The sequence below is a fragment of the Nocardia terpenica genome, assembly GCF_013186535.1.
Classification (GTDB): Bacteria; Actinomycetota; Actinomycetes; order Mycobacteriales; family Mycobacteriaceae; genus Nocardia; species Nocardia terpenica.
This window is the reverse complement of record NZ_JABMCZ010000002.1, coordinates 1,137,733-1,193,313: the sequence shown is the minus strand read 5'-3', so window position 1 is coordinate 1,193,313 and position 55,581 is coordinate 1,137,733. Positions and strand designations below refer to the sequence as shown.

Annotated in this window: 60 protein-coding genes and 3 tRNA genes (2 of these 63 cut by a window edge); 35 read left to right on the top strand and 28 right to left on the bottom strand. The window is 65.0% G+C overall.

Features of this window, described 5'->3' with window-relative positions; translation table 11 throughout:
• The 3 genes from HPY32_RS17195 to HPY32_RS17180 all read left to right on the top strand — a co-directional run.
• Window positions 1–865: the 3' portion of a glycine-rich domain-containing protein gene (locus HPY32_RS17195; RefSeq protein ID WP_067579906.1), read on the top strand. The gene continues 137 nt to the left of window position 1, outside the view; the window shows 865 of its 1,002 coding nt (coding positions 138–1,002); its start codon lies beyond the left edge, outside the window; its stop codon occupies window positions 863–865.
• Entirely contained in the window at window positions 865–1,638 is a 774-nt protein-coding gene (locus tag HPY32_RS17190; protein WP_156674012.1) for a hypothetical protein, read from the top strand. The genes HPY32_RS17195 and HPY32_RS17190 overlap by 1 nt, the downstream gene beginning before the upstream one ends.
• Before the next feature lie 411 nt (window positions 1,639–2,049).
• Entirely contained in the window at window positions 2,050–2,379 is a 330-nt protein-coding gene (locus HPY32_RS17180) for a hypothetical protein (protein WP_067579908.1), read from the top strand.
• Between the two features lie 188 nt (window positions 2,380–2,567).
• Here the strand turns inward: HPY32_RS17180 and HPY32_RS17175 are convergent, their stop codons facing one another.
• The gene (locus tag HPY32_RS17175) at window positions 2,568–2,909 is read right to left on the bottom strand and encodes a hypothetical protein (RefSeq protein ID WP_156674013.1); all 342 of its coding nucleotides are present in this window, start codon (window positions 2,907–2,909) and stop codon (window positions 2,568–2,570) included.
• A 252-nt stretch (window positions 2,910–3,161) separates the two neighbouring features.
• On the opposite strand from HPY32_RS17175, the gene HPY32_RS17170 reads away from it, so the two are divergent.
• Window positions 3,162–3,548: a hypothetical protein gene (locus HPY32_RS17170; protein WP_067579912.1), complete on the top strand. Its 387-nt coding sequence runs from the start codon at window positions 3,162–3,164 to the stop codon at window positions 3,546–3,548.
• A gap of 162 nt (window positions 3,549–3,710) precedes the next feature.
• On the opposite strand, the gene HPY32_RS17165 is transcribed toward HPY32_RS17170, so the two are convergent.
• From HPY32_RS17165 to HPY32_RS46915, 7 genes are all read right to left on the bottom strand, one after another.
• A complete protein-coding gene (locus tag HPY32_RS17165; RefSeq protein ID WP_156674014.1) occupies window positions 3,711–5,081 on the bottom strand; it encodes a helix-turn-helix domain-containing protein in 1,371 nt (456 codons plus the stop codon).
• A 292-nt stretch (window positions 5,082–5,373) separates the two neighbouring features.
• Complete coding sequence (locus tag HPY32_RS17160; protein WP_269456489.1) at window positions 5,374–6,843, bottom strand: MFS transporter; 1,470 nt, start codon at window positions 6,841–6,843, stop codon at window positions 5,374–5,376.
• A gap of 296 nt (window positions 6,844–7,139) precedes the next feature.
• The gene (locus HPY32_RS17155) at window positions 7,140–7,589 is read right to left on the bottom strand and encodes a GNAT family N-acetyltransferase (RefSeq protein WP_171982901.1); all 450 of its coding nucleotides are present in this window, start codon (window positions 7,587–7,589) and stop codon (window positions 7,140–7,142) included.
• A gap of 76 nt (window positions 7,590–7,665) precedes the next feature.
• Entirely contained in the window at window positions 7,666–8,679 is a 1,014-nt protein-coding gene (locus tag HPY32_RS17150; protein WP_082870723.1) for a 2-hydroxyacid dehydrogenase, read from the bottom strand.
• Between the two features lie 42 nt (window positions 8,680–8,721).
• Window positions 8,722–9,747, bottom strand: coding sequence for a 3-oxoacyl-ACP synthase III family protein (locus tag HPY32_RS17145; RefSeq protein ID WP_067579920.1), 1,026 nt, complete (start codon window positions 9,745–9,747; stop codon window positions 8,722–8,724).
• Window positions 9,748–9,980: 233 nt separating this feature from the next.
• On the bottom strand, window positions 9,981–11,204 hold the full coding sequence (locus HPY32_RS17140; RefSeq protein ID WP_082870724.1) for a pyridoxal phosphate-dependent aminotransferase: 1,224 nt from the start codon (window positions 11,202–11,204) through the stop codon (window positions 9,981–9,983).
• 254 nt (window positions 11,205–11,458) lie between these two features.
• Window positions 11,459–11,929 carry a hypothetical protein gene (locus HPY32_RS46915; protein ID WP_507236495.1) on the bottom strand — a complete coding sequence of 157 codons (471 nt, stop codon included), beginning with the start codon at window positions 11,927–11,929 and terminating at the stop codon, window positions 11,459–11,461.
• A 1,418-nt stretch (window positions 11,930–13,347) separates the two neighbouring features.
• On the opposite strand from HPY32_RS46915, the gene HPY32_RS17135 reads away from it, so the two are divergent.
• The 3 genes from HPY32_RS17135 (at window position 13,348) to HPY32_RS17125 (ending at window position 16,627) form a co-directional block, all read left to right on the top strand.
• Window positions 13,348–14,517 carry a cytochrome P450 gene (locus tag HPY32_RS17135; RefSeq protein ID WP_067579922.1) on the top strand — a complete coding sequence of 390 codons (1,170 nt, stop codon included), beginning with the start codon at window positions 13,348–13,350 and terminating at the stop codon, window positions 14,515–14,517.
• A 198-nt stretch (window positions 14,518–14,715) separates the two neighbouring features.
• Complete coding sequence (locus HPY32_RS17130) at window positions 14,716–15,357, top strand: hypothetical protein (RefSeq protein ID WP_067579924.1); 642 nt, start codon at window positions 14,716–14,718, stop codon at window positions 15,355–15,357.
• A 472-nt stretch (window positions 15,358–15,829) separates the two neighbouring features.
• Complete coding sequence (locus HPY32_RS17125) at window positions 15,830–16,627, top strand: helix-turn-helix domain-containing protein (RefSeq protein ID WP_067579926.1); 798 nt, start codon at window positions 15,830–15,832, stop codon at window positions 16,625–16,627.
• 31 nt (window positions 16,628–16,658) lie between these two features.
• Here the strand turns inward: HPY32_RS17125 and HPY32_RS17120 are convergent, their stop codons facing one another.
• From HPY32_RS17120 to HPY32_RS17105, 4 genes are all read right to left on the bottom strand, one after another.
• Window positions 16,659–17,426, bottom strand: a complete 768-nt coding sequence (locus HPY32_RS17120; protein WP_067579928.1) for an ESX secretion-associated protein EspG — start codon at window positions 17,424–17,426, stop codon at window positions 16,659–16,661.
• A gap of 6 nt (window positions 17,427–17,432) precedes the next feature.
• On the bottom strand, window positions 17,433–18,866 hold the full coding sequence (locus HPY32_RS17115) for a hypothetical protein (RefSeq protein ID WP_067579930.1): 1,434 nt from the start codon (window positions 18,864–18,866) through the stop codon (window positions 17,433–17,435).
• Window positions 18,866–19,282 carry a hypothetical protein gene (locus HPY32_RS17110; protein ID WP_067579932.1) on the bottom strand — a complete coding sequence of 139 codons (417 nt, stop codon included), beginning with the start codon at window positions 19,280–19,282 and terminating at the stop codon, window positions 18,866–18,868. The genes HPY32_RS17115 and HPY32_RS17110 overlap by 1 nt, the downstream gene beginning before the upstream one ends.
• A gap of 72 nt (window positions 19,283–19,354) precedes the next feature.
• Window positions 19,355–19,903 carry a DUF3558 domain-containing protein gene (locus HPY32_RS17105; RefSeq protein ID WP_067579934.1) on the bottom strand — a complete coding sequence of 183 codons (549 nt, stop codon included), beginning with the start codon at window positions 19,901–19,903 and terminating at the stop codon, window positions 19,355–19,357.
• 167 nt (window positions 19,904–20,070) lie between these two features.
• Between HPY32_RS17105 and HPY32_RS17100 the strand changes: the two genes are divergently transcribed.
• The 5 genes from HPY32_RS17100 (at window position 20,071) to HPY32_RS17080 (ending at window position 22,812) form a co-directional block, all read left to right on the top strand.
• Window positions 20,071–20,550, top strand: a complete 480-nt coding sequence (locus tag HPY32_RS17100; RefSeq protein WP_067579935.1) for a hypothetical protein — start codon at window positions 20,071–20,073, stop codon at window positions 20,548–20,550.
• A gap of 64 nt (window positions 20,551–20,614) precedes the next feature.
• Window positions 20,615–20,935: a type VII secretion target gene (locus tag HPY32_RS17095; RefSeq protein WP_067579937.1), complete on the top strand. Its 321-nt coding sequence runs from the start codon at window positions 20,615–20,617 to the stop codon at window positions 20,933–20,935.
• The gene (locus tag HPY32_RS17090; RefSeq protein ID WP_067579939.1) at window positions 20,932–21,657 is read left to right on the top strand and encodes a hypothetical protein; all 726 of its coding nucleotides are present in this window, start codon (window positions 20,932–20,934) and stop codon (window positions 21,655–21,657) included. Before HPY32_RS17095 ends, HPY32_RS17090 begins: the two co-directional genes overlap by 4 nt.
• Window positions 21,658–21,663: 6 nt before the next feature.
• Entirely contained in the window at window positions 21,664–22,173 is a 510-nt protein-coding gene (locus HPY32_RS17085; protein ID WP_156674015.1) for a hypothetical protein, read from the top strand.
• A 51-nt stretch (window positions 22,174–22,224) separates the two neighbouring features.
• Window positions 22,225–22,812 carry a hypothetical protein gene (locus tag HPY32_RS17080; RefSeq protein ID WP_156674016.1) on the top strand — a complete coding sequence of 196 codons (588 nt, stop codon included), beginning with the start codon at window positions 22,225–22,227 and terminating at the stop codon, window positions 22,810–22,812.
• A 98-nt stretch (window positions 22,813–22,910) separates the two neighbouring features.
• Here the strand turns inward: HPY32_RS17080 and HPY32_RS17075 are convergent, their stop codons facing one another.
• A complete protein-coding gene (locus HPY32_RS17075; RefSeq protein WP_067579943.1) occupies window positions 22,911–23,396 on the bottom strand; it encodes a hypothetical protein in 486 nt (161 codons plus the stop codon).
• 32 nt (window positions 23,397–23,428) lie between these two features.
• Here HPY32_RS17075 and HPY32_RS17070 point away from each other — a divergent pair, with 32 nt between their 5' ends.
• A complete protein-coding gene (locus tag HPY32_RS17070; RefSeq protein WP_156674017.1) occupies window positions 23,429–23,935 on the top strand; it encodes a hypothetical protein in 507 nt (168 codons plus the stop codon).
• On the opposite strand, the gene HPY32_RS17065 is transcribed toward HPY32_RS17070, so the two are convergent.
• The gene (locus HPY32_RS17065) at window positions 23,926–24,243 is read right to left on the bottom strand and encodes a hypothetical protein (RefSeq protein ID WP_156674018.1); all 318 of its coding nucleotides are present in this window, start codon (window positions 24,241–24,243) and stop codon (window positions 23,926–23,928) included. The two genes, HPY32_RS17070 and HPY32_RS17065, sit on opposite strands and share 10 nt — an antisense overlap.
• A 59-nt stretch (window positions 24,244–24,302) precedes the next feature.
• On the bottom strand, window positions 24,303–24,734 hold the full coding sequence (locus HPY32_RS17060; protein ID WP_082870727.1) for a hypothetical protein: 432 nt from the start codon (window positions 24,732–24,734) through the stop codon (window positions 24,303–24,305).
• Window positions 24,735–24,975: 241 nt separating this feature from the next.
• Here HPY32_RS17060 and HPY32_RS17055 point away from each other — a divergent pair, with 241 nt between their 5' ends.
• From HPY32_RS17055 to HPY32_RS17025, 7 genes are all read left to right on the top strand, one after another.
• Window positions 24,976–25,842 (top strand): DUF5753 domain-containing protein, encoded by an 867-nt coding sequence (locus HPY32_RS17055; RefSeq protein ID WP_067584908.1) that lies wholly within the window; start codon window positions 24,976–24,978, stop codon window positions 25,840–25,842.
• Window positions 25,843–25,847: 5 nt separating this feature from the next.
• On the top strand, window positions 25,848–26,183 hold the full coding sequence (locus HPY32_RS17050; RefSeq protein ID WP_171982900.1) for a DUF397 domain-containing protein: 336 nt from the start codon (window positions 25,848–25,850) through the stop codon (window positions 26,181–26,183).
• Window positions 26,184–26,613: 430 nt separating this feature from the next.
• The gene (locus HPY32_RS17045) at window positions 26,614–27,327 is read left to right on the top strand and encodes a hypothetical protein (protein WP_067579954.1); all 714 of its coding nucleotides are present in this window, start codon (window positions 26,614–26,616) and stop codon (window positions 27,325–27,327) included.
• Between the two features lie 87 nt (window positions 27,328–27,414).
• Complete coding sequence (locus HPY32_RS17040) at window positions 27,415–27,804, top strand: hypothetical protein (protein ID WP_067579956.1); 390 nt, start codon at window positions 27,415–27,417, stop codon at window positions 27,802–27,804.
• A gap of 225 nt (window positions 27,805–28,029) precedes the next feature.
• The gene (locus HPY32_RS17035; protein ID WP_067579958.1) at window positions 28,030–28,401 is read left to right on the top strand and encodes a hypothetical protein; all 372 of its coding nucleotides are present in this window, start codon (window positions 28,030–28,032) and stop codon (window positions 28,399–28,401) included.
• The gene (locus HPY32_RS17030) at window positions 28,398–28,712 is read left to right on the top strand and encodes a hypothetical protein (RefSeq protein WP_067579960.1); all 315 of its coding nucleotides are present in this window, start codon (window positions 28,398–28,400) and stop codon (window positions 28,710–28,712) included. The genes HPY32_RS17035 and HPY32_RS17030 overlap by 4 nt, the downstream gene beginning before the upstream one ends.
• A gap of 103 nt (window positions 28,713–28,815) precedes the next feature.
• Window positions 28,816–29,730, top strand: a complete 915-nt coding sequence (locus tag HPY32_RS17025; protein WP_156674019.1) for an NYN domain-containing protein — start codon at window positions 28,816–28,818, stop codon at window positions 29,728–29,730.
• 187 nt (window positions 29,731–29,917) lie between these two features.
• Here HPY32_RS17025 and HPY32_RS17020 read toward each other — a convergent pair whose 3' ends face one another.
• The 5 genes from HPY32_RS17020 to HPY32_RS17000 form a co-directional block, all read right to left on the bottom strand.
• Window positions 29,918–30,379, bottom strand: a complete 462-nt coding sequence (locus tag HPY32_RS17020) for a hypothetical protein (protein ID WP_067579964.1) — start codon at window positions 30,377–30,379, stop codon at window positions 29,918–29,920.
• 385 nt (window positions 30,380–30,764) lie between these two features.
• A complete protein-coding gene (locus tag HPY32_RS17015) occupies window positions 30,765–31,043 on the bottom strand; it encodes a hypothetical protein (RefSeq protein ID WP_156674020.1) in 279 nt (92 codons plus the stop codon).
• A 109-nt stretch (window positions 31,044–31,152) separates the two neighbouring features.
• Entirely contained in the window at window positions 31,153–31,755 is a 603-nt protein-coding gene (locus HPY32_RS17010; RefSeq protein WP_067579968.1) for a site-specific integrase, read from the bottom strand.
• A 2-nt stretch (window positions 31,756–31,757) separates the two neighbouring features.
• Window positions 31,758–32,939 carry a tyrosine-type recombinase/integrase gene (locus HPY32_RS17005; RefSeq protein WP_067579969.1) on the bottom strand — a complete coding sequence of 394 codons (1,182 nt, stop codon included), beginning with the start codon at window positions 32,937–32,939 and terminating at the stop codon, window positions 31,758–31,760.
• Window positions 32,940–33,110: 171 nt separating this feature from the next.
• Window positions 33,111–33,195, bottom strand: a tRNA-Ser gene (locus tag HPY32_RS17000).
• Window positions 33,196–33,326: 131 nt separating this feature from the next.
• On the opposite strand from HPY32_RS17000, the gene nicT reads away from it, so the two are divergent.
• A complete protein-coding gene (gene nicT, locus HPY32_RS16995) occupies window positions 33,327–34,379 on the top strand; it encodes a Nickel transporter NicT (protein ID WP_462686485.1) in 1,053 nt (350 codons plus the stop codon).
• Between the two features lie 102 nt (window positions 34,380–34,481).
• Window positions 34,482–35,513 carry an alpha/beta hydrolase gene (locus HPY32_RS16990; protein WP_373686651.1) on the top strand — a complete coding sequence of 344 codons (1,032 nt, stop codon included), beginning with the start codon at window positions 34,482–34,484 and terminating at the stop codon, window positions 35,511–35,513.
• Here HPY32_RS16990 and hisC read toward each other — a convergent pair.
• Window positions 35,503–36,582, bottom strand: a complete 1,080-nt coding sequence (gene hisC, locus HPY32_RS16985; RefSeq protein WP_067579975.1) for a histidinol-phosphate transaminase — start codon at window positions 36,580–36,582, stop codon at window positions 35,503–35,505. The genes HPY32_RS16990 and hisC overlap by 11 nt on opposite strands.
• 126 nt (window positions 36,583–36,708) lie before the next feature.
• Here hisC and HPY32_RS16980 point away from each other — a divergent pair, with 126 nt between their 5' ends.
• The 3 genes from HPY32_RS16980 (at window position 36,709) to HPY32_RS16970 (ending at window position 37,725) form a co-directional block, all read left to right on the top strand.
• Entirely contained in the window at window positions 36,709–37,437 is a 729-nt protein-coding gene (locus HPY32_RS16980) for a dienelactone hydrolase family protein (RefSeq protein ID WP_067584911.1), read from the top strand.
• An 88-nt stretch (window positions 37,438–37,525) separates the two neighbouring features.
• Window positions 37,526–37,615 (top strand) — tRNA-Ser (locus tag HPY32_RS16975).
• A gap of 37 nt (window positions 37,616–37,652) precedes the next feature.
• Window positions 37,653–37,725, top strand: a tRNA-Arg gene (locus HPY32_RS16970).
• 70 nt (window positions 37,726–37,795) lie between these two features.
• Here the strand turns inward: HPY32_RS16970 and HPY32_RS46165 are convergent.
• Window positions 37,796–39,022 (bottom strand): tyrosine-type recombinase/integrase, encoded by a 1,227-nt coding sequence (locus HPY32_RS46165; RefSeq protein WP_067579977.1) that lies wholly within the window; start codon window positions 39,020–39,022, stop codon window positions 37,796–37,798.
• 53 nt (window positions 39,023–39,075) lie between these two features.
• A complete protein-coding gene (locus HPY32_RS16960) occupies window positions 39,076–39,939 on the bottom strand; it encodes a helix-turn-helix domain-containing protein (RefSeq protein ID WP_067579979.1) in 864 nt (287 codons plus the stop codon).
• Window positions 39,940–40,107: 168 nt separating this feature from the next.
• Between HPY32_RS16960 and HPY32_RS16955 the strand changes: the two genes are divergently transcribed.
• From HPY32_RS16955 to HPY32_RS16945, 3 genes are all read left to right on the top strand, one after another.
• Window positions 40,108–40,335 carry a MerR family transcriptional regulator gene (locus HPY32_RS16955; RefSeq protein ID WP_231951374.1) on the top strand — a complete coding sequence of 76 codons (228 nt, stop codon included), beginning with the start codon at window positions 40,108–40,110 and terminating at the stop codon, window positions 40,333–40,335.
• Window positions 40,336–40,452: 117 nt separating this feature from the next.
• Window positions 40,453–41,178, top strand: coding sequence for a bifunctional DNA primase/polymerase (locus tag HPY32_RS16950; protein ID WP_171982898.1), 726 nt, complete (start codon window positions 40,453–40,455; stop codon window positions 41,176–41,178).
• A complete protein-coding gene (locus HPY32_RS16945; RefSeq protein ID WP_156674022.1) occupies window positions 41,175–42,467 on the top strand; it encodes a hypothetical protein in 1,293 nt (430 codons plus the stop codon). Before HPY32_RS16950 ends, HPY32_RS16945 begins: the two co-directional genes overlap by 4 nt.
• A gap of 452 nt (window positions 42,468–42,919) precedes the next feature.
• On the opposite strand, the gene HPY32_RS16940 is transcribed toward HPY32_RS16945, so the two are convergent.
• Both HPY32_RS16940 and HPY32_RS45690 read right to left on the bottom strand, forming a co-directional pair.
• Complete coding sequence (locus HPY32_RS16940) at window positions 42,920–43,234, bottom strand: hypothetical protein (protein WP_156674023.1); 315 nt, start codon at window positions 43,232–43,234, stop codon at window positions 42,920–42,922.
• Window positions 43,235–43,238: 4 nt separating this feature from the next.
• Window positions 43,239–43,364, bottom strand: a complete 126-nt coding sequence (locus HPY32_RS45690) for a hypothetical protein (RefSeq protein ID WP_267467373.1) — start codon at window positions 43,362–43,364, stop codon at window positions 43,239–43,241.
• 282 nt (window positions 43,365–43,646) lie between these two features.
• Between HPY32_RS45690 and HPY32_RS16935 the strand changes: the two genes are divergently transcribed.
• Window positions 43,647–44,822 (top strand): helix-turn-helix domain-containing protein, encoded by a 1,176-nt coding sequence (locus HPY32_RS16935; protein ID WP_067579985.1) that lies wholly within the window; start codon window positions 43,647–43,649, stop codon window positions 44,820–44,822.
• Window positions 44,823–44,901: 79 nt separating this feature from the next.
• Here HPY32_RS16935 and HPY32_RS16930 read toward each other — a convergent pair whose 3' ends face one another.
• Genes HPY32_RS16930 through HPY32_RS16920 form a run of 3 tightly spaced genes read right to left on the bottom strand, consistent with a single transcriptional unit; the run spans window position 44,902 to window position 48,049 of the window.
• On the bottom strand, window positions 44,902–45,789 hold the full coding sequence (locus HPY32_RS16930; RefSeq protein WP_156674024.1) for a hypothetical protein: 888 nt from the start codon (window positions 45,787–45,789) through the stop codon (window positions 44,902–44,904).
• Window positions 45,790–45,815: 26 nt separating this feature from the next.
• Window positions 45,816–47,729: a WXG100 family type VII secretion target gene (locus HPY32_RS16925; protein ID WP_067579988.1), complete on the bottom strand. Its 1,914-nt coding sequence runs from the start codon at window positions 47,727–47,729 to the stop codon at window positions 45,816–45,818.
• 17 nt (window positions 47,730–47,746) lie between these two features.
• Entirely contained in the window at window positions 47,747–48,049 is a 303-nt protein-coding gene (locus tag HPY32_RS16920) for a WXG100 family type VII secretion target (protein WP_067579991.1), read from the bottom strand.
• A 1,717-nt stretch (window positions 48,050–49,766) separates the two neighbouring features.
• On the opposite strand from HPY32_RS16920, the gene HPY32_RS16915 reads away from it, so the two are divergent.
• The 6 genes from HPY32_RS16915 to HPY32_RS16890 all read left to right on the top strand — a co-directional run.
• On the top strand, window positions 49,767–50,909 hold the full coding sequence (locus HPY32_RS16915) for a DNA cytosine methyltransferase (RefSeq protein ID WP_171982983.1): 1,143 nt from the start codon (window positions 49,767–49,769) through the stop codon (window positions 50,907–50,909).
• Window positions 50,910–50,952: 43 nt separating this feature from the next.
• Window positions 50,953–51,411, top strand: coding sequence for a very short patch repair endonuclease (locus HPY32_RS16910; RefSeq protein ID WP_082870733.1), 459 nt, complete (start codon window positions 50,953–50,955; stop codon window positions 51,409–51,411).
• A gap of 76 nt (window positions 51,412–51,487) precedes the next feature.
• Entirely contained in the window at window positions 51,488–52,279 is a 792-nt protein-coding gene (locus HPY32_RS16905) for a DUF998 domain-containing protein (protein ID WP_082870734.1), read from the top strand.
• A 211-nt stretch (window positions 52,280–52,490) separates the two neighbouring features.
• Window positions 52,491–53,267, top strand: coding sequence for a maleylpyruvate isomerase family mycothiol-dependent enzyme (locus tag HPY32_RS16900; RefSeq protein ID WP_082870735.1), 777 nt, complete (start codon window positions 52,491–52,493; stop codon window positions 53,265–53,267).
• A gap of 191 nt (window positions 53,268–53,458) precedes the next feature.
• Complete coding sequence (locus HPY32_RS16895) at window positions 53,459–55,324, top strand: ABC transporter ATP-binding protein (RefSeq protein WP_067579997.1); 1,866 nt, start codon at window positions 53,459–53,461, stop codon at window positions 55,322–55,324.
• Window positions 55,275–55,581 carry the start of an ABC transporter ATP-binding protein gene (locus HPY32_RS16890; protein WP_067579999.1) on the top strand. It continues 1,610 nt past the right edge of the window, so 307 of the gene's 1,917 nt are visible here — the first part of the coding sequence; its start codon is at window positions 55,275–55,277; its stop codon lies beyond the right edge, outside the window. The genes HPY32_RS16895 and HPY32_RS16890 overlap by 50 nt, the downstream gene beginning before the upstream one ends.

Here is a 55,581-nt window from a genome sequence, read left to right as displayed (position 1 = left end):
ACTCCACCACAAGGTGATCAACGTCGTCGACGACCACTCGAAGTCGATCACCGAGCTCCGCGCCGCCTACGAGCAGCTCACCCTGCACGGGCGCACGCTGGTGTTCCCCGGCAACGGCACCTACACCCCCACCCCGGGTGTGGTTGCGGTCGAGGTGATCCTGCTCGGCGGCGGCGCCGGGGGAGCGGCCGGGCGGTGGGACATCCTCGGCGGTGCGCGCTACACCGGTGGCGGAGGCGGTGGCGGTGGGGAGGTCCACCACACCATCCCCGCCGCTCTACTGCCCACCGGTAAGGACGGCAGCTACCTGCCGATCCCGATCGTCATCGGAGCCGGTGGCGCTGGCGGGCTCGGTGACGCCGAACCCGGACACGGCGGCGGCGATACCAAGTTCGGGGACTTCCTGCTCGCCGGGGGCGGGGTCGGCGGGCAGGCCGAGACCGAGTTCGGCGGGACCGGTGGTGCGGGCGGGATCGGGATGATCCGCGGCGGTGACGGCGGCAAGGGTGCTTCCTCCGGCAGCGGGGCCGCCACCCAGGGTGGTGATTCGGTGTCGGCGTATGACCTGCACGGCGGGGGCGGCGGTGGAGGTGGCGGGGGTGGTTCCGGCGGTGCCGGCATGCCCGGCGGGCAGGGCGGCATCTTCGCCGGAGGAGCGCCCGGTCAGGATGGGCAGCCGCCGTCGAAGGTGGTCACCACCGGCGGGGGTGGCGGTGGCGGTGCCCCGGACGCGAATTCCAGTGGCGGGCATGGTGCGTTCCCGTCCGGCGGCGGGGGCGGCGGCGGTGCCGGGATCACCCCGCCGCGCGGTAACGGCGGTAACGGGGGCAACGGCATCCTCTGTGTCGTCGAGCGATTCGCTTGATGCGCACCGTGCTTCGCGTATTCACCTCGAACGACACGTGGCACAAGCCCGCCGGGCTGGAGTCGATCGAGCTCATCGTCCGCGCCGGGGGTGGTGGCGGAAACACCACCAGCGGTGGTGGTGGCGGGGCGGCGGTACATCTGGGTCGTATCCGCGCCGCCGATCTGCCCGACAGCGCGGTGGTCATCGTCGGCGCGGCTGGTGGCCTTGGTGCGGATGGGGGTGTGAGTGCGTTCGGGAATCTCGTTGCCGCCCAGCCGGGCCGGGGCGGCGACTCCGGTGGGGCTGGGGGCCTGGCCGTGATGCGCGGCGGCATCGGCGGGGCCGAGGGGCAGCCGGGTGAGTCGGTGTCTTCCGGTGTGGTCGCGTTGCTCGCGGGTGGTGGTGGCGGGGCCGGGGCCGGATCGGTCGGCGGCGCGTCCGGACTCGTGCCCGCGGGGGTGAGTCGTCCGCCGTTGTGGCAGTCCGGGCAATCCGGTAGTGGCGGGAACCCCGGCCAGCCCGGCGGCTACCCGGCCGGTGGCGGGGGAGCGGGCGCGGCGGGGGCGGCCGGGGTGGTGACGGTGATCGAGTACCACTACTACCCACCTGCTCAACCGCCCGCAGCGCCCGGGCCATCGATGCCACCTGACGCTGCGAAAACACCCCCCGATGTGGTCGGGAGTCACGGCCGTGTGCACCGCGGGAACGTTGTCGCTCTGGTCCCCGGGAACGCGCTACCGAGGGATCCAGCCTCCGACCGTTATGGTTCGGACTTGTTCGGTATCGCTTGAATCGGACAATTTCTGACGATTTTCTAACGACTGTAACGTAGGTGAGAGCGAATCTGATAAGTTGAATGTCCAGATTGTGGACAGCGGAATCTTCAAGCTCACTGGAGGACCTGGAAATGGATGTTAATAATCCGGAAGGCGCTCTCATCTGGCTCGCGATCCTCTCGCCGCTCATCGTGATCGGAGGAGTGTATGCCCTGTTCAACGGCGTAGGTCATCTGTTGGGGCTCAACTGATGTAATCGCGATGGCACTGCGCGCGCAAACAACTCGCCGCTGAGGCCCGCGAAACTGCCCCGGTGGCAACCGACTCGCCTATGTGACAACTGGCGTGCTTCAGCTCACGTATCCGGTGCCGGGCTGAGTAATTCACCGGCGCATCAACGTAAAATCCTAGGAGAGAGGCGTTCTGGTGGCTGAGGCTGTGGTGCATATCGATGAGCTCGGTGGTTACGCCGGACCTGCCCGCTGCTACAAACTGTCCCCGCCGGTGCGGCTCGACGGCACCGACCACGAGTATGTGACCGTGTGGGTGCAGCCCCGCCTACCGCATCAGAACGCCGAGGTCGCCGTGGTCGCGGCCACCGGAACCGGGGCGTGTGCGACACTGTCGCTGATCCGCCAGCCCGGCAGCCACGTCCTGCACACCGACCCCGCGACCGGTGAGGACGTGCACGGCTGTCATGCGAAGGCCCTCGACCTGCTCGGCTACCGGCTCACCCAGCCCGGTCCCGCTTCGTAGCCCGCTCGGCGACAACGGCCCCGGCCCCGCATGCACGCGGGCCGGGGCCGTCGTCGTGTGTCAGGCCCGGCGGTGCCGGGGTCCGGCTACTCGAACACCACGCGTTCGGCCGCCACCCACTCGCGCGGGTCGAACGCGAACACCGCCACCGGATACCAACTGCGGCGGCTCCGCGCCTGGCCTGCCGGTTACCGTCCGGTCGTGGCCGTGGTTCGTCGCCCGGCGAGGTAGAGCGCGGCCACCGCGGCCGCGCACCATCCGGTGGCCCGCAGCAGTCGCGCCGACCGGCCACCACCGCGCGATGCGGGTGTGCGGTCCGGGTTGTCCCAGGGCAGTGGCTCAGTGAACTGGTAATCGATCGCCCAGGTCGGGGCGCAATCCCGGCACACCGTCGTGCCGTGGCCGCATTTACGAGGGTCGGTCACTACCGGGAGGCGCACGTTCTCGATCTGAGTGATCCACTCGGCCGAATCACTCGTTTTGTACGAGCAATCCAGTACCGCGCCCACCGTCGTAGCCTTGCCGAACATTGTTGCAGCCCTCCGTATTTCGTGATCGGGGTGTGTCCGTACGCACCGACCATAGGCATCGGCCAGCCCGGAACGGAACCCCGTCCGCAGAGTCATTTCCAGCGAAATTCGTTGGGGCGGAAGGTGTTTCGCTGGCGCGAGTTGATGATGACGGGGTGTGCCTCTAACGTCGTGGTTGCCCGAAATATCAACGGCCCCAGCCGGTGCGGACAACACCGGCTGAGGCCCGAACACGGAGAAGGGACCTCCGCGATGACCAGTTTATCCATCCGCGTGTACGACGACCATCTCACCGTCGACGCACCGTATGATCCGGTGTTCCACGACCGCGCCGACGAACTCGGCGGCACCTGGATCCCCGAAACCGGCATGTGGCGGTTCGGTATCGACGACCGCTACGACGTCGCCCGCCTGACCCAGGAGATCTACCCCCACCACGATGGCGGGAATACCGGTCCGGCACACGAATTGGCGATCGCACAGCACCCGATCCCGATCACGGGCCCGGCCGGGGGTGATCCGGCGGCCGGGGTGGCGGGGGTGAGTGTGCATCAGCGGCGCGCGGACCTGCTCACCCGCCTCGACGTCCTGGTCGCCGAGATCGTCGAGATCCACACCGCCCTGCGCACTCTGACCTGACCCTGTGACGACTACCAGCCCCGGCCGCGTGAACCCGAGCGCGGGCCGGGGCTGTATTCGTATGTTAGGTAGGGGCAGAGCGCCTCACCATCAGCCCGACATACCGTCGCAGGTTTCGGTCCAATCGTGCGGGCCATTTCCAGCAGGTGCATCGGATCCCGGTCAGCTGTGATCTCGATTGCCGCGACTACCGGTTCCGGCAACGGCACCCGTGAGGATTTCGCTGGCCCGTCGCGAGATCAGGCCGATTCGATATTCCGACGGCAGGCGGTCTATTACTGTCCCGACCATCTGGCGACCCGAGTCCGTGTCCCCGTCGTCTATCGTCGAGGCAGCCTCATCCAACCGCAGCAATGCTTGTCCGACCTTGTCTTTTTGGCTGAATGGAAGCTCGAGGGCGCGTCTCCGAAGCGCATTCGCCTCTGCCTTCACACCGACCGCGGTCAGCGCATTGGATTGGTGCCACCGCAGAAAGTACTCGGTGATGTGGCAGCCGTCAGCTGTCGTCTCGGTTCCTGGAAGCGCAGCGAACATTCGGTCAGCGTTGCGGACGGCATCCATGGTCTCTCGGTGTCGGCCCATCCTGGCTTGCACAGCCGCCTCGGCAAGGTGTCCGTACACAGCCGTGGCGTTCGGACGACCACGGCCGACCGTTTGGGCGACACGAGCAGCTTTGAGGCTGGACTTGAGAGAACGGTTGTGCCAGGCGTAGGCATTGCAGAGATGCCCGGCGATCCATGCTTCCGCGTTCGCGTCGCCTGCGCGGCGCGCCGCGCGGCGCGCCACGCCTGACCACCACACGGCGTCGTCCAGGCTCGCCACGTCGATGATGCGAATGGCAATGAATCCAGCGGTTTTGGCGTACAGCTTGTGCAGGCGATGTTGAATGTCGGCTGTCGGGACGGACAACAGACACGCCTTGATGCGCGCAAGGTCGACCATCCTCGATGGTATGAACGTGGTAGGCGAAGCTGTATACAGCAGATACCCTGCTTGATCAGCGACCTCCTCGAGAAGGTCGACGTACGCCACCGCTGTCCTCCCCCGGTCGGGAATGCTGTCCTGTGCCACCAGTAGTTCAGTCATCGACAACGGTGACGATGCGGAAACAACGCTCGCCACCGTTGAGTTCAGGAATGTGCCCCCGCCGAGGGCTGGCTCGGATGCAGGCGTCGAACTCGGCTCGGGATTCGAATAGTCATGTCCGAAGCCAAGTCGATCGGGTCTGGTTCGATACAGGGCACATAATGCATCCAGGTAGCGCGGAGTCGGCACGTCCTGACCGCTCTCCCACTTCGACAGCCTCTGGTAGGCGAGTCCCTGATACTGGAGTCCACGAGATCGCAGGATCTCTCTCAGCGCATCGGTGGCTTCCACGAGGGTGTACCCGTAGGCGATCCGGTGCGCCCGCAGTAAGGAGACGCCACAATGCTGGTGGACGGCAAGCGCGGCGTCGTACTTGGACCCACCGGCAGTATCGACGTCCCGGGCCACGCATCGCCCGCACGAGCTGCTGTGCTGACCGGACATCATCCTGTCGGCCCTCCTTGCACGATCGCGGGGTAGCCTCGATCACCCGGAATCCCTTGTGGTCACACCAACTTGAGCATATCGCCGGGTCTCACCCGGGGCGATAAGACCGCGGCCCTGTTCACGCATAGCGTGCAACACGACAAACGCCGATCGGACGGTGGACCAAGTCCGCTACCTGCGACCGCTGACGCCTACGACGACGCCTCGACCCCGTTGACGGCTCCGACACGCGGACTCGATGCGGCCAGTAGCCGATACCCGCTGCTGAGGGCACAGTCAGTGCTCGAGGAGGTCACGTGGGGCGCCGCGTGAAGACGTACCCCAAGATGGTTGCGGCAGCTGCAGCTACGGCTGCCGCAACCAGTAACGCGTTCAAGCCACTGGCGGTGCCGGCCCGTATCGCGTGGTCGGCGAGCAGACTCGTGTTTGGTGGGCTGTGAGCGGCGGCATGGAGGCCAGCACCATCACCGGCATCGGTGGCGATTATGTGAACAGTCGCGGGATCGAACTGTCCATCGTGCCGCAGTCGGTCAGCGGTGACGTTGGTGGTCCGGGCGCCAAACAGTGCCCCGAACGCCGCTATGCCGGCAGCAACGCCAGCCTGCTTGATCGAATTGAGCGCGCCGGTAGCCATACCACTTCGTTCAAAAGGCACGATCGACAGTGCAACCTCATTGCTTACCGTTGATGTCAGACCTAAGCCGACTGCGGCAAGGACGAGACCGGGGACCAGCACTGTCCACGGCGACGAGGCATCCAGGTGCGCCATTGCCAATAGACCCAGGCATGAAAAGCCTGCACTGGCAGCGATCAGTATCCGTGCCGAAATGCGATTGAGTAACCATCCAGCCCCAGAGGCGACCACTACCGTGGTGATACTCAGTGGTAGCACCTTCATTCCCGCAGCGATCGGACCATAGCCCAGCGTGTTCTGGATGAATATCGACAGGTAGGTCAGTGTGGCCAATAGTGCACCTTGCACTATGAAAGCAACGCAGGCGTTGACGGAGAACATTGTGCTGACGAACAGCGATAGGTCCAACATCGGACATTCTCGCCGCCGTTCGATGATGACGAACCCCACCAGCAGAGCGGTACTAGATACAGCGGACGAGGCAATCGCTGGAGTTGCCCATCCCTCACGACTTCCTCGAATGAGGGTATACACGCCGAGGAAGAATCCGATTGTCACCGTGGCGGTACCGAGCCAATCCAACCGGCCAGGCACCCGACTATCTGTACTTTCTATTCTCCACACAGCCACCGCGATGGCAGTTACCCCGATGGGGACGTTAGCAAAAAAGATGGAACGCCATCCGAACTCTTCGATGAGCAGACCCCCGACGAGCGGTCCCAGGGCATCCGCAACCCCGGCGGCGGCGCCGAAGAGGGCTAACGCCCTGTTCCGGGTACGACCGGCAGGATACTGGCTGGCAATGAGCGGAAGCCCCACACCGAACAACATCACAGCGCCGACGCCCTGCAGCACTCGACACGCGACCAAGATCTCGATCGTCGTAGCGAGCCCGCAAGCCAACGAACCTCCGGTAAACACCGCCATGCCCGTGATGAATACCCTGCGGCGGCCGAGCCGATCTCCCAGCGTTCCCGAGGTGAGCAGTAGTGTCGCCAACACTAGCGTGTAGGAATCGACTACCCATTGCACCCCAGAGAGATCGGCGTGCAAATCTTCGCGAATCCGCGGCAGCGCGACAAGCACGACTGTCATGTCTAGGACAAGCATGAAAGTCGCGACGCACACAACGCTGAGAGTCCATTCGCGACTCCTGAACTCGCAGCCGCCGCGCAGATTGTTTCCGATCGTCACTCTCCGCCCGCCCCCTCTTGATGAGTTACCGAATGGACTGGCCGCAATCAGGTCCGGCGTGCTCTCGGCTCAAAACGAGGAGCATTCAACCGAGTCCGGATGCCTAACTCGCTCAATTCGGCCTAGAAGGCTGCAACACTAATCTCGCCACTCCCCGCGTGCAATGTGCGATGCTTCGCCAAACGTGAGATCTTCGTAGCTCTTCTTGTCCGATATATTCAGCGCAGAGGTTAAATCAGTGAGCGGTCCTCGAATACATCCCTGACTTCTCCAGGGCCAAAGTATCGATCGTCGCGTTCCACGAATGAGAACCCAGCTCGCTTGTAAGAGTTGGCCGCCCAGATGTTGTCCGGTCGTGCAGTAACAAACGTCTGAACACCGTGCCCTCGATTTCGCTGTAGAGTGCGGTTTACCAGCTCGCTATAGTATCCACGATTTCGGAACTCTTTGGAGACTGCGCCGGAAAGTATTAGAGCGCGACCGGACGCCTTGATGGTAAGCACGTACCCAACGATGGAGCCATTCAACTCCGCGACCAGCCAGTCCTCTCCATGAAAGTCGTGAAGCTGTCGCAACATCGTGTACGTATATGGTTCCTCGAAGGCGTCGGACTCGATGGCAGAAATCTGCATCAAGTCTGCAAAAACCGCGCATCGATACACCGGCACCGAGCCATCCACCAATTTCATTATCGCCCTTTCTGGTACGTCGGCCACCTTAATTGAAGAGTCGCTTCTGCGTGGCCAGCATCTCGGGTTATCGAGCGTCCGGGAGCCAGCTTGCATACTTGCGAAAATCTGGATTTACGATTCGAGTGTCGTATCCCGTATCGAGTATATTGCTGATAGATTCGACATTGGCAACAAGCATTGCTCGGAGCGATTCTTCGGTGGCATTCGCGGTATGCGGAGTAATAAGCAGGCGGTCGTCATCCAGCTCAAGCAGCTGATGGGGATCAGCTTCGCTCGAGGGAGCAGGCTCAATGTAGTAACCATCCATCGCGGCAGCCGCAATACGACCTTCGGCCAATGCTTCCCGCAGAGCATGCGCATCTACCAACTCCGCCTCCGAGGTATTGATTAGAATCGCACCCTGTCTGAGATTGGAGAACTCTCTTTCGCCAAGAATCCGATCTGTGTCCGGACTATAGGCCGCATGAAGACTGATGACGTCGGATTGCGCAACCAGCTCCGATAGCGTTGTCCGGCGAGCAGCTATTTCTTTCTCCAGGCTAGGCTTAGCGTGTCGGCTCGTATAGATCACTCGCATACCGAGACCGTTAGCTGCCATGCGAGCTACCATGGAGCCAATAGTGCCCATCCCAACGATACCGAGAGTCTTTCCGCCTATATTGCGCCCTTTGACTTCGTGCCATCGGCCAGCCTTCGTCTCGCGCACCAGAAACGTGACCCTGCGCCACGCATCCAACATGAGGGCGATGGTGAACTCCGCTACGGCCTGCGCATTGGCGCCAGGGGCATTGGTGACCGCAATCCCGGCATTGGTCGCCGCATCAGTGTCGACGAACGCATGATAGCCGACACCCAGGAATGCGACTACTTTCAAATTGCGAGCCGCCGACAAGGCAGAAGCTGATGCTCGCTCTACGCCCCCGAGGATATAAGCATCCTTATCGCTCAGTGCGTGGATCAACTCGGATTCGGACAGACTATTTCCACAAACCTCGACATCGAGATTGTTCTCCCGCATCCATTCAACATCCGCACGGGTCAACATCCCGCCGGTGAACAAGACGCGATACGGGCTCATTACGCACTCCCTTGCTCATGAACTTCCGGACCCCTCATCAGATTAGCGACCACCCCAGCGCACGGCCGCGGCTGCGGTCAAATCGCCGTAGTGGGCGAATCCGGCGAACATGACGATTGATCCTGCGGCGACCCGACCGTCGGCGACAGCACGGTCGAAGGTGACAGGAATGCTTGCCGCGAACAGATTTCCGCATTCGTCATAGCTATCCAGATGGCGCTCCGGAGGCAACAAGAGTGCTTCGCGCCAGTTCTTCATATACAGGCGGTTCGGCTGGCTGGTCACTAGGAAATCTAACTCCTGCGGTGGGATCCCGATACGATCACAGACAGCATTAGCTGCTTCGGGCAACATTCGATTACCACGCGCGAGCACCTCCTCTACCATCGATTCAGGATAGGCGAGATGCACTTGCCCAGAACCGGCCTCCCAATATTTACGCGGTGGATCGGCAACAACGGCCATCTCTCCGGCGAATTCAGGGCGGTGACGGGCTTCGATCCCAAGAATCGGAGACTGTGCGCACTTCACGAGAAGACCGGCGCCAGCACCGTCACCGGGGCCCACGGCCTGCGGTTTGCTACGTACCTGCTCCTGGGCATAAACCTGACCGGCCACATTCGTCACAGTGACGATCAGCGCTGTTCGTGCCTCGGTGCTGACCAGCAGCTGGCCAGCCAGTTTCATCGCGTACACGAACGCAGCGCAGCCGCCATTATGTAGGTCGATCAACCACTCTGGGGAAATACCCAGGCGGGCAGCGACATCACCACCGTTCCCGACGAAAGGAGTCTCCGGTAACGCGGTATGCATTATTAGAATATCGATCTCACTTAGTATCCCCCTGCCGTGACGGGCAATAATCGGGGCGACCGCTTGCTCGGCCATGTCTGCGGGTGATTCATCTGCCGCGATATAGTGCCGGAGTCTCGGAGCCTTGAACAAAGAATTTGAGGTAAACGCTTGAGGGTTAGCATACTGTGCAAAATATTCTGCAGAGATTACATTCTCCGGGAGATAACTTCCTACATCGATCAGGCTAATTATCGATGATCCGTAGTTGTTCATTCTTGGTTGCGTCCATCCGCGTCTAAGGCTGCAATCAGTTGCCGAAGCTGGGATCGAAATTCTCGACACGATGTGTATTCGGGACAGTCGTTCGGCCGGCCTCGCTTGATTCGAGCATTTTCTGTAATTTCAAGCAAAGCTCTCTCGAAGGCAGAAGTGGGAGCATTTTGCAACTGTCAGCAATCGTAACGACAATGGTTCATGTCGAGATTGTCGGATCTGTATAAATTCAGCTATAGAGACTCTTCCGCATGAACATAATCCTCAGTAGAGTCGAGGCGAGTAGCGGTCTCTCGCAAAAGTGCGGCGCCTTCCAATAGCAATTCGGGGTCACGAGCCAACGGTATCCGTATAAACATGCGGCCCCTATCTGGTTGGTTCCAGAAGAAGTTCGTTCCCGGGAGGGTGTGCACACCGTCGCGAATCGCTGCCTGGACAAAGGTCTCGCAGTCGAATCTCCCTCGGATATGCAACCACTCTACGGATACGGGAGCATCGGGTTCGGTTGCGAACCCGAAGTAGGGACCTGCCAAGATGGATCGCAGGGTAGTTCGATTTTGCTGCACAAATGGCAGAACGGTGTGTTGTATCCCATGCGTCCTACTGTCCTCAATGAACTCTGTCAAGACTCTCAAATGAAAAGGTGAGACGCTCTGTAGAAGATCATCATGTAGACGGAACATGTCGAGGAATAAATCGGGGCTACACACTGTCAGCCCTACCTTTATCTCATTGGTTGACCAAGTCTTTCCTGTATCCTCAAGCACAATATACGAGATCTTTGAGTCTTCTAATATCTCGTACTGCGACCAGTTCGCCAATGTTGGGGAGAAGAATCGGAACGACGCATCGAGGACCAGGATGCAACCACTGATGACGCAGTATTGTACTAGCGATATAAATTCCCTTTCCGATAGCGTGCGGCCGGTAGGGTTATTCGGAGACACGAGCCAAATCACCGCGGGATTCAGTCGAGCTATGGTCCCGGGCAGCCGCTCTGCAGCGTAGTCATGCTCTGGCAGCGGGACGAGCTCGACATTTTCCCGACGCAGAATAGAAGGAATATTGTCGAATGCAGGCTCTACCAGGGCAACTCGTTTACTGGTGCGCGCGCAATAACTAGCGACCATCGTTATTGCACAAGAGGCCGAGTAAGAAATCATGTAACGGCTGGGATCCGGCAGGATCGGCTCACCGGCAAGGCTGAAGAAGGAGTTGAGGAAAACCTCTTCGAGGTCGAACTGTGATTGCCGCTGAGCATCTTCGAAGAACTCTGGTAGCCGCTCAATAATATCTAATTGTGACGCCGTGAGAGGTTGACGGCAGTGAGCATCGGAGAGATTTATCGCTCGGCCGAGGCTTCGCCTTTCGTACATCGTGTTAGTAATACGCGGAAGCGGACGCGACCGCTCTTCATCCTCTATATCGTGGACAGTTTTTCGGATTTCGTGCACCATCGGAAGACCAACTCCTCCCCGAGATGTTTCCTTTGACTATCTATTGCTTTGCCCTTAAAGCAGGGCGGCAGCGAGGTCTACTCAGTTACGTAGCATCAGGTTGAGATTCTCGAAATATCCCCTCGGTATTTCGAATTGCTCATCGCTGACGGACGCCAGCATTCAGTGGCTCCGCGGGCGCTCCAGTACAGTATGCGGCACAGCCTAAAATCTCGCTCGCGGAGGTAATCGTGGATTCGTATAAGTAACGAATCTTATCGTGCTGAAGGCTCAGCATTCGCGCGCTGAGCTAGTAGGTCAGCTATTCGTTTCCAGTCTTGTGAATATTGACGGGCAAGCTCGGCGATATTGGGAATGCAATGCTTTGGGGCGTGAGCGATGATCCCATCCCAGTCAACGTTACTGCAAAGAGCGCTCTCGAGCGTGCGTAGTAATTTGCGACCGTCCTCGGTGAAGCGAAGTGATGGGTCTTTCCGCAATTGCTTCAGTAGTTTTATTCGCTCCGTTCTCGGTATAGCTGATGCGGCTTTGTTGCTGGGTTCGCTGGAGGTCTCGCGGGTACGGTTTGCATAAGCTGCGAACCGGCGAGTACGCACTACTCCTTCATCGCGTGGCGCCAAGCTGCCATCGAATTCGCTCGACGATGCCACAATGTGGTCTGGGCGATGCTCCCCAACAACACCCTCTTCCAGCGGACGGCTACCGTGGCCGCTTGATGACAACATCATTTAGAACCTCCTTCCGGGTGCACACTGCGCCTCGACCTGGACACCACGCGATCGAAAACCGGAGCCGATGTCCGGTAAGGGCCGAACCGCGAATCCAAGAGATCAAGTTGATCCAGCTCTCGCTCGATAGCCTTCGCCGCGTGACGACGCCCACCGGCACGGAGCGCTGCGATGCGTGCAACTACTGCTTCTGACCCGTAAGCGGCGACGACGTCGAGCAGGCTGACCCGGTGGTAAACCATCCTGCTCATAGCTGCCGGAAATGTTTCGATTGTCGTGTTCCCCCTACGACGGAAATGACAGCTGGTGCGTGACATTTAGTATCTGAATCTATTTCGGCTGATTGTGATGGCGTTTTGATCGCTGTGCTGTTGGCAGCATTTCGGTGCGATGCGCCGGTCTCTCCACTCCATGGTCGAAGATCGGTGCATCGCTCCGAAGTGGTGCTCTGCATCTGCCCCGTGGATCTTTCCGTAACGGGGAACCTCGCTTGTCGTGCGTTCAAGTGACTCTCCTCCCCAAGCGCCTGATGGATGCGAAGGCTGTCAATCGTTCGGTGCAATCGTGGACCCTTTCGCTGCCGAGTCGATCCAATTCCTCGAAAAATCACACAGACTGTGTCACCCGATCAATGAAATGGACACGAAATGTCACAGACTGTGCAACCGCGCGAACCATGAAGGGCTTTGGGCAGTCTCCCCCTGACGTCAGCTTCCCGTGGCCCCGCTCCTGTCGATGCCGAGAGGTGGGCGCGGCGATGCTACGGCCGCCTGTAACGGCTCCGCTGTTTCGCAGTCGGCCGGAATCCGGTCAGAATTACACTAGATGTGTCACCCGCGATTGACAGCAATGGCTATTTCGCGAAGACTGCTACCTCGATACGGGCAGAGGGCATTCCTATCTACCCCAGACGGAGTCCAGTAGAGGCGATCGGGGGTGGAAGTCTGCAGGATCCGACCCCGCGTGGGACCGGCATCAGAAGGTGCTGGTCTGTGACCACAAATCCGAACCTTCTTCATCGCCGCCGGGCAGAACCGAACCAGCCTGGCGTTACCCAAACCGCTATCGGGATCGCGGCACTGTGGCGGTCGCCGAGAAACCCGTGACGTATGACGTATCTGCTGCGACAGTAACCATGAAGATTCCGCGACACGATTGTTCTTCAGCCGATGTCTGGGCCTCGGGCGCAGGTTGCTCAGGCACTGATTCGTCAGCCAATCCCCCCTCAAGGAGTAGTTGATGAGAACTTCCGCGATGACACCGTGTGCGCGCTGTCGCACCACGACATCCACACGGCCACAACCGGTCTCGATATCGACCCAACATGCATCGACACTCGCTGTGGCACAGGAGAAGACGAAGGCTTCGGGAAGAATCGGGGTTCGGTCGATGACTCTCGGCGGTAGGGTCGTTTCATGAAGTTGTGGGGGCTGTTCGATCCGGCGATCCGGCTCGATCCCTACAGTCGGTATCGTGAACTGGGGAGGCGCGGACGCAGCCTGCACGATGAGGCGGGCGCACACTTATTCTTGCGCTATCCCGATTGCGCGCAGCTGCTCCGTCACTCCGCATTCGGCCATAGCCCAGCTGGCCGCTCCGAACGCGAACCCACCCGATCGTTCCTGTTTCTGAACCCACCGGAACACACGCGATTGCGGCGCCTGGTGGCCGCCGCATTCACGCCGCGGACAATCGAGGGCCTCAGACCGCGGATCGAACACATCGTCGGAGAATTGCTCGACGCCGCCGTCACCGCGGAAGAAGTGGATCTGGTCAGCGGATTCGCCCGCCCGCTTCCGGTGACCGTCATCTGCGAGCTGCTCGGGATACCCGACGAGGACCGTTCCAAGTTTCCGGGCTGGTCCCACGACCTGGCCCAGGCATTCGACCCTGACCTCGACATTCACCTTCCGCCGGGGGTCCTAGACCGGCGGGACAGGGCACATCGCTCGTTCACCGAGTACTTTCTGGCGTTGCGCGAGCAGCGATCCCGCCGCCCCGGCCCGGATCTCATCAGTCGCCTCGTCGCCGCGGACGGAGGCATGTCCGGTGATACTCTCCGCCCGGACGAGTTCGTCGCCACATGTGAACTGTTGCTCCTCGCCGGACACGAGACCACTGTCAATCTGATCGGCAATGCGATCGTGGAACTGATCCGACGGCCGAATCTGTATGCGGCACTGCGGGATCGACCGAGCCTGGTCGACGCCGTGGTGGAAGAGACCCTCCGAATGCATCCCTCGGTCCAGTTTGTGCCCCGCCTCGCACTGACGTCCACCACGTTCGCCGGGCATCCGATCGCTGAGGGTGATCTGGTCATCGCCCTGGTAGCGGCGGCCAATCGCGACCCGGAGGTCTTTCCCGATCCCGACACCTTCGATCTCCAGCGACCCGCCGCGCATCACCTGTCTTTCGGTGCGGGACCGCACTACTGCCTCGGGGCCCCGCTGGCGCGGCTTCAGACCACCATCGCATTGACCATACTGCTGGCCCGCGGCTGTGTGGAGGCGATGGGCAGCCCCACCTATTCGGACAACAATGTGCTGCGTGGCCCAGCGACACTTCCGGTCCGGATCCGGAGCTAGCGGCTGATGTGCCGAAGCAACAAGCTTCACGCCCACAGACGCAGTGCGGGCAGCTCCCCGATGACCGGACGGGCGGCGAATCCGACCAGACACCTAGCCCGGCTCGCTGCCGATCCGGGTCTGACCAGCAGGATCTCGACACCCTCGGCCTCACCCACCGCGCCCGATAATCACCCAACCCGACAGGAGAACGCCCTCATGACCAACGATCCCGCCCACCAGCCAGTCGACGACACCCCACTACTCGACGACCACCCGGACGAAACCGTCGCCATCAGGCGCGTCTGGCAAGACGGCCGCACCACCGCCGACGCGGCAGCGGCCACCCTGCGCTCGATTGCCGATCAACTGTCCACCCTGCAGAAGACCGTGCCCACCCCCGACCTCCCGGTCCCCGACCCCGCCGCCTGGTACGAAACCCGCGTCCCCGATTTCCCCGGTGCCCCTACCACTGTCGATCAAACCTTCGCCGCCCTCACCATCCACCTGCTCGTCAGGGCCATGCACTACGAGCAGGCCGGCCGCGACCTCGGCCACGCCCTCACCCATCTCGATGCCCCCGATGCCCCCGACCGAACCCGCCGCGATCTCGAAACCCGCATCCAGGGCGCGGTCCGCGCCGTCCTCGACACCGCCTACCAGTACGGCGACCCCCACACCACCCAGAGCGTTGTCGAGCACGGCCACTGGATTCCCCTCGACCAACTCGCCGCCCTCACCGAGTCCCCCCGACCCCTGCTCCTCGCCCACACGCATCTCACCGCCCTCGCCGAGATCGCCCGCACGCACATCCCCGAACCTGAACTCCACAAACTCATCCGGCAAGCCACTACCGACTGAGGAGGTCGATCGCCGAGTCTCGAACGGGTGGAAATCGGTTCGGGGGGATGCCGATCACGATTCGTCGTTGATCCCGGCGATCTCTGTCTGACACGTGCGACGCCGCGGCGCCGGCCACGAGCTGACACGCCCGCAAGTCAGCGGTCTTCGTTGTCCCGCACCGACAACCGGCACTGCGCACATCGGTGCGCTCTGGACAGCCACCGGTCCGGGACCGGGAAGGGGTTGTCGCGCAGGGTGATATGCGTAGCGATAGCGCGCCGACGCAGATAGGATCACGCTCACACCGGGGCTGTGAACGGAAACACGCGCTCTGGAGAGAGCTGGATCTGTCGGGGCCCCGCGCTCGCAGCGCAGCGAGGGGATGGTTGACGCTGTCGGCGACCAAGGCCAAGGGCGTATCGGACAGAGGGGTGAAGACGTGGCCGGGAAGAGGGACAATCCACAGCTACGGACTGAACGTGATCACTACATGCCGGTGGGGGCGATCCTGCAGCGTTATCGGAAAGAGAGAAAGCTGACCCAGGACGAACTGGCACAGCAAGCAGGACTGTCGAAATCGCTGATCACCCAGATCGAGACCGGCAAAAGGCGAGCGGGAAAGGAGGTGATTGCGAAAATCGCTCTGGTGCTCGACTTGTCGGCCACTACCAAGAGGCGGCTTCTGGGTTTGATCGATCCCGCTGTGCTCCGTGTGAAACTGGACGGTGTCACCGCCATAGAGCCGACATACCGCGAACTCAGTGTGGTGCACAGTTATCCGTATCCGTCGTGCTACTACCATCCGGGCACCAGCCGGATCATTGCCGCCAATGCCGCACTCACTCACAGCTTCCCCGGCCTGCGGAAAGGCGTCAGTGTCGTTCAATGGCACTTGCTGAGCCGATGGGCCAAGATCGTTTACGCGAACCCCGTTGAATGGTACCGCTACAGTCATGGACTGGTCCGGGACTGCCGGGAGCTACTCGAGGGTTTTGTCCCCGACAGTCAAGTCAAGGCATTCATCGAGCCGCTGCGGCAGGCCCGCGAATTCGACGACATGTGGAACACCTCCGCCCCCCGCCTTGAGGAGGACGATGACGAGGCCGCGCAGGTGCACCTGTGCGACCCCGGCGACGGGAGCATTCGAATCATGTACTTCCGACTCTCGGAAGACGTGTACGTCCGAGGTTCGGAAGGCGACGGCCCATGGCAACACGTCACATTCTCACCTGCCCCTGTGCCGCGGCACCCGAAACGTGGCCCCTCCTCCGGCGAGACGCGGCCGTAGCATCATCACGCCCTGCGATCAAACGCCCACGTCACCGGTGACGAGTGACGGCGTTACGTGTACTGAGGAGCAGATCGTGTAGCTGACGGGTGATCGAGTCGTCAGTGCCGGGTACCAAAGTGAATTCGTTATTGCCTTGATGCAGCAGCAGGTAGCGACCGTCGACAGGCTGATAGTCTAGCCAGTGGAAACCGCGACCGTCGGTAGTAGGGCGTGCATCGACCGCGCTACCCGGGTAGACCGTGATCTCGCCAACGCTCGACCGCGGGCGGCGAACGATGCGATGTAGTTTCTCGGTGTGCGACAACTGGATCGGGTGCCGCGCGTATTCAGTCCTGTCCAGATCACTGCGGTGCCCGCTGATCGACGGTTGTGTTCCGGGCGGGCATTTGGGCAGGTTCGCCGTCAGATGCGTAGGTAGATCCTTCGATGCACAAGCGAGCAGAATGACATCGCCGCCGTATTCCGGTGTAGGGCCCGGCATTTGGACAGCGAGGGCTGCGGCGCGGCCGGCGAGTCCAGCATGCACACGCACCACGGCGCCGCGGTCATGGCCGTAGAAACCGTGAATCTCTACCCGTGCCTGCGGGTTCAGCAGGATCGAGACCGTCTGGAACAGCCGCTCGTCGACTGCGTTCGCGAGCTGCTGCGTGGCCTCGGTGCGGGCGCGGTCGTAATCGTCTAGTGCTTCGAACGTCTCGGGTAGATACCGCAGTGGATACGGCAGGCGGTCACGGCCGAACGCTTCCAGCGCGAGAGTGAAGGTCAATCCACTCATGCGCCAACGTTTTTCGCTCATCGTGCGCTACTCGCCGATCACCCCGCCCGGCGGCAACGCGGGCGGCAGCTCACCCAGTAACTCCGAGCCGCGGTCGTAGACCAGATAGTCCTTCTTCTTGACTTCGCGCTCCTCATCGCCTTTTCCGCGAGCCCCAGGAGGAACTCCACCCGGAGAGCCGGGTGCACCAGGCTGGCCAAGCCTGGCCGCCGCCCTGGCCGCGGTCGGCTCGCCAGAAATCTTCGCCCCCGGCACGCTGCGTCCAGGGGTACCTGCGCGCCCACCGGTACCCGAACCCGACCCGCCACCGGCTCCGCGCCCGTCCCCGAACCCTGGCAGGCCGCCCACGCCGGACAGCCCTCCGGAGCCGACCGTCGACGGCTGTCCGGTCGGGCTACCGAGCCCCGGTATGCCCTGCCGCGTGTTCCCAGCCGACGGGTCGCTGGAGGCCATACCGGCCGGAGTAGTGGTGCTCGATGGGTTCGTGCTCGCTGGATCCTGATTCGTGTCGGAGCCGGGCGAATTCTCTTTCGCGCCCTCGGCTCCCAGCCCGGACCCATCACCGCTGCCGGAACCGGTGCCTGCCGCTCCAGGTGGTTGCCCACCAGTTCCGGCCGGTGTTGTCCCACCACCACGCCCGTCCTGTTGCTGTCCGCCGAAGGAAGTGCCAGGGTCGGGTACGCCGGGCCCGTTCACCGGGTTGCTCGGGGTGGGCAGTACCGGCCGAGTCGGGTCGACGTCGCGTACCACGTTGGCTTGGTAGACGTCGGTCATCACCCGCTGCGCGTCCTTCTCCGCCTCCTCGGCGCGGTACTGCGACCCTTTGAAGTAACCCTGGAACGGCAGATGGTCGATCACCATATCGGTGAAGCCGCCCGATTTCTCCGGCTGCGGAACCGAATCCTTGGCCTGCCCCAGATAGTCGCCGTGCAAAGCCATGCCCCGGGCGACAAGCTGCTGCGCGACCGAGAGCTTGCCCACGTCGCTGCAGAACGTGCGTGTCGCGTCGATGAACGCTCCCGCGGATCGGCCCTGCATCATCTGTTCCACGTCCTGCGCGACACCGTTGGAGAACTCGTCGGCGAATTGCTTTGTCTTGTAGCCGAGATCCCGCCATCCTTGCGCGGCGTCATTGATCTTCGCTGCTGCGACCGGACTGGCCGCATCGTTGAGCGCGTTCCAGATCTTCTGATGCGCCCACGCCGGAAACGGCTCCCGTTTGTCGCCGACCAGCACCGCGGGGTCGAACCCGCCGCCGTGCTCGGCCTTCAACGCATCGAACCCGGCATTGGCGCCAGCACGCGCCGGATCCCACTGCCGGGCCGCCTCGTCCTCCCGATCGCGCCGATCCTGATCCTGCCGCTCCGCTTTCGCCTGTCCTGCGTGCCCAGTCCCCAGCTGAACGAGATTGGCGGCCCACTCCGCCAGATCTTTCGGACTGTGGAGCCCAAACCATCCCATTACGCCCCCTCGGTCGTCTTGCCGATCGCTACGGCGCTGGCATGGTCCTGCGCGAGGAGCTTCTGGATAACCGTGTCGTAGGTGTCGCGCATCGTAGTGACGATGTCGATCGCGGCTTTGTACTGGTTCACCGCCGAATCGGGTGCTCCGTCAGCTTTCTGCTCGAACGCTTGCTTCAACGCCAGGGACGAGGGCAGCGTGCCGAATCCATCCAGGTGGGCGAGTTTGCGGGCAGTGATGAGAAGGTCCTCCTCCAAGTGCTTCCGCATCGTCTCGGCCCTGTTGCGTAGTGCCTGAGCGAGATCAGGATCGAGGCGGAAGGTACCGCCTTCGGCCTGCTGCTTCAGGCTTCGCCAGTACGCCAGCTGATCCGTGAACTGTGGTGGTTTGCCCGAATCCCCCTGCGGCTCCGCCATCGCGGCCTCCTTATGATTTCTACGCAGTATCGCGGTGCTCCCGAATGCTTGTCGAACGTGCGTGGGACGCGGTCACTTCGGGAAGTACGGCTCCAGTTCTGTCGCATGCCTCACGGCCAGATCGCAGGGCGGTAATTGCGGTGCCGTCGCCCGCTCGCCGTAGGACCAGTCGACAGAGACTTCGATCGAGCCTTGCGCATAGGGCACGTTGACGTAGCAGCTCAACTTGTCGCCTTCGGCATCGGTCTTGTCCTGGTAGATCAGGCCCTGCCGCGGACCGATCGTGACATCGCGGAAGCCGACCCAGCTGGTGTTCGACCGAGCCTGTGCTTGCGTTGCCCGCATGGAGCCGACGCCTACCCCGTATGGTCCTTCGACAGAACGCCATTCACACACCTTTGTGAACGCATCGACGGCCTGTCCGGAATCGATCGCGACTTTCTTCGATGCGGGATCGGCCTTGGTGGCTCGCAGCGCATCGTCGGACAGTTGCTCGCAGGGATTCCACAGCGGTTCGCTGAGCCCGCTAGGTGTGGCTGACGCGGCGCTCTGACTGGTAGTTGTGCCGCCATGGCCGGAAGAGCACGCTGTCATCAGTACCGTGAGGCCGGCCAGCACCACGGGAAGCGCGCGCGCTCCGTGCGATGCGGCTGTTGATCGCGTCGACAAATTTCTCCCCTGCCTCGGCCGCTATGTCTCCATCAGAGTAGGACGCACGGCATCAGGCCGTGGTTCCATCCGGAACACCGCCACCGCAACAGGGGCGGCTGGGTTACCGTGAGGATCGGATGGTGCAGGCAGGACAGCAGGGGGATGACGTGGACGACGACACACCCGTGACTGCGGAACCAGTTGGTGAGCAGTGTGGACCGGCAGCCCAACCCGGGACGGACGGCGAGTACGCCGCCGCGCTGGCGTTGGACCGCAACGCCGAGCAGATGGCTGATCTGTGGGGAGAAGTCGCTGATCTGTCGGCACAATTAGCCGCCGGCCTGACCGGGATCTGGTGGAACGCGCTCCCGGTGACTCGGCCTGGTGGGCTCGATATGGCCGGGGCGGCAGCGATGCTCGCCGCGCGGCTGGCTCGGCTCGGCCCGGACGGTGACCCGGTCGAGCAGGTAACGCTCGGTTCGATCGCCTACATGCAAGGCGCCCACGATCACGCGCGCGTCGAGGCCGAGGAGATCAATGTCCTGCGCCGGACATTGCACCGCGAGATGAGCGAACGATTCGGACCCCGGAACACACCCGACAGCGGCCCACGGTAGGCGCAGACGCAGCCGATACCTTCTAGCCACCGTAATTCGAGGGCAATAGCATCAAGGGAACATAATGACCGACGATTTCAGTGTGAATCCGGACGACCTCGATAAGTTCGGACACTCGCTGCGTGATCTCGCCGACCAGGCTGATGCCGCGAAGAAGTACGCTTCGAAGTGGTTCGAGCTGAGTGCGGGAGAAGCCAGAATATACGTATTCGCCAAGGGGATGGTCGATCAGATTCGCGAGAATCTGGACGGGAACTACGATCACCTCGCGAAGATTTCCGGCGATTCAGCCGACAGCCTAACGTCAGCCGCGCGGTCATACCGGGCCACCGACAACGCGTCGGCCGCACGCCTGGACGGCGCGTCGTCGGAAGGCTCACGATGACACAGCCCGCGACCGCTCTCAAAGAACCGCAGGCCGACGATCCGCTGCCCGAAGCCATACCGTATTTCTTCGGCGGAAATTTCGTTTCCCCCGCCTACTACATCTCGCAGACCATCAAGAACCTCACCGGTTTCGACGTGTTCGGATGGGCATCTGAGCAAGTGGCAGGCGACTGGGAAGCCGTGCGGAAGGCCGCAGGCGCCGCAGAGAACCTCAGCAGTTTCAACTCCGATTTCGCGGCTGCGGTGCAGACCGGCTGGCAGAACACGGTTCAGCAGTCCTGGCATGGGCACGCCGCCAACAGCGCGCACAGCTACTTCCAGGACCTGGCCGGCAAAGTCGACTTCCAGACCGCCCCACTGAAAGAAATCGGGCGTGAGCTGACGAACATCGCCAACTCCATGATGAACCTGGCGCGGGTGCTCGGCGATCTGCTCCAGGATCTCGTCGACCTCGCCATCCTGTGGCTGGCCAGCGCGGCGGCCGAAGCCGTCCTGGCCTCCACGCTGGTTGGCGTGCCCGCCGCTGCGGCTCAAGCCGCAGTATCAGCGGCCTACGTGGTGATGATGGTCGAGCGCATCGGCGAAATGATGAAGAAGGTCACCCTGACCTATAAGACGATCACCGGAATCGTCTCGCTTCTGCAAGGGCTGTCCAGCCATACATCCGCCGACAAGCTGCCCCCGCTGCCGAACGCCGCCTACCACTTCCCGGGAGCGTGACCGCCGATGCCGCAACCACCGGAGTTCATTTTCGATGTGGCACACGGCGACATCGGCGTCTCGCGACAGCTCCGCAAGTCGCTAGAAGCGCTCCAGTCCGTCACCGCCAACCCGGACCTGCGTAAACGACTCGGCGATGTCCTTGCCGGTCGGGCCAGTATGCGGGAATTCGGAATGTCGGACGCATTCGCTCAGATCCTCGACCAAGTACCGAAACCGATCTTCGACAAGGCCGCCTCAATGTCTGAAGAGGAGCGAAACAGGCTGGCGGAGCAGGGACAGGCCGAGCTGGAGCGACTTCGTAATCAACAACCCGAACCTCGGACCGGTATTGAGCAGCCGCCCAGCTCTGCGCCCCCACAAGCGCCCCCGCCACGACGACCGGAGCGGGCAGATCCGTTGTCGCCTACCGAGCCCGGTGCCTCGTCGCTGCGACCGTTGCCGCTTCCCGACGAGGTGGTGGAAGCCGACGACGAATACTTCCGTGACCGCCGCGAGCGAGGATGGCTGGTGTAGCCGGTGAAACGACAAGACGTGCCGATCCCGGTGCGAATCAGCGAGGAACCGATGACCGAGCTGGAACTGCACACGCGAACGAGCCCCTTGTCGGCACATGACTACCTATCGCTCGAGCTTGCGCGGCCCCTGCCCGACTTGTGTACCGGACATGGGCTCCCCGCGATCGAACATCGCCCAGGAATCATCCGATTCCGCCGAGCACCTCACGGCCCCGAGCAGGACTCACCCGGCTTCTTCCTCCGATGGCTGCCGCGGAGGCTGTTCTCCTTCAAGACCGTTCACTTGGAGGTCACGGCCGACCTCCACGGTGACTGGCCGATCTGCGGCCGATGCATCCGATCCGCCAAGGTGTTCCGATTGATCGGCCACACCCTCGTGCTCACGGGGATACTGGTACTGATCGTGCTCCTGGCCGGAATGCAGGTGGGCCTGGGAAGACAGATCCAGGTTCCCTTGGTCTTCGTGCTCTTCCCCGGGTGGCTTCCGTGCGGCCTGCTCCTCGCAGCGTTCGCGTACCTCCGAGCCAGAACGTTCGTCCGATGCCGACCGATCACCAGCACAACCACGGTCGTGATCCGCGCACACCCAGCATTCGCAGCCGCAGCAGCAAGCGATTCCGGCCCGGACGTCGGCTGACCACGGTAGGGGCTGTCAGCGGTACTCGGGTGACACACCAACTCGGCACAGAGGGGACCGAGACAGGTGATGGATTCGATGCATGTTTCGGATGATGTTCAGGTGTGTGCGTATGTTGTTGCCGGGTAGATGGTTTCGAGATCGCACACCGCGCGGATCGGTGCTGGATCGCCGCCGATGTGTTCGAGGGCGGGGGTGATGATGGCCGCAGCGTCGTAGTCGCGTGCGGTGTTGAGTAGTCGTGTGATCGGGTCGTCGACGGTGGAGGTGGAGTACACGAGGAGGCGGGCGAGGTCGTAGCCGAGTGCGTGTGCATGGCACCGGACGCTGTCTTCGTTGTTCGGCCATCCTGGTAGTGCGCTGTTGATGAAGCCGATTGCCAGCGGCAGCGTGTGCGGGGCGTCGATTACGGCTACGTACGCTGTCGGGAAGGCCGCGATCGCACGCTCTGCGCCTTGTTCTCGTGGTTTGTGCGAGCCAGGCGTAGCGACGGCCATCAGTAGCAAATCGTCGTCATGTCCGATTGCCATCGTGTCCAGTTGTTTGCGCACGGTCGGCGGCATCGCGGTGTCGGAGTCGTTCACGGTACTCTCTTTAGGTTGGTGTTTCAGTGTTCGTGGATCCATTGCTGGGCAAGCTCTTTCGCGTATTCGACACTGCTGGCCGAGGCTTCTCGCACCAAGACTTCGCCGTGATGCACTCGCAGGGCGCATGTGCGTGTGGTGGTGGCCCGGATCTCGAGGGTGTAGATGTGGTGCTGGCGGGTCAGCCAATATTCGGCGGGTGCGCCGCGCAGCTCTCATCCGTTGGTCGCGTGCTCGGGCCGGATCGGGCCCTGCGGCACATCGACCGGTTCGGGCCGAGGGTGGTCATTCACCGGTTGCTAGGGTTCGAGGAACAATATTTCGCACGGGAGGCGATCCAGTCCCTGCATGCCTTGTTCGGTGTCGTCGATGATTTCTATTGGCTCGCAATGGAATCTGCTCCAATCGTTGATGAAGTGCCAGGCGGCGATCGCGTGTGCCCGGTAGTCGAAGACCGCCTCGCCCAGCCGCACCCGCAGATGAACGTCGTCGGCGGGGTAATCGGCTGCGGCGGGCGTAGTCATGGGGATTACCGCTGATGCGGATGACCGATATCCGGCGGCTGGGGCTCGCGCTGGGGTTGCGGCGGCAGCTGATCGCCGCTGCGGTGCAGGCGGTGCTGGAGGGCTGCAACCGGGCCCGTGAACGCCCGCCCGTGCACCGGCAGCGGTTGGGTGGGCGGCTGGCTGAGTTCGGCGGCTTGGTGGTGGAGCATGCCCGGCCAATCCACCACTGGTCCACGAGCTGGTGTTCGCGGGCACCCCAGGTCGGTCAGGACGGGAACCAGCCCGATCAAGCCCGCGAACATCAGCAGTGCCCCCACATACACCAGCAATTCCGGGTTCACCGTGCGGTCCTTTCCCAGATCTGTTCCGGCGCAACGGTGATTTCACGCAATGCACCCATCTAGTGCCTCACTTTGATGTCGAAGCAATCGCGAACGGCATCGAGGACATCTCCTGCCCTAGGTCGAAAGCCGTTGGGTGGCAACGTCTCCCAAAGCCGATAGGCGATCTGCAAGTCGGCGGGCGAGGGGAGCATGATCTCGGAACCCGATGGCGCGATCGAGACGTTGATCCGGAACATGCTGGCGTAGACGGTCAGGTCGGCATCGTCGAAGCGGACGGGATCGGCAAGGAAGGTCCAACGATTCGATCGAGGGTGGGCGATGATCGGGCCATGGCGGCCGTTGACCTGCTGTAGTTTCGCCTTGATCCGCACGGCGATGCCACTGGGCAAGGTGAAGGCGGACAACAAAGGTCCGGCGTGTACGACAATCCGCCCCGTTTCGGGCTTCACCGTCGCATCGAGCCTGCACATGTCGCGGTAGTAGGCCACTCGTGATCGCGGCGTGTCTGCCGAGGATGCTGTCATGCCCGTTGTAGCTGGATGGCTCATCGGAACCTCAACTCGCGTCGGTCTCTCAGTGCTCTGAGCTGGCGATATATGAGCACTGAATGGTCTAGTGCATCCGACGATACAACTATTACTAAAGTTTAGTGATGAAATTTGGCGATTAGTTTCGGTCGATTGCTGTTGCTGTAAGTTGAGGCGACGCCTGAAGGGAAGGAAGCGCGCGATGGTCGACGCATCGCCCACCGTTGCTGCCTGGGAGCTGATGCTGCGCATCAAACGGCAGGCTGCCGAGCGGGGGATCAAGCCTGCCGAGATCCAGCGTGGCTTGGGCGTCGGTGCGGCCTACTGGTCCCAGGTCACGAACTACAAGGGCATCCTTACCGAGGACAAGCTCAACAGGCTGATCGACCTACTGGAGTTCGAAGCAGACGAACGACAGGAACTACTCGATCTACGCGCAGTCGCCAAGGGCCGCAGCCTCTACGCTCAGTTCTCGGCCTTGCTGGACGACGAACTGATGCGGTTCTACAACCTGGAAGCTGGCGCGTCGAGCATCAGGAGCTTCGAGAACAGCGTTATCCCGGGTCTGCTGCAGACCGAGAACTACATGCGAACCCTCATCAAGGCTCGCGTGGTGACGGCACGGCCGACCGAGGCTGAACCTCGCGTCCAGATACGCCTGCTCCGACAACGACGACTGGCTGGCGAAGACGCACCGAAGTTGGCAGTGGTAGTCGGCGAAGCGTCTCTCAGATACCAGGTCGGCGACACGAACGTGCACCGCGAACAGCTCGAACACCTGCGCACCTTGATCGAGCAGCGTCCCGGGCACCTGGACTTCCGAGTCATCCCCTTCGCTTCGGGAACTGCGATCGCCAGTCTCAACGCGGCGACATTTCACCTGCTGGGCTTCCCCAGCCCGCGGCTGCCGATCATCGGTTGGATGGAGACCGCCATTCGCGGTGAAGTCACCGAAGAGCCACGCGACGTGGATGGACTCGTGTATCAGTTCGAACAGATCCACTCGTCGGCATTGGACCAATCCGAATCCCTGGACGTGGTCAACGAGATCGCACGTCAGATAGGGTGAACGGTGTGAGCACTGACTTCTTCAAATCAACCTTCAGCGGCGGGGAGAAGACCTGCGTCGAGGTCGCCCACCGAGGCGACTCCGTGCTCATCCGCGACAGCAAATACACCGGCCCCGCGACCGAGCAACCCATCGTGTCGTTGTCGCCCGCGCACTGGCCGACCATGCTCGAGCTGACGCTGAGCGGCAAGTCCGGGCAGGTGGACACAGTAACCGTCACCGTTCATCCGGCTGGCGGTGCCACAATCGCCGACCAGAGCGCAGCGCTGATCTACGACGCCGACGAATGGGATGCCTTCAGGAAAGGCGTCGCAGACGGCCAATTCCACCGCCACATATAGGCTTTCGACCCCACACGGCCCTGATCCCGAGCACCTCGGATCGGGGCCGGGGTCGTGTCTAGGCCGTCTCGGCGTCGCGAGCGCTGTGCGCAGTACCGCGCGCCTGGCCAGTCGACTCGGCCAGAAAGGGAGCTACTCATCCGCGGCTACGAGGCCGCCGAATCACATCACGCTGCGGCTGTACTCTTCACAGCGGCTGCCGCCGAGCGGCTGTCGATGCCTCCTCGGCGGTCTCCGTGCTCACGCTCCGTTTTGCTGGGAATGTAACTCGTATGTTCAGCGAAATTCATTGTTGCGAAACGTGTTTGGGCTGTCGGTGTCTTGACTTCATGGGGTAGGGAGAGCGTTCATGGTGTCGTAGCCGAGCACACCGGCGGCTACAAGCCCCGGAAGGGGTTGCGTACCAATCGAACTCGCTGGAGGAACCATCATGACCACCGCTACCGCGACCGCGACCCCGACCGCCGAGAAGCTGTGGGCCGCGTTGCAGCAAGGCCCGGGCTCGACGGCGAAGGAGCTCGCTGAGTCTGCGGGGATCGGGGGCTCGACCGCGCGCAAGCTGTTGGTCGCTCTGGAGCGCACCGGCAGCGCCTACCGCCTCGAGGGTGAGGCCGGTGGGTCGGCGCAGCGGCCCGCCGACCGCTGGTATGTGCTGCACACTCCCGCCGCCACCGCTCCCGGCGAGCAGGACCCGGCCGCCGAGGATCCCGAGGCAGGCGACGAGGTGATCACCACCCCCGCTGAAACCACCGCGCCCACTGTGCCCGCCGAGGAGGCCGACCCCGCGCCGGAGCCCGCCGGGGCGGACACACCCGCCGAGCCCGTCGACACCGCCGCAGCGGCCGACACCGCGTCCGATTCCGAGGTTTCGACCGCACCTGAGGAGACCGGGCAGCCGGATACCGCCGAGCTTGTGGTGAAGGGTAAGCGATTGGCTCCGGGCGAGCTGCGCGCGATGGTGCAGGAATTCCTGACCGACTGCGCGGGACGGGAATTCGGGCCGACCGAGCTCGGCCGCAACCTCCAGCATTCGGTCGGCGCTATCCACAACGCGCTGGAGAAGCTGGTCGCCGACGGGGTCGCGGTGAAGACCTGCCAGGCACCCAAGCGGTACATGATCCCCCAGATCGAGGCCAACGCCTGACCGAGACCAGCCGCCTGCCTCGGACACCACCGTGACGGTGGTGTCCGAGGCAGGCAGTTGGAAACCGTCGAGTGAAGGAGAAACCCGGTGTCGCAGAACACTATTCGTACCGATCACTATGGGCAAGCGCTGGCCCGTCTGATCGCCGACCCCGCCGCGCCGATCACGGTGGAGCAGGCTCGCGTGATTGCGCGCCGCTGGTTCGCCGACCGCTTCTTCGGTGACCCGCTGTGGGGCGGGGACACGTTGATGAATCTGGCGCGCTGGGCCGCCGGGAGCCCACGGGCCGACCGGGTGCACCCCCGCGCTGTCGCCGCCGAGGCTGCGACGATGCTCGTGCAGTTGCACGACCCTCGGGTCGTGCAACGGTGGGACGGGTGGAATCTGGGCGAGTCCCACCGCGTCGCGGTGCTGACCGTCGCCGCCTTGGTCCGTCACCTCGACAGCGGGCTGACCGGGTCGGCGGCTTGCTCGTGACCACCCCGAGCTACGACCAGATCGCCCGGCGCGTCTACGCCGACGAGTCCTTCGAGACCGAACTCACCGAGCAGGAGGCGAAGGTCGTGGCTGCCGGGTGGGTGGGCGAGTACTACTGCCCGGCCCTGCCTGACCGGGGGCCAGTCGCCTGCCTCGGGTACCACACCGCTCGGGTGGTGCCCGAGGGCTGGCAGCTGGAACCGACAAGGAAGGCAACGTTTTTCGATGTTCGACTACGACACCTGGCGGATCGCCTACGACCAGGCGATGACACGACTGGCCGCCGTTCCAAAGGCCATCCTCAACGAGACCGAGGCCAAAGCGATCCCATTACGCTGGTTCACCGACCACTACGGCCACACCATATTCGGCGGGCACGAGCACCCGAACCTGGCGCACTGGTGTGACAACGGCCCGTACGCCCGCACGATCGCCCGCCGCTGGCTCGCGGTCGAAGCCCACACCCTGTTGGGTGAGCTGCGCGACCCATTGGTGGCCGAGCTGTGGCACGAACTGGACACCACCCATACCCACGCCGCTGCCGTGCACGCGATGCGCGCGGTGGTCCTCTACCACGATCCGGGAGCGCACCTGTGACCACACCGACGTACGAGCAGATCGCCCGACGCGTCTACGCCGACGAGTCCTGCGAGACCGAACTCACCGGGCAGGAGGCGAAGATCGTGGCTGCCGGGTGGGCGGGCGAATACTACTGCCCAGCCCTGTACCGGTGGGTGTCCAGCGGGCGCGGGCACCGCGCCGAGCTGATGGCCGACGCCCGCACGCTGTGGGACGACCTGAGCCTGCACGTCACCGACTGGCCACATGCGGGCCAGCCCTGGCCCAGTATCGCCGCCGTGGCGGCGTTGACCCACTACCTGCAGACCAGCTCCGACATCGGTGACTGAACGGGTGCATCGTGGGTGCGGGGAGAGGTTGAACGGTGTTGGCGGGGACCGTATCTGGTGCGGTGACGGGGTGAGGTTGTCCTCGCCCGGTATCGTGCCGGGTGTGGGGTCAGCGGGGCGATGGACGATGGGTAGCCGGGTGTGGGGCTGGCTGGGCAGGCGGGAGGAGCCGCCTGCCGGGCAGAGACCGCAAGCCCCGGGCGGTCTGCGGCCTGGGCGGGTGCTGGCCCGCGAGGGCGGGGTCGCGGTGCTCGTCGATGCCGACAACGTGGCGCCCGCCAAGATCGGGGCGGTGCTGGAAGCTGTTGCCGCCGAGCACGGTCCGGTACGGATCAGACGCGCCTACGGTGACTGGGATCGCGAGCATTTGACGGGGTGGCGGGCGGCGGTGCTGGCGCACTCGATCCGCCGCATCGACGCGATCGCGTTCAGGGCGGGCAAACAGTGCACCGACCACGTGATGGTCGCCGATGCCGTCCACCTCGCTCTCACGGAGAATGTTTCGGTGATGGTGTTGGTCACCAGTGACGGCGACTTCACCGACCTGGCGATGCGGTTGCGTGAATACGGTGTGCGGGTCGAGGGATTCGGCAACCTGAACACCGGACGGCCGTTCCGCCGTGCCTGCGAGAAGTTCACCGTCCTGGATCAGCTGACCAAGGCCCCGGCCGGCGCGCCTGTGGTTGCGGCTGCGCCGTCCCCGGCGAAGCCTGGCAAGAAGAAGAATGTCGCCAAGACCGCGGATGTCACGAAAGCTGTTGCGGGCAGGCTGGATCCGCAGATCGCTGAGCAGTTGTGTGCGATGGTCGCCCAGGTCGCCGACGCCGATGGGCTGGTGCAGTTGACCACGGCGTGTCACCGGCTGCACCAGCACGGTGCTCTCAAGGCGAAGCTGAACGGGCAGACCGACGGCAAGACGGGCCGGTTCCTGAAACGGTGCGGGTTGTTCGAGGTGATCGACAAGCCAGGGAACAACGGCGTCACGGTGACCTACCTGCGCGTCAAGCCACACCCCTGAACCCACCAGCCGCAGCGCACGACCGCGGACCCCGGGCGCGGTCACCGGCCAGGGCGCGCGTGCACCGTCCGATCCCGGGGTCCGGGCGTGCCGTTGATGCCGAACAGCTCCTCGCTGGGCCGGGTGAGTTCGGGTCGGGGTGAGCGGTTGTCGGGGCCGGGAAGGGGGGCGACCCGGCCCGGGTTGTTCAGGTGTGCAGCGGTTCCTCGGGCAGGTTCAGGGTGTCGATGAATCGGCGGAGCCGGTCGGCCAGGTCGCCGGTGTGGTGGAGTACCAGTTGCTTGGCCATGTGCTGTATGTCAGCGGTGGGTGCGTGCTCGATCGCGCGTTTGATGGCGTTGATGGCTCGGATGTCGTGCCATTGCCGCTCACGGGCGGGGCAATCGGCGGCTTGGACGAACCAGGCTGGTTTGCCGATCTGCAGCGATTCGTACCACGTGCCGGTGTGGTCTCCGTAGTGCGTCATCGAGGCTTCGGCCTCGACCTGGAAGTAGAACATCACGGTGTAGGCGTCGGCGCGGCTGGTGAAGGGGTGCGCCAGGATGGGCATCAGCTGGTCTTCGGTGGTCAAGGGGCTGATCGTGTCGTCGTCCAGGATCGGTTTCGTGTAGTCGTTCGGGTGCATGTCGGTGGATTTCAGGGTGGCCATCTCGGTGTCTCCTCCAATTGTCGCCTGCCACACCATTAACGCTCCCGACCCCAGACCAGTCAAGTTATTGGTTAGTCGAAAAGTGTTGCAGGACAACACTATTAGTAAGAACGATGGGTGATCGCGACTACGGGGCGATCGAACCCCGATGGCGGCGTGGGGATCTGGAGCCGATCACCGGTCATGGGCGGGTTCGTCTTCCGAACGCGGGCCCGCGCGGGACGGATGGGCGATGATCGTGGGGGTACTTCCGGCGTGGTCGGTTCGTCCTGGGCGCGGTGGTCCGGGCTGGTGTGCCCGGTGTCGGCTCGGGATCATCGTGGCCGGGTGGTTGTGGGGGGAAGAGGAGAAAACCCGCCCGTGGGCGGGTTGGGGGCGGGGGTGGCTACCCGCTGTAGTGGCTGATGCCCCATTTTGCGTGGGGGAAGTAGTCGATCAGTTCGTCGAGCGCGGCGTGTAGGGCGGGTTGGGCGTCGCCGTCGTGGTCGGCGTCGTTGAAGTAGCGGCCGGGCGCGACCGCGCAGGAGTCGTCGAAGACGTTGCCGTCGGCGTCGACTTCGGCCAGGAACCAGCCGCCGTTGTTGTTGTTCATGTCGTCCTCCTCGTCGTTGTCCGGGTGTTTGCCTTGCCCCACCATGAACGCTCTCGTCGGCGCGGAAGTCAACTCGCTATTAGGGTCGGGAACCGTTGCTGCGCAACGATTCCCGGCTATCAAGGTGTGAATCGCGGTGCCCGCGTTCGCGGGCGTGCACCCACCCCGCCGGGAGCGGCGGTTACCGCTGGCGCACCGTCGGCGCGAGGCGGTCGAGATTGCGGGTGGCGAACGCGGCGGTGTCGTGGTAACCGAGCTGTGCGGCGATCACCGGCCAGGGCACCCCCGCGTCGGCCAGCCATCGCCCGCACGTGGTGCGCAACACGGCCACGCCGGGCCGCCGTCCGCCGGGCAGGTCGTCGGCGACCGCCGCGACTGCGGGCCGCCAGATCCGGTGCCGGTAGCGGGTCATCAGCCCCGGCCCGCACGCGCCCTCGATCCGGAATAACTCAGCACCGCCACCGTGCAGGTCCAGGCGGGGGAACAGGTTCGCGGGCAAGGCGATCGTGCGCGGGCACAGCGCGGGCGTGAGGACCCAGCCTCCGGGGGCGGGCCGCCACGTCCGCTCGATCCGGCATGCCCCGCCGTCGGGGTCGAGATCGGTGTCGGCCAGCGCGGCGGCCTCACCGAGGCGGGCTCCGGAGATCACCAGGAAGTCGGTGAGCACCCGCCACTGCGACGGCATCCGCGCGACTACCCGTTGATACTGCTCGGCCCGCAGCGGCGTCGCCGCCGGGTACGACCGGCCACTGCGAGGATTGGGGATCCTGAACTGCTCCACCATGGTCAGGCCGCCTCCGGCTCCGGAGCCGAGACCACCGGCGCGAGCGCCCCGCGCATCCGACCGACACCCCGGCCGGTCGCGGCGGGCGGGGCCGGGTGCGCGGGCCCGCTGGTGGCGGGGAGCATGGCGGCGATCGCGGCGGCGGCCGACGCGTGGGCGTGGCGGTCGAGGTGGCCGTAGGTGTCGACGGTGGTCTTGATCGACTCGTGGCCGAGGTGGGCCTGGATCACCGGCAGCGGGATTCCGGCGGCGATCATCCAGCTGGCGCAGGTGTGGCGCAGGTCGTGAATGCGCGGCCGTTTTCCGTGGAGGTGATCGGTGACGACGCGGCCTCGGTCGTCGAGGTGGACCAGGGACCGGATGGCCGCGTTCCACCGCGAGCGGAGCGTGTCCTGGCGGACCGGTCCGCCCCGGGCGTTCTCGAACAGCAGCTGGTGGGCGGGGCGGTCCAGCCGCAGGTCGGTGATCAGTTCGGCGGGAAGGTTGACCGTGCGCAGCGAGCGGCGGGTCTTGGGCGGGCCCAGGATCGCACCGCCGCGCCCGTCCGGCTTCCACGCCTTGCTGATCCGCGCGGTCTGCCGGTCGGGGTCGATATCACCGACCGTCAGGGCGGTCACCTCGCCCAGGCGTGCGCCGGAGGCGACCAGCAGCCGCAGCAGTACCCGGTAGCGCTCGGTCATCGCGTCGTGCAGCGCGGCGAATTCGTCCTGGGTCAGAAACACCATCTCCGGTGCCAGGCTGCGCGGCAGGCGGGTGCCCGCGCAGGGGTTGGTGGGTATCTTGCCGTCGGCGACGGCCGCCTTGAACATCGCGAACAGGAAGCCGTGCTTGTTGGCGATCGTCTTGGCCGCCAGCCCTTTCGACTCCAGCCCGTTGACCCACTCGGCGATCACGTCCCGGTCCACCGCCAGCAGCGGCAGCTGCCCCATCACCGGGGCGATGTCGCGGCGGACGTAGGTGCGGTAGTCGTGCAATGCCTTGCGGCCGATACCGGTGAGATGGCCGATGTAGTGCTCGGCCCACTCGGCGACGGTCACCGGTGCCATGGTGCCGCTGGCCTCGGCGGCGAGCACTTCCAGGGCCTTGTCCGGGCCCACCTGATCCAGCAGCAGCTGCCAGCGCCGCGCCGCGACCGGGTCGTCGAAACTCTGCGAACTCTGCTTGCCGTGATGGCGGAACAACACGGACGTGACACTCGACCCGTCCTTACGGGTCCGAACTCTGACACTCGACACCGAGGGCCCTCCCTGCATAGCAACTACCGACGTGGTTGCCGACATCCCCTCAGATGCATTCATGTTGACCGCGTGTTGACGGCCGCTCCCATCCTGCCGGACAGGTGCTGGTCACGGTCGCGGTGGGTGTGGGATTTGAACCCACGGTGGCGTGAGCCACGACGGTTTTCAAGACCGTTCCCTTAGGCCGCTCGGGCAACCCACCTCGCTCCGGGTGGAGCGATCCCAGCGTACTGGTGGGTGGGGTGTGGGGGTAATCGGGGCGGGGTGCGGATTCGACTGTCGGGGTGGGGAGGTGCGAGGCTGGGGCCGGAAGTCGGTGGAGGACGGGGGCGTGTGGTGCGCAGCGTTGTCGGGATGGCGGTGGCCATTGTCGGTTTGCATGTTCTCGGGTGGGGGACGCTGTTGCTGGTGGTGGTGCCCGAGCATCATCTGGTGAACGGGACCGTGTACGGGGTGGGGTTGGGGATCACCGCCTATACGCTCGGGATGCGGCATGCCTTCGATGCCGATCACATCGCGGCCATCGACAACACCACGCGAAAGCTGGTGGCGGAGAACGGGAGAGCGCGGTCGCAGTCGGTGGGGTTCTGGTTCTCGCTGGGGCACTCCTCGGTGGTTCTCGTGCTCGTCGCGCTGTTGGCGGCCGGGGTGCGGGCGCTGGCGTCGAATCTGGCCGACTCGAGTTCGTCGCTGGAGCATTGGACGGGGCTGTGGGGGACCAGCGTCTCGGGCGGCTTCCTGATCCTCATCGGATTGCTGAATCTGGCGTCGCTGGTGGCCATTTGGCGGGTGTTCCGCAGCATGCGGCGCGGCGAGCTCGACGAGGCGCGGCTGGAACACGCGCTCGAGACGCGCGGTCTGCTCAATCGGGTGCTCGGCCCGGCGGTGCGGATGGTGCGCAAGCCCTGGCACATGTATCCGGTGGGTCTGCTGTTCGGGCTCGGCTTCGACACCGTCACCGAGGTGGGGCTGCTGGTGATCGCCGGTGGGGCCGCCGCGACCGGGCTGCCCTGGTACGCGATTCTGGTGCTGCCCGTGCTGTTTTCGGCGGGCATGTCGCTGTTCGACGCGCTGGACGGGTCGTTCATGAGCTACGCCTACGACTGGGCGTTCGCCCGCCCGATCCGCAAGATCTACTACAACCTGGTGATCACCGGCCTGTCGGTGGCGGTGGCGCTGCTGATCGGCGGCCAGGAACTGGTCTCCATCCTGGTCGACAAGCTCGGTGTGGAGTCCGGCATCGTCGCCTGGATCGGCACGCTCGATCTCGGTGAGCTCGGCTACATCATCGTCGGCCTGTTCGCGCTCACCTGGGCGGTGGCCGTGGCGTTCTGGCGCTTCGCCGGTGTGGAACGCCGCTGGCAAGCGGACCTGTCGTCCGACTGAACGGGCAATGTGTTTCGAATCACTTTACGGACGACTCGGATATAACTGGCACGGAATGTGCCGCGCGCCTCTGGCAGGATGAGCGGCATGGTTCGTCGCCGGATGCGGCGTCGGCTGTCCGGCGCCTTCGCCTGGGCCGCACTGCTACTGAGTGCGGTGTTGCTCGTGCCCCCGGACGCCGTCGCCGGTCCCACCCCGCCCGCGAACTCCGGTTCGGCCGACGGCCCGCAGCCCCAGGCGGACAGGTCGCCGCCGAAGGTGGCCTCGATCGTCCGCGTCGAGCCCATCACCGACCGCAGGCTGCGCGTATTCGTGAACTCTCCCGCCATGGGCCGCACCGTGCAGGTGCAGGTGCTGCTGCCCGCCGACACCGCCCACCCCCGCCCCACCCTCTATATGCTCGACGGCCGCTCCGCGAGCAACGACGGCAACAACTGGGTCGACCGCGGCAATGCGGTGCGGTTCTTCGCCGACAAGAACGTGAATGTGGTTCTCACCGTGGGCGGTCCGGCCGGGTACTACACCGACTGGCAGCGCCCGGATCCGGTGCTGGGCAACAACAAGTGGGAGAGCTTCCTCACCCGCGAGCTGCCCCCGCTGATCGACGAGCGCTTCGACGGCGACGGCCGCAACGCGCTCGAGGGCGTCTCCATGGGCGCCGAGGCCGCCATGATGCTGGTGATGCGCAACCCCACCGTCTACCGCGGCGTCGCCGCCCACAGCGGTTGCTACGCCATGGGTTCCGACTTCGGGCAGGCGCAGGCGCGCGCGGTGGTGCGCACCTACGGCGGCGACCCGGACAATATGTTCGGCGACCAGGGCGACCCCGACTGGCTCGCCCACGACGTCATGACGCACGCGGAAGCGTTGCGCGGCAAGGCGATCTACCTGTCCGCGGCCAGCGGCCTGCCCGGCCCCTACGACGTCGCGGGCAGCGAGACCGTCGTGTTCGGCGGCCCCCTCGAGGCGGGCGCCGACGGCTGCACCATGGCCCTCGCCGATCGCCTGTCCCGCATGAAGATTCCCGCCACGGTGCGACTCTCACCGGTGGGCACCCACTCCTGGCCCTACTGGGCAGACGAATTGCCCAGGGCCTGGCCCACTCTCGCGACGGCGCTCGGCGTCAGCCGATGAACCGGGCGACAGTCTCCGGAGCGGTCGCGAAGGCGAGGAACTGATCGTTCTCGTGCGGGTCGCCCGCGGTGACCCGCACGCCGTCGGCGGCGTAGGGGCGCACCAGGACGCGGGAATCCGCGCTCGCCGCACCGAATTCGGTGCTGCGCTCGCCCAGCGGCAGCCACAGGAAGTTGGCCTGGCTCGGCGGAATCCGGTACCCGGCCCGCTCCAGCGCGGCGCGCATGCGCTCCCGCTCGGCGATCACGTGATCGGTGCGGTCCAGCAGCTCGTGCCGGGCCTCCAGGGAGGCGATCGCGGCCGCCTGCGCGATTCGGTTGACGCTGAACGGAATATGCACCTTCAGCAGCGCCGTGATCACCTCCGGGTCGCCCACCGCGTAGCCGACCCGCAGCCCGGCCAGGCCGTACGCCTTCGAGAAGGTGCGCAGCGCAAGCACATTCGGGCGGTCGCGGCCGATCGCGATGCCGTCGGGGTGATCGTCGGCGGGCATCCGCAGGTACTCGTAGTACGCCTCGTCCAGCACCACCAGGATGTGGTCGGGCACCGAGTCCAGGAAGCGCAGCACCGCGGCGCGGCCGTGCACGGTGCCGGTCGGATTGTTGGGATTGCAGACGAAGATCAGCTTGGTGTTCTCGGTGACCGCGGCCGCCATCGCGTCCAGATCGTGGGCGTAGTCCTCGGTCAGCGGCACCCGTACCGCGCGCGCCCGGCCGACCTGCGTGACGATCGGATACGCCTCGAACGACCGCCACGCGAACAGCACCTCGTCCTCCGGTGCGGCACAGGTGATCTGCACCAGCTCCTGGCACAGCGCCACGCTGCCGCAGCCCAGCGCGACGTTCTCAACCTCGACTCCGAGGAACTCCGCCAGGGCCGCGCGAAGTTCGCCCGCGCCGTTGTCGGGGTACCGATTGGCCAGTTCGGCCGATGCCGCGATGACCTTGGCGACGCTCGGCAGCGGCCCGAGGGTGGACTCGTTGCTGGCGAGCTTCACCGCGTCGGGATGGCTGCGGCCGGGGGTGTATGCGGGGAGGGACTCGAGGTCCGGACGTAAACGAGCGGTCACGCCAACCACCCTAGATCCTGCCGAACGGTTGTGACCGACGTGCCGGACTCGCCGGAAACTTTCCGACCGACCAGCCCCTACATGCATGTTCTCCCGAACGTTATGAAGGCGAACTACCCTGTCGGCATGTCGGGCATGTACCGAGACATCGCGCTGCGGCGCGACCGCGGCCTGGCGGCGGAAGACGATCGGCAGCCGTTGGCCGAGTCCCGGGTGCCCATCACCGTGATCGAACCGGACGGCTTCGCGCGCGGCGGCATCGTGGTGCTGCACGAGTCGCACGAATTCGCCGACTCTTTGCTGGAGCTCATGGGATCGCTCGCGGCGGACAGCTGGATAGTGGTGGCGCCCAATCTGTTCCACCGCAACGGCGCCGATCGGGAGACGGTGTTCGGCGACCATCTGTTCGCCGATTTCGACGCGTGCTACGACTGGCTCACCGGTCGCGGAGTACACGGCGACTGCATCGGCGTCCTCGGCTTCGACACCGCCGGGACCGCCGCCCTGCTCGTCGCGACCTCGCGGCCGATCGGCGCCGCGGTCAGTGTCGCGGCGCCCGGCATCACCGAACCGCTCACCGACCTGGCCGATGCGCTGGTCCGGGCCGCCCCGCGATTGCAGGCCCCGTGGCTGGGCCTCTACGGCGCCGACGATCCGGCCACCCCCACCGCGCACGTCGAGCAGCTGCGCGATGCCGCCGCCCGCGCCGCCGTCGCCACCCTCGTCGTCACCTACCCCGGGCTACATCACCGCGCCGATCATCCCGGCCTCGAACCCGAACCCGGCTCCGAGTCAGACGTCCTCGTCGACGCCCAGACCCGCATCTTCGGCTGGTTCGACAGTCACCTGCGCTGACCAGCCGTTTTGCTTCCTGGGCGGATGCTCTGTACTCTTGCGTCTCGGCGGTTCGAAAGGACCGGGCCCCTCGAACGAGAAGGCTCCAGGAGGCGTGCCAGAGCGGCCGAATGGGACTCACTGCTAATGAGTTGTCCCTTCACGGGGACCGGAGGTTCAAATCCTCTCGCCTCCGCCAAGTCCGGGCAACCGGACACCACAACTACATATGCCCTGCGCCCGTAGCTCAACGGATAGAGCATCTGACTACGGATCAGAAGGTTGGGAGTTCGAGTCTCTCCGGGCGCGCTCACTACCAGCGGAAACGCTGAAATTTACTGGCTGGATTCAGCCTCTATGACACGGAAACGACACGGTTTCAGCCGCGTGACAGGTTGAGGCTGTTCCGGAAGTCCCCTGCCTCGTGTGGCTTCTCGATGTAGTACTTGCGGGCGGTAGCGCCGTCGTCGGAGTGGCCCAGCTGGCTCGCCGCTCCCTTGTCGTCGTGGTCGTTCGCGATGAGCGTCGCGACCGTCTTGCGGAATGTCACGGGCGTGACCCACGCGAACTCGGTGCCCCGTGCTTCGCGCCAGGTGCGCCGGAAGTTGTTGGGGTCGTAGATGCCTCCGGTTCGGGTCGGGAACACCAGATCGAGCTTGTTGGGCACGGCGTCGAGCTTGCGGCGCATGAGAGTGTCCACCGCGAACGGCGGCAGCGTGATCGACCGATAACCGGCTTCGGTCTTGGTCCATTCCTGGCGGATGAGCCCTTCTCCTTTCGGCTGTCCCTTGCGCCGGGTGATCGTGCCGCAGACGGTCAATCGGGGCACTTCGGCGGCGAGGTCGAGATCGCACCAGCGGATAGCGAGCACTTCGCCGAAGCGAACACCCGTGCCCATGAGGACCTCCGCGATATCGAGGATTGTCTGGGAACGCTTGGGGCCGTGGGTGTATGCCGCCGTGCCGGGGATCGCCTTCCCTGACTGCCACGTTTTGAGCTGTGCGCGCAGTCGTTCGAGGGTCTCGAGATCGGCGGTGCGCGGCTTCTGCTTGGTGCGGTGGATACGGGAGACGTCCCGGACGGGGTTCTGGTCGATGGCGTCATGCCGGACCGCGAGCCCCATCATGCCGGACAGGATCACCCGATGGATGCGCGCCTTCTCTGCACCGACCTGGGCCACCTTCTTCAGGTGCCTGTCCAGCCGGGATGTGGTGGCCTCCCGGACTCGCACACCGCCGAGCGCCGATTTGATTTTGATGGTGCCTTTGCGGGCGCGCTTGTCGGTCGACACGTCGATTTCTTCGCGGTAGTGGTCGATCGACGTTTCTGAAGTGCGGTTTTCGTATTCGAGGTCGGTAAGCCACAGATCGGCCAGCTCCGAGAGCTTCGTGTCCGGCGTGATGGTCTTGCCCTTGCCGTGGTCGCGCTTCTTCAGCTTCTCCTTGAGGTTGAACTCCGCCTTGCCCTTGGTGGGTCCGAAGGCTTGGACGGTGCGGGTTTCGCCGTCGTCGTCGCGGTAACGGGTGGAGGCGCGGTAGCTGCCGTTGGGCTGCTGCTTGCAGCTGATCTTGCCGTAGGTGCCGATAGCGAGCGGCTGGCGGGCCACAGGTGTTCTCCTTACTCGGTTTCTGTTGTGGTGGAACGGTTTTGGGTGCATCGTCAGTCGTCGGTGATCAATCCTTGGACGACGGGTTGGCGGTCGTATGAGACCTCGATGGTGTCCCAGTCGGGCGTGGTGAATCGGACGAAGGGGAAATGCTCGGCCATCAGACGCACCGCCATTCCGGTGATGAAGTGGTCTTCGAGGTCTTGCATGTCCCCGTCGAACGATGGGGAAGAGGGGTTGGGGATATCGCCACTGGGCGGCTCCCAGCCACCGAGCCCGTCGGTGTAGTCGGGAAACGGGCGGTCGATGTCGTTGTTGAGGTCGGCGACCGTCGCGTCGAAGTCCGCGCGGACCTGGGCGCGAGCCTCGGCGATCACGGTCTCGTTCACCCCCAGCCGCTGCAGCACGCCGAGCGCGTCCAACTCGTCAGCGGGTGTCGGTTGGGTGAGGAATGCGGGCTCCCACAGATAGGAGTGCAGGTCGTGCAGGTAGTCGGCGGCGGTCTCGTTCACCCGGTACGGGCCGCGCTGGCCGCTGGCCAACTCCACCGCCAACCGCAACCGCGCCGCGCGCTGAGACAGCTGCCAGTGCCGGGCGCGGGCGCGTTCCAGTACCTGTTCGGCGTTGCGTACCTGCTGCGCGGCATTCTCGCGGTCGTGGCGGGCTTTGTGGTACTGGTAGCCGAATCCGCCGCCGTCGGGGCTCAGCTCGACGGTCTCGATGTCGAACAGGTCTGCGATAGCGAGGATTTCGGAGAACTTCGCGGGCCGCTGCCCCGCCTCCACCTTGGACAAGGTGACCTGAGACCAGTTCACGCCCGCCCGGCGCAACTGTGCCGACATGTGCTCCTGGCTCAGCCCTATCCCGGTGCGCAGTGCCTCGATGCGCTTGCCGATCGCCCGGTCTGGATCGACCACGTAACAACCTCCTCAACCACACGTGCTCAACACGTCCCATCATGCTCTGACATGAGGACAATACCATCAAAACCTGACGTTATGAATTCGTCCGATTCTCATAGTGTATGGTGTTGACTCGAGGGTCCTGGGTGGCCCTCGTCTCGTCCGCTCTACACAGGAGGCCCCTTGTCCAACGCTGCGCCGATGTCCGGCAACGACTGGCTGACGCGGGAGGAACTGGCCGCACGGTTGAAGGTTCCGGCGAAGACGCTGGCCGCGTGGGCGGCCCGCAAGCCGAGGAAGGGACCGCGGTACGCGATGGTCGGCCGCTACGCCCGGTATCGGCTCGCCGACGTGATCGCGTGGGAGGACGCCCAGTTCGACGACGCCGTCGACGTGGCACACGCGGCCTAGAAACGAATGTCCCGGTCGGTGTTGGCGCACCGGCCGGGACTGTGGGAAACACCGATCTAGCTGGAAGGATGATTCCGCAAACTCATGTGTGAGTCTACAGCAACCGACGCTGCGGCCATGATCGAGCACGCGCTGGCCTACGCGCGGGCCGGTCATGCTGTGCTGCCGTTGGCTCCTCGGGGCAAGGTTCCGGTGACCGCGCACGGCAAAGATGACGCATCCACCGATCCGGAGGTGATCCGGCGGTGGTGGCAGCGCAACCCGCGCTACAACATCGGCGTCCGTCCTCCTGCGGGAACCGTGGTGCTCGATATCGACCCCCGCAACGGCGGCAGCATCGCCGCGCTCGGTGACCTGCCGGACACGTGGACCGCCCGCACGGGTGGCGGTGGCTGGCATCTGTGGTTCCGCTGCGTCGGCACCACACGCGGCCAGGTCGACGGCGCACCCGGTATCGACATCAAGACCCACTCCGGGTACGTGGTCGTGCCCCCGAGCCTGCATCCCGGCGGGGGACGGTACCGGTGGGCCAATCGCGCCGGGATCGCTGATCTGCCCGAGCATCTGCGCGAACGGGTGCGTCCCGCGCTGGTGCTGCCCTACCAGCGGCCCACGCAGCGCCGCCGGGGCACGGGTACGGGTGCGGGGCTGGCGCGGTTCGTCCGGCAGGCGGGCGCGGGGAACCGGAACAACGTCTTGTTCTGGGCTGCCTCGCGTGCGTACGCCGATCAGGCGAGTCCTGATGTGCTGGAAGCGATTGCCGATGCCGGGGAGGCGGCAGGGCTGTCGCAACTCGAGGTGGAACGGACCATGGCGTCGGCACGGAAGCAGGTGGCAGCTTGACGGGCGGGGTGGATTACAGCAACGCGGTCGTCGTCGGGGCCGACGAGCAGCACGTTGGGGCCGACGTTCTGGTCGGGGATTTCTGGCAGGCGCGGCCGATGCTGACCCATATCCGGGATTTCGCGCGATCGCGGATGAGTGGCCCGTGGTCGACCCTGGGAGTGGTGCTCGCCCGTGCGGTGGCGTCGGTGCCGCCGACCGTGCAGCTTCCTGCGACCGTGGGCGGGGCGGCCTCACTGAATCTGTTCGTCGCGTTGGTGGGTCCCTCCGGTGCGGGTAAGGGGGCCAGTGAATCCGCGGCGCGGGAAGCGGTCGTGTTCACCAATCACTGGGGCCAGACGATGGAGGTCGCGGAGACGCCGTTGGGGTCGGGTGAGGGCATCGCGCGCACCTTCCGCCCGGCCGGAACGGACGAGGACGCGCCGAACCCGATCGACCGGATGTTGTTCACCGTGCCCGAAGTCGACACGCTGAGCTCGCTGATCGGGCGGCAGGGGGCGACGCTGGAAGGGGAACTGCGCAAGCTGTATTCGGGCGAGGCGATCGGTTTCGCCAATGCGCAGAGGGCAACCCGGTCGGTGGTGGCCGCGCACTCCTACCGGGCGGCACTCACACTCGGGGTGCAGCCGCTGCGCGCCGGGGCGCTGTTCGCCGGGGCCGACGGCGGGACCACGCAGCGGTTCGTGTGGATGGACGTGCGCGACCCGCAAGCACCCGACATCCCCCCGGACCAGCCCGAGCCGATCACGGCGCGGCTGCCGCGCTGGCAGCCCGACCCGTTGATGATTCCCGAGGTGGCCTCTGACGCGATCCGGGGTCATCGGCTGGCGCAGTTGCGCGGTGAGAACGTGGACCCGCTCAACGGGCACGCCCTGTTGTGCAGGCTGAAAGTCGCTGCCGCGCTGATGATCCTGGACGGCCGCAGCATCGTCAGCGACGAGGACTGGGCGTTGGCGGGGCAGGTGATGCGCTACAGCGACCACACCCGCACGGCCATCCACCAGGCGCTGACCGAACACACCGCACAAGCCAACCGGGCACGCGGCATCGCCTCGGTGCAACGTGAGGAAGCCGGGGCCGACTACCGGCGCGACCGCGTGTGCAAGACCGTGCTGCGGGTGCTGGGCAAGCACGGCCCCGAGCTGAGCGCCTCCGATATCCGCCGCCGGGTGAAACACACCCACCGCCCCTACCTCGAGGACGCGTTCGCCGATCTCACCGACACCGGGGCCATCCACGCTATCGAGGTCTCCGCCGGGACGAGATACCGGTTAGGCGACGCCGCCTAGCGGTACAGGGTGTACCCACGGTACATCCCCCGAAAATGGCTTCTACCAGCATCAACGAGGGGTGTACCCCAGGTACGGGGTGTACCCAACAGAAGACCGGGCCGTGATCACCTAGCGCGGTTCCCCGCCTGCTGCTCGGAAGGTGCCGCGTCTCCCGGCGTGACTGGCTTCGATCCGACGACTCGCACTCCGATCCACACGCACGGTCCCGGAGCGACGTTGCGTAGCTGGCGCTCATGTGCGGCTATCCTCCCGTCCACGACCGGTGCCACGGTTTGGCACAAGATGGACGGGCACAGCACTTCCAGCACGATGCCGGTCTTCGGGTCGCACTTCACGTAGCCGCAGTGCTCCGCTCTGATCCACGGGCCGTCATTCGGAACCTGCGGTGATTGCTCGTACTCCACGCTTGTCGTCCTTAATGCGTCTGGCTGTGCGGCGAAACGCTCCACTCAATAGGCGCGGCTGCTGTCGGGCTTGACCTTCTTCGCCGCGATCAAGGTCCGCCAGGCCGCCGCCTTGCGCGGGCATCCGTCGGCGCGGCAGCCACGGTGACGCTGCATCGTCTTGTGCGCTTCTGTCACACTCAACGGATGGTCGGGGGCTTCGTGTGGCCACCCGTTCGGCCATAGACCCGCGTCCGCTGCGCGAGCGTCTTCCGCTTGCACTTGTTCGCGGCGCTCGGCCTGCACTCGGCTGACAATCTCCTGCACGCTGACACCGGGCGTCGTCGTCTCGGTGTCCCTGCGCCACCAGTCGAACCCCATCACGTCACCCCGCTTCCGCGTCGGTGTCGTCGTCACGGTCGCTGCTCGCGGTCCCGGCGTAGTCGCGGATTTCGAAGTAGACGCCTGGGTTGTCGTCGTGATCGTCGTCGTAGGCGGCGACTTGCACCATCCCACCCGGAAAGACGAACGTTCTCGAACGTGCCAGGGCACCTCCACGCGGCGCGTGTTCGTCACGAATCATGGTGCAGACCAACAGAGTCGGAGCCGTTGGCCGCGCGGGCAGCGAGATAGGCTTGCCTGGCTCGGATCGGTCTCGCGTAGATGGGGCCATGCTGCGGCTCACCGTGCCGGTTCCGGATGTCGGTGGCGTTGCGAGTCTTGTGTTCCATGACCATCAAGGTTCGGTGAAAGTGGCTGCCTGGACTGGCAAGGAATATGCAAGACTGGCGGTATGGCCGAAGAAGCCGGGATAGGGGCTCGGACCGCTCGAGCCCGCAAGCTGATCGGATGGACACAGGCACGGTTGGCCTCTGAGTCTGGTTTGTCCGAAAGCCTGGTGACCAAGGTAGAAACCGGCGCGGTGCCCGCCTCACCGGCGTTTGTTGCCGCCGTGGCGCGGGCGTTGAAGATCGAGCCTGAGCAGTTGACCGGTGCCGCGCCCTACAGTGGCAGTGATCTGCCGGAGTTGCCCGGGGTCACCGAGATTCGCCGTATCGTGGCCGAATGGGATTACGTCGAGCCGCTTCCTGCGGTGCCGGTGGCCCGGCTCGAGGCCGAAGCCCGAGCATTGATTCGATCGCACGACGAGGCCCGCACCGCTGAGACTTTTGACCTACTGCCTGGCCATATCCGCCGGTTGTATGGTGCTCTGCGGGAACCGGATGCGCCTGTGCCGCATCTGTATTCGCTGCTGTGCAATGCGTACTTCATTACCGACTCCTCCGCGACCCGAGTCGGGCTGACATCGTTGAAGGCGGCCGTGTTGGGCCGCATGAGCGCGCTCGCAGAGCAAGCCGACGACCCGTTGTATCGGGCTATCGCCCAGATTCAGCGCGGCAAGGTGCTCATGTACTACAACGTGATTGCGTCTGCCCTTCAGGCCGTCCAGCGGGGCCTGGATTCGATCGAAGGTGATGGACATGGGGCCACGGCTGTGCGCGGATACGGACACCTCTCGGCAGCGATCATTTCGGCTCGAGGACTGAACTACGACACAGCATCTGCCTACGTGGCCGAGGCACGCGGTCTGAATGCCGACCGCACCGAATACAGTGACCGATACCTGACCAGGTTCGGGCCGACGAACCTCGAAATCCATTCCTGCGCTGTCGAATTGGAAGCAGGCGACCCAGGCAAAGCAGCCCGAGACGGCAGCGTGCTCACCTTCCCGGACACCATGTCGCCGACGAGGATCGGGCATCACTGGCAAGACGTGGCGCGGGCCTGGTTGCTGGCAGGTGAACCCTCCAAATCGTTGGCCGCGCTTAACCGTGCCCGCAAGGTCGCCCCAGAACAAACCAGACGGCATCCCTCGGTGCGCGAGACCGTTGTCGGTATCGCGGCGGCCGAGCGGCGCAGCACCGACAGCCTCGGCTCATTCGCCCGATGGGTCGGCGTCGCCGTCTGACATCCCCCGTCGTGGAGGGGCGTCACGTATAGCAGCCGCGAGCCTGTACGGGTTTCCGGGTGATGAGACGGCCGACAATTCACCGTTCGACCAGCAGTTCGCCGCTCCGCATACGGTTGACGACCGCTTTTGTAGCCAGTTCTTGCCGAGCGTCGGGGTGCTGCCGATAGAAGCGGACCAGATAGAGCAGTAGTGCAGGGTCGATGCCGAGCACACCCGCATGGAGGTCCATGTTCTGCTCGTAGTATCCGCGCTGCAAGTAGTCGATCAGGTTACGGCCGATCTTGACCCTGATCCGGGAATCGGGTGCCGGGTTGATCCGGACAGCTCTGGAGTTACTTATGAGAACTGCGTAAACTGCTCCGATTTCGTCCCATGCGATTGTTCGGACGGCCGAGCCAAGTGCCAGCGTAATACCGCCCGGGGTCATAATTACTGATCCTCGACGGTTTTTACCGAGGGCAAGGTAGCTGATCATGACCACCGCTAGTGCCAGAGCGCAGATTACGATGATCAATCCACCCACGTTGATAGCGGAGCGTCCTGAATCATCAGTTTTGGAGAGATGGGTTGCGAAGAGTAGCCCGCGGAGCACCAAGAATGCAACACCGACAACCAGCCAAAGTATGACGATGAGTTTGCGTGTGAGGGCAAAAACGATCCGCAGTCCAGGACCATCACCGGTGTCGTAGCCTGCGGTGATCCCTCTCGGTAGCTCTTTTCGTCGCACCCGCAGGTTGGGCACCAGAATAGCGCAGAAGCTGACACCTACCAGGCCGCCAACAATGCCGTAAAAGACCTGGAGCGTGTCGCCTCGGGAGGCGTAATCGAGCGTGTACGGGATCATAATCAAAGCGGCGAGGCCGAAGAAGAAGACGCCGAAGAACATCCAGGCGGGCGGGCGGGGTTTTCCCCACTCGTTCGGCCATGCAAGCAGCGGAGACTTGGCTTTCGCTGTTTCGGACAATCGGTGTCCTCCTCGTTCCGTCTCGACTACTTGAATGGTTGCTCGGCGGCCCATGCTCCACCGGAGCCGAGTAGAAAACCACCGAGGCCAGCGCCTATGCCAGCGCAGAAGGCGGCCCCGACCGGCCCTGTCTCCGCGCATACCAGCGCACCGGCTTTCGCGCCGAGGAGCGCCCCGGCCCAGCCTCCGACAGTGCCGCCCGTCGCGTTGGCTATGGCCTCGTCTGCTGGCTTGCCGTGGTTATGCCAGTCGTCCCAGTTGACGTAGGCGTTGACGGCAGCGCCTAGCGGTATCCCGCCGAGGGCCTTGCCGTCCGTTTTCAGGAGTTGGCCGATCTCTGCCTTGGTAGCGGCGTCGGTGGCGGAATCCATCGCGCCAGCGAAAGCATGTCCCGCGCCCGGAGTACCCGAATCGAGCATCTGGAGAGCCCGCATCTGATTGATGTGAGAGTCGGCCATCACAGCCCCGGCTTGGCTCGCCATAGATTCACCACCCGCTTTCGCCCATTCCGCGCCCGCGGCGGCAGCGCCCGAGAATCCGGTTGCAAGCGGATGCGTCATAACCGTGCCTTTGGTGGAGTCGTACAGACTGTTCCATTCGGTGCCAGTGAACGACTTCACGTCGTCCCAGATCGTTTGCTTGGGTGTGTTCGGCGGTGCCTGACTCGGGTCGTACTGAAGCATCGAACCATCTTGAAACTTCGTCACGATCCGACCATCCGGCAGCTGCTGTGTATGTGCCGTCTTGCCGTCCGGGTAGGTCGTCTTCACGGTGCCGTCCTGCTGCAACTGCGACTGCATGCCTGCCGAGTTCGCCGTACCAACCAGCTTGGGTTGCCCATCCGGCCCCTGCACATATTGCTCGAAGGCCCGGAACCCGTCCGGCCTCTGCCACTGCCGGTCGACCGCGCCATTGGGTCCGTACCGGTCCGTGACGGTGCCGCCGTTCTGCGGGTAGGACTCCGCGACTTTGGCTCCCCGCGAACCGTCCGCGTTGGCCGCGTAGGTGCTTGTCCTTCCGTTGGCTTCGGGCACCTTCTGAAACTGTTGCTGTTTGCCGTCCGGCCCGGTGATCGTCATGTCGACGATGCCGGAACCGTCCGGGCGGGGCTTGGTCATGGTCGTGACCGGTGGATTGTGCCCGGTGGTCTCGGTGGTGATCGTTGATCCGTCCGGCTGCTGCATCGAGGTCGCCACCGTCATCGTGCCGTCCGGGTTCGGGGTGACCGTCTTGGTGGACCCGTCCGGGTTGGTGACCGTGAGCGGGATGCCCTGCTCCAGTTTCATCGCATCACCGAGGATCGGGGGCAGCTCTCCGGGTTTGGCCGTGTCCGGATGCAGCAGGCCCGGGAACAGGGCACGAATGCCCTTGGGTGGCATCTCGAAGAACGCCACCTTGGCCAGCTCGGCCTTCGCGATGTCGATGGCTGCTTTGGCGGCGGTGGCGGTGTTGTCGGCGTTCTGCAAGGCGCTGACCATCCCGAGTTGCTGTTGAGCGGCTTCGTATTCGACATCGATCAGGGCCTTGGTGAGATACCCCGGGTCGGACCTCGGATTACGCCCCGCCGCAGCCTTCAGGGCTTGCTGTTTGGCGACGCTGGTCACGGTGCCGTCGTCGGCCAGCTCGAACCCCATGCCCACGATCAGGTTCCGCTTATCGATGACGAACTGCTTCGCGTGTGCGAGTTCGCCCTGGTGCGTGGTCAACGCGGTCTTGAGACCACCGATCTTGCCCATGAGGTGACTGCCCGCCGTCTTCTCCGCGTTCACCCGCGCGGCAGCGGAATCGGCACCGGCACCCTTCCATGTCTGGGCAAGGTTGTCGTGCTCGGTGACCATCGACTGCAACAGCTGGTCACCCTTGGTCACCACCGTGTCGAAGTGGGTGGCATCGGTGCCGAGGACATCCGGGTTCCACTTCTCCACGTCGGAGATCTTCAAGGTCGGCCGACCTGGGCTCATGGCAGCCCGCCCATCCCGCGCAACCGGGCCGCGAAGTCGTCGTCGGTGGTCTCGTATTTGTCGCCCGCGCCCTTGGCGACCTCGGACATCTCCTGCGGCCGAGAGGCGAAGAACGTCAGCCCCGACTTCACCTGATCCCGCGCCGCGCTGACACTGCCCGCCAGGTCGGTGCCGGGGAACGGGTCGCTGGCGTCGGCGGGCGCGGCGATCCCGTTGCCGAGACCTTTGATCTCGCCGGACAGTCCATCCAGCCACTTCGCCCAGGCGCGTAGCGCGTCCGGATCGACCTTCAACGTCACCGGTCCCCCTAGTTGTAAACGAACAGCTCAGAGCATCCAGACTGGTGTCTGATCCTCCTATACGTCCCGCTCACTCGGCAAGGCGGGCCACTCTAGAGGCCCGATTTCTGAGCGAGGCGGCGGCACGCCAATGCCGATCGTTCGGAATATCGGACCGAACACACGAATCCCGAACAGTCCCTTGCCATGCCGGGCTCGCCGATCATCGAGCCAGAGCATGAGCCCGCGGGCCATGCTTCGATTCTGCTTAGCTCGATGTTGAAGCACCAGGGAAGCATGATGCTTCGCGTCCGCTTCGCCTACCGTGCCGCCGATACGGGAGCAACCGAAGCGCGAAAGCGTTGTCTGCCTGCGCTTATGCTTAGTCGTGGAGCGGTTCGAGCGTGCGCCTGGACGACGTTCAAGCGGATGAATTTCGCGCGGTTTCCGCACCGAAACTGTCCGAGTCCGGATCGAGTTCCGGTCAGATTCCGGTGATTTCAAGCGCGTTTGGCCGCACGAACAGCCAGCATGGTCCCGTGGTTCGGGCGAGCTTTGGTCCTTCCGGAGAAGATGCCTCCACGCCTACGGTGCGCGGCGTCGCGTATCTGTCATAGCCAGGCGCAATGCTGAACTGAACGAGCAAGGCGGGAGCCTGTACAGGTCCCCAGATTGCGTGAACTGCTCCACGACAGCGGTTTCGGGCCATACTCGGGTATGGGTCAGGCCGAGTTCGTGCGTCAGAGAGCGATCTAGAGCCTCGGTCTCGAGTGATCCGCCCGGAAATCGGCGAACAGGTGGGGACTGCCCCCTTTCAGTCCTGCCGTGCGCACCATCAGGCACAGACGCCACTTTCGCGCGCAACGGGGGGACGGGGGTTCTCAGCCGTCGGTGGCCCGCTCTCGAACGTACGAGGGCCGGTCTCCTGCCGAGTTGGAGTGATCATCCGCACGAAGTGCCCCCTTCCCCCTGTTGCGCGCGGAATCGGCCTGTATGCCCGAGGGCAGGCCCCAGGAGGGGCGGGAGGGGGCTACATCCCACCTCTGGACCGGGCAGCAGGCAGGCAGCTGCTGTGGTCGTCCGCAGTCTCCGGGGTGACTGGGCCTCGGCACTACTGCCCGAACACGATGCCGAACACAGGGGTGGTGAAAACCCCCTGGAAACCCGTACGCAGGGTGAGCAACCGAGTGGTGCGGTGACGAGCGAAGGCGCGGGGGAGGGGTCCCCGGGCTGGGTCTGTGGGGTCGAGTCTCGGGGTTCTCGGCGTATGCGTCGTGTCGGTAAGTGTCTCGAAAGTGCAGGAAGATGGGCGCGTAAGAGCACTTGACCTGCGACACGTTTACGACACGGTTATTGTGAGTTTCGTCCGAATTTGATGGGAACTGATCAGTAGGCCAATTCCGTAGGGTCCGCTGGTAGTGAGCACTATCGGGAACTGTTGCTACCCGTCTGCTGAGCATGATCGATAACAGAAGGTTGGGAGTTCGAGTCTCTCCGGGCGCGCAGCAGAAGGCCCCTCCGCTCATCGCGGAGGGGCCTTATTCTTGTCGTCGACGACACGGCTCCCCTTGCCCCGCCGGGCTTTTCGTCCCGCCCGCAGCCCCGCGCAGCGGATGAACCATCGCCCGCGCGGTGTTGATCGCTGACTACTCCCACGCGCTCGAGTAACGTGCTACATCCGGGTGCGATGGGTGCCCGCCTAGACCAGAGTGAGAGGACGGGTGTGACGGGCGCGCGGATGGTCGGGCTGTTCGCCGGGATCGGCGGACTCGAGCTCGGGCTCGGTGCGCACGGGTGGGAGAGCGAGCTGCTGTGCGAGATCGAGCCGGGGGCGCAGGCCGTGCTGTCGGCGCGGTTTCCGGGGGTCGAGGTGCACGGGGATGTCACCCGGCTGCGGGCGCTGCCGGCGGGAACGGAGCTGGTGGCCGCCGGATTTCCCTGCCAGGACCTGTCGCAGGCGGGGCGGACCGCCGGAATCACCGGGGCGCGTTCGGGTTTGGTGGACGAGGTGTTCCGGCTGGTGCGGCGCAAGCGGGGGCCGCGGTGGCTGCTGATCGAGAACGTGCCGTTCATGCTGCAGCTCGGACAGGGGCAGGCGATGCGGCACATCACCGCCGCCCTGGACGAACTCGGATACACCTGGGCCTACCGGGTGGTGGACGCGCGGGCGTTCGGGCTGCCGCAGCGGCGGCAGCGGGTGCTGATGCTGGCCTCGCGCACCGAGGATCCGCGCCCGGTGCTGTTCGGCCCCGACGCCGGTCCGCGGGTGATCGGCAATCCCGAGACCGACCCGTGCGGCTTCTACTGGACCGAGGGCGTGCGCGGGCTCGGCTGGGCGGTCAACGCGGTGCCGACCCTGAAGGGCGGCTCCGCCCTCGGCATCGCCAGCCCGCCCGCGGTGCGCCTGCCCTCCGGCGAGATCGTTACCCCGGGCATCACCGACGCCGAACGGCTGCAAGGCTTTTCCCGCGACTGGACCGCCCCCGCGCTCACCGCCCCGGGCATCCGGCCGGGCCACCGCTGGAAGCTGGTCGGCAATGCCGTGAGCGTGCGCATGGCCGAATGGATCGGCGGCCGCTTGGCCACGCCCACCGCCGACACCTTCCCCGACGACCTCCCGCTGACCGGCACCCGCTGGCCGACCGCCGCCTGGGGCCGCGCCGGAACCGCCCGCCGCGTGCCGGTCTCCACCTGGCCCGTGCACGAGCCGTACGAGGACCTGCAGTGGTTCCTCGAGGACGCGCGCCTGCTGTCCGCCCGCGCCGCCGCGGGTTTCCTGCGCCGCGCCGCCCGCGGCACACTGCGCTTCCCGCCCGGCTTCATCGTGGAAGTCCAGAACCATCTCCTCCGAATGGGAGGCATGCCACAGGAGGCGGCGTGAAAACCTCACGAAGACCTAATAATCCCGCTCACATACTTTTCGGATGGGAACATCTACGCCGGTCCGGGCGCTGGAAGAGGCATGGGTGAGCTCCGGACGACCGGCCACCGACGCGGCCACCAGCGCTCGGATGTCGCGGCAGCGTCGCGCCGGGACAGCCCCGGAGATCGCGCTCCGCAAGGAGTTGCATCGCCGCGGCTTCCGCTTCTTCGTCGATCGCACCCCGCTGGCCGGACTGCGCCGACGGGCCGATCTGGTGTTCCCCCGCCGCCGGGTGGCCGTCTACGTCGACGGCTGCTTCTGGCACCGCTGTCCGGAGCACGCCACCTATCCCAAGAACAATGCCGAGTGGTGGGCGACGAAATTGGCCGGGAACGTGTCTCGCGACCGGGACACCGACGCCCGTTTGGCCGCCGCCGGATGGACGGTGGTCCGAGTCTGGGAACACGAACCCGCCGCCGACGCGGCCGACCGCATACAGGCTGTGCTGTCGGATAGCTGAGCCATGATGGAAGGGGGCCGAGGCGACCGACCGTTCGGCACGCGGCCGGAGCCGACGAACTTACGAAACGAGAGCCATGACGACGTCCGAGCGCAGGCGGACACTCGCCCCGGTGGAGCGAGACCACTCGCCGACGCGCCGCCACCCCCGCCCGCTGCGATGGTGGATCGCGGCGGCCGTGGCCATCGCGGGCGTGAGCTACTCGTCGTGGGTGCTGGAATTCGTGCTTCCGGTCGGGCTGAATCCGATCCGCTCGTTCCTCAGCGAACTCGACGCCCAGGGCCGCCCCTACGGCTGGGTGTTCTCCACCGCCGACACCGTCACCGGCACATTGGCGCTGGTCGCGGCGGTGGGCGGGTTGTATGCGTTCTCGCGGCGGCGATTATCCACGATCGCGTGGGTGGCGCTCGGAGTCTTCGGCGCGGCCACGATCGCCGACGCGCAGTGGCCGCTACGGCCGTGTAGGCCCGATCCCTGCCCGACCAAGGACAGCGGATTGTTCCCGCAGCTGCACCAAATTCACGCACTGACCAGTACGGTCGCGGTGACGGCGATATTCGTGGCCATGATCGGTTTCAGCGTGGCGGCGTTCCGCTACCGCCGCTGGCCGATTCTGCGGCACTCGGGGCTGTGGATTCTGATACTCGGGTCGGCGGTCACGGCGTGGATGCTGGTGGCCGACAATTTGCCCGGCAACTACGCGCTCGGTATCGCCCAGCGGATCCAGGTCGGATCGATGACGCTGTGGCTGGTCGCTCTCGGGGTGCAGATCTGGGTGGCGGAACGGGTCAGCGACGGGGCGGGCGAACCTTCGCCGCCACCAGCGAGCGCGGGGCCGCCGCGGCGACGGCGCCGGACACGGCCATAGCGGCGAAGACCGCCAGCGCCATGGCAAGGACGAGGACTTCGACAACGGTGTTCATGCCTCCCACGATCGCAACCCCGGCTGGTAGGGGTCCGTGCGCCATATCGGTAAATCCTGAGAATCCGGCGCATCCGCCGACCGATTCCGGTCACATCCGGCCATGGCGTGTCGAATTCGGGAAGCGCGGTCGTGGCGCGATGAGTAGGGTCGATTCGTGACCAGCGATGCGCCGGAGCTCACCGAGCACTCCATCCTGCTCGACACCGTCGACGAGGCCACCCGGCGCCTGCTCGACGCGATCGAGACACTCGGGGACGACGATGTCCCCGCGCCGACCCTGTGCCCCGGCTGGACCCGCGGCCACATCCTGGCCCACCTGGCGCGCAATGCCGACGGCCTGGTGAACCTGCTGCTGTGGGCCCGCACCGGCATCGAAACCCCGCAGTACGCAAGCGCATACCTGCGCGACTCCGATATCGAGACCGGGGCCCCGCGCTCGATGGCCGAGCAGCGCACCGACCTGCGCGCCGCATCGGACCGCTTCCTGGCCCTGGCGCGCACCATGCCCGCCGACCGCTGGCCCGTGGTGGTGCGCGCCCGCACCGGCAAGGAACTGGCCGCGTCGGTGGTGCCGTGGCTTCGGTTGCGCGAGATAGAGATTCACCACGTCGACCTGAATCTCGGCTACGGGCCCACGGATTGGCCCGCGCCCTTCGTGGCCCGGCTGCTGCCGGAGGTGGTGGAGAAGTTCGACCGCGCCGCCGCCACCAACCGCCCCGCGGACGCCAAGCCGATGACCTCCGACCCCTCGGAACCGCCGCCGCCCACCTTCGCGATCGAGACCACCGACACCGGCTATGCCGCCACCGTCGGCCCCGCGCCGACCACCACCGTCACCGGTCCGGCCGCCCTCGTGCTGGCCTGGCTGCTCGGCCGCTCCGACGGCGCCGGACTGGGCGGCGACCTGCCCACCCTGCCCGCCTGGCTGTGACGCCGCCGCCGGTGCGGCGGTGAGGTAACCGTTCGTCGTCTCCGAGAACCTGTCGGTGCCCCGCGCGAAAATGAGTTGGCGGGAGTGGCGGCAGCTGGCAGCCTGGAAGCTCGTACCCCGGTGCGAGCTGTGCGGCCGCCCCAGTGCCCGTGGGTGGGCCCAATCTTGCGAACGACGAAGGGGGAGAAGCCGTGTCCGTCGCGCTGTCCGATGCCTCGTCCGAAACGGAGGCCGACAGTACGAAAACGCCGCCGCCGACCGCGAATTCGCGCCAGGGTCCGCTGCGGCGATTATGGCCGGATATCCGGAACTACCGGCGTGCCCTGTTCGCCAGCGCCGGACTGTCCGGGTTGGGCATGCTCTGCGACGTTCTGCTGCCGGTGCAGACCGCGCGCATCGTGGACGGCCCGGTGGCCGCGCATCGATTCGGCGCGCTGTGGTGGCCGCTGCTGGTGGTCGCCGCGCTCTCGTTCGGCAATACGGTGTGCGCGTGGGCCCGCCGGTGGGTCATCTCCCGGCCCTCCGCCGAGCTGGAGATTCGGTTGCGCGGCAAGCTTTTCCGGCAGTTGCAGACCCTGTCGGTCGGCGTGCACGACGGCATGGAGTCCGGTCAGCTGACCTCCCGCGCCATCACCGACATGTCCACGCTGCGCCGGTTCTTCGCGTTCGTGGCGCCGTCGCTGGTGGCGCTGATCGCGACGATCGCCGCCGGAATCGTCATCCTGTTCGCGTTCAGCTGGCAGATCGGCGTGGTCGAGCTGTTCATCGCGGTGCCGCTGGTGCTGCTCGCGCGCTGGTTCGAGCAGGCCTACAGCCGCGCCTCGCGGGCCGCGCAGGACCAGGCGGGCGACCTCGCCACCACCGTCGAGGAGTCCGCGCAGGGCATCCGGGTGCTCAAGGCGTTCGGCCGCGGCCCCTGGTTCGCGCGCCGGTTCCGCGAGCAGGCCGAGGAGCTGCGCGATTTGGAGATGGTCAAGGTGCGGCTGGACGCCCGGCTGTGGACGGCGCTGAACACGTTGTCCGAGTTGGGGATCGGGGCCGCGCTCGCCGTCGGCGGCTACCTGCTGGTCCAGGGCGAGATGACGCTCGGCACGCTGGTCGCGGGCATCACGCTGGCCACCTATCTGCAGTGGCCGATCGTGGGTCTGGGCTTTCTGCTCGCCGAGCTGAACCATGCCCGCACGGCCGCCGACCGGTACTGGGAGATCATCGACACCCCCGTCGAGATCGCCGATCCGGACCGGCCGGTGCCGCCGCCGTCGCCGCTGCGGGGCGAATTGCGGTTCGAGGACGTGTGTTTCCGCTTCCCCGACGCCGAACACGATCTGCTGCGGCATATTTCGCTGCGGATCCGGCCCGGCGAGATCGTCGCGCTGGTCGGCGCCACCGGCAGCGGTAAGTCGGCGGTGCTGGGGCTGGTGCCGCGGCTATTCGACGTGTCCGCGGGCGCGGTGACCGTCGACGGCGTGGACATCCGGTCGCTGCGGCTGACCGAGCTGCGGTCGATGGTGTCGGTCGCCTTCGAGGATCCGGTGCTGTTCTCGGCGAGCGTGCGCGAGAACATCACGCTCGGCTACCCGAACGCCACGCTCGAGCAGGTGCGGGCCGCGCTCGAGGTCGCCCACGCCGCCGACTTCGTCGACGAGCTGCCGTGGGGCATCCGCACCCGCATCGGTGAGCAGGGCCTGAGCCTGTCCGGCGGGCAGCGGCAGCGGCTGGCGCTGGCCCGCGCGGTGCTGGACCGGCAGAAACGGCCGGGCGGTCACATCGTGGTCCTGGACGACCCGCTGTCGGCGCTGGACGTGTCCACCGAGGAGCAGGTGCAGGCCCGGCTGCGGACGGCGCTGGCCGGGGCCACCGTGCTGCTGGTCGCCCACCGGCCCTCCACCGCCGCCTGGGCCGACCGGGTCGCGGTGCTCGACGGCGGCCGCATCATCGCCGACGGCCCGCACGAGCGGCTGCTGGAAACCTGTCCCCGCTATCGCGAACTGATGGGAGGTGTGGACGATGGGATCGACTCCGCCCGAATCGCCGAAGTCGGCGCTCGCCACGGTTGACGCGAACACTCCAGTGGCGGAGGAGGATTGGCACGGCGTCGCCTCCGAGGACACCGAGGCCACCGACGCGGTGAACCTGGCCCTGGCCGCCCGCTCGCGGCGGCTGCTGTGGTCGCTGGTGCGGCCGTACCGGCTGGCGGCGCTGGCGACGCTGGCGCTGGTGGTCGTGGGCAATGCCGCGATGGTGGCGGCGCCGCTGTTCGTGGCGCACGGGCTCGACACCGGCGTCGGCCGCGCGCGGGCCGGGGACTGGACGC

Excerpts from the sequence above, each read along its gene's own strand:
- HPY32_RS17190 (WP_156674012.1), top strand. The coding sequence starts at position 865 with ATGCGCACCGTGCTTCGCGTATTCACCTCGAACGACACGTGGCACAAG.
- HPY32_RS17175 (WP_156674013.1), bottom strand. The coding sequence starts at position 2,909 with ATGTTCGGCAAGGCTACGACGGTGGGCGCGGTACTGGATTGCTCGTAC.
- HPY32_RS17170 (WP_067579912.1), top strand. The coding sequence starts at position 3,162 with ATGACCAGTTTATCCATCCGCGTGTACGACGACCATCTCACCGTCGAC.
- HPY32_RS17165 (WP_156674014.1), bottom strand. The coding sequence starts at position 5,081 with ATGATGTCCGGTCAGCACAGCAGCTCGTGCGGGCGATGCGTGGCCCGG.
- HPY32_RS17150 (WP_082870723.1), bottom strand. The coding sequence starts at position 8,679 with ATGAGCCCGTATCGCGTCTTGTTCACCGGCGGGATGTTGACCCGTGCG.
- HPY32_RS17145 (WP_067579920.1), bottom strand. The coding sequence starts at position 9,747 with ATGAACAACTACGGATCATCGATAATTAGCCTGATCGATGTAGGAAGT.
- HPY32_RS17140 (WP_082870724.1), bottom strand. The coding sequence starts at position 11,204 with ATGGTGCACGAAATCCGAAAAACTGTCCACGATATAGAGGATGAAGAG.
- HPY32_RS46915 (WP_507236495.1), bottom strand. The coding sequence starts at position 11,929 with ATGTTGTCATCAAGCGGCCACGGTAGCCGTCCGCTGGAAGAGGGTGTT.
- HPY32_RS17135 (WP_067579922.1), top strand. The coding sequence starts at position 13,348 with ATGAAGTTGTGGGGGCTGTTCGATCCGGCGATCCGGCTCGATCCCTAC.
- HPY32_RS17130 (WP_067579924.1), top strand. The coding sequence starts at position 14,716 with ATGACCAACGATCCCGCCCACCAGCCAGTCGACGACACCCCACTACTC.
- HPY32_RS17125 (WP_067579926.1), top strand. The coding sequence starts at position 15,830 with ATGCCGGTGGGGGCGATCCTGCAGCGTTATCGGAAAGAGAGAAAGCTG.
- HPY32_RS17120 (WP_067579928.1), bottom strand. The coding sequence starts at position 17,426 with ATGAGCGAAAAACGTTGGCGCATGAGTGGATTGACCTTCACTCTCGCG.
- HPY32_RS17115 (WP_067579930.1), bottom strand. The coding sequence starts at position 18,866 with ATGGGATGGTTTGGGCTCCACAGTCCGAAAGATCTGGCGGAGTGGGCC.
- HPY32_RS17110 (WP_067579932.1), bottom strand. The coding sequence starts at position 19,282 with ATGGCGGAGCCGCAGGGGGATTCGGGCAAACCACCACAGTTCACGGAT.
- HPY32_RS17100 (WP_067579935.1), top strand. The coding sequence starts at position 20,071 with ATGGTGCAGGCAGGACAGCAGGGGGATGACGTGGACGACGACACACCC.
- HPY32_RS17095 (WP_067579937.1), top strand. The coding sequence starts at position 20,615 with ATGACCGACGATTTCAGTGTGAATCCGGACGACCTCGATAAGTTCGGA.
- HPY32_RS17090 (WP_067579939.1), top strand. The coding sequence starts at position 20,932 with ATGACACAGCCCGCGACCGCTCTCAAAGAACCGCAGGCCGACGATCCG.
- HPY32_RS17085 (WP_156674015.1), top strand. The coding sequence starts at position 21,664 with ATGCCGCAACCACCGGAGTTCATTTTCGATGTGGCACACGGCGACATC.
- HPY32_RS17080 (WP_156674016.1), top strand. The coding sequence starts at position 22,225 with ATGACCGAGCTGGAACTGCACACGCGAACGAGCCCCTTGTCGGCACAT.
- HPY32_RS17055 (WP_067584908.1), top strand. The coding sequence starts at position 24,976 with ATGGTCGACGCATCGCCCACCGTTGCTGCCTGGGAGCTGATGCTGCGC.
- HPY32_RS17045 (WP_067579954.1), top strand. The coding sequence starts at position 26,614 with ATGACCACCGCTACCGCGACCGCGACCCCGACCGCCGAGAAGCTGTGG.
- HPY32_RS17035 (WP_067579958.1), top strand. The coding sequence starts at position 28,030 with ATGTTCGACTACGACACCTGGCGGATCGCCTACGACCAGGCGATGACA.
- HPY32_RS17020 (WP_067579964.1), bottom strand. The coding sequence starts at position 30,379 with ATGGCCACCCTGAAATCCACCGACATGCACCCGAACGACTACACGAAA.
- HPY32_RS17010 (WP_067579968.1), bottom strand. The coding sequence starts at position 31,755 with ATGGTGGAGCAGTTCAGGATCCCCAATCCTCGCAGTGGCCGGTCGTAC.
- HPY32_RS16990 (WP_373686651.1), top strand. The coding sequence starts at position 34,482 with ATGCGGCGTCGGCTGTCCGGCGCCTTCGCCTGGGCCGCACTGCTACTG.
- HPY32_RS16980 (WP_067584911.1), top strand. The coding sequence starts at position 36,709 with ATGTCGGGCATGTACCGAGACATCGCGCTGCGGCGCGACCGCGGCCTG.
- HPY32_RS16950 (WP_171982898.1), top strand. The coding sequence starts at position 40,453 with ATGATCGAGCACGCGCTGGCCTACGCGCGGGCCGGTCATGCTGTGCTG.
- HPY32_RS16940 (WP_156674023.1), bottom strand. The coding sequence starts at position 43,234 with ATGGGGTTCGACTGGTGGCGCAGGGACACCGAGACGACGACGCCCGGT.
- HPY32_RS45690 (WP_267467373.1), bottom strand. The coding sequence starts at position 43,364 with ATGGTGCAAGTCGCCGCCTACGACGACGATCACGACGACAACCCAGGC.
- HPY32_RS16935 (WP_067579985.1), top strand. The coding sequence starts at position 43,647 with ATGGCCGAAGAAGCCGGGATAGGGGCTCGGACCGCTCGAGCCCGCAAG.
- HPY32_RS16915 (WP_171982983.1), top strand. The coding sequence starts at position 49,767 with ATGGTCGGGCTGTTCGCCGGGATCGGCGGACTCGAGCTCGGGCTCGGT.
- HPY32_RS16910 (WP_082870733.1), top strand. The coding sequence starts at position 50,953 with ATGGGAACATCTACGCCGGTCCGGGCGCTGGAAGAGGCATGGGTGAGC.
- HPY32_RS16905 (WP_082870734.1), top strand. The coding sequence starts at position 51,488 with ATGACGACGTCCGAGCGCAGGCGGACACTCGCCCCGGTGGAGCGAGAC.